The organism is Arsenicicoccus sp. UBA6765 (assembly GCF_002453335.1).
Classification (GTDB): Bacteria; Actinomycetota; Actinomycetes; order Actinomycetales; family Dermatophilaceae; genus Arsenicicoccus; species Arsenicicoccus bolidensis.
Genome location: NZ_DKGR01000012.1, coordinates 1 through 56,239 on the forward strand (window position 1 = coordinate 1; position 56,239 = coordinate 56,239).

The window sequence follows — 56,239 nt, forward strand, 5'->3', positions numbered from 1 at the left end:
CCATCGGTGGATCGAGGTTAAGAGGGCACTGATGCGGGCACTGAGCGGGCATTGAGAGGGCACTGAGCTGGCATCGAGCTGGCACTGACGGGGGCTCTGACGGCACGCTGATCGGCACCGACCGAGGGGCGGGCAACCAGTTCCGGTCCAGCGAACTCTCGTACAGTTCTCTGCGTCCCCCGCCGTCAGACCCCGCAGACCCGTCTGTGTGGGTCCGCCTCCGCCTGGCACCCACAGAATCTCAGGAGCTCGATGCTTGCCCTCGTCGGTCTGCACCTGCTCGCGGCCGTCTGTGCCCCGTTGCTCGTGCGGCTCTGGGGGCCCCGGGCGTTCTGGCTCCTCGCCCTGCCGTCGGTCGCCACCGCGGGCCTGGCGCTGGCGCGCACGACGGCAGCCACGCCCGGGACGGCGCCCCGCGAGGACGTCACGTGGGTGCCCTCCCTGGGGCTGTCGGTCACGCTCCGGATGGACGCTCTCGCGTGGCTGATGTGCCTGGTCGTCGGGGTGGTGGGCACGCTCGTCCTCGTCTACTGCGCGGGCTACTTCGAGCCCGACGAGCCCGGCCTGGACCGCTTCGCCGCCCACCTCACGGCGTTCGCGGGCGCGATGACCGGTCTGGTCCTCAGCGACAACCTCCTCGTGCTCTACCTGTTCTGGGAGCTCACGACCGTCCTCTCGTACCTCCTCGTGGGTCACTCGTCCCACCTCGAGGACAGCCGCAACGCCGCCACCCAGGCCCTCGTCGTCACCACGGCGGGGGGTCTGGCGATGCTGGTCGGCATCGTCATGCTGGGCCAGGCCGCGGGGACCTACTCCCTCGAGTCGATCCTGGCGCAGCCGCCGTCGGGCACGACGGTGGCGGTCGCCGTGGCCCTGCTGCTCGTCGGCGCGCTCACCAAGTCCGCCCTCGTGCCCTTCCACTTCTGGCTCCCGGGGGCGATGGCCGCGCCGACCCCCGTCAGCGCCTACCTGCACGCCGCCGCCATGGTCAAGGCCGGCATCTACCTCGTCGCGCGGCTCGCACCGGGCTTCTCCGACGCCGCCACGTGGCACCCGGTCGTCCTCGTCCTGGGCTGCACGACGATGCTCGTCGGCGGCTACCGCGCCCTGCGCCAGGTGGACCTGAAGCTCCTCCTGGCCTACGGCACGGTGTCCCAGCTCGGCTTCCTCGTCGTGCTCGTGGGGACCGGGTCCGCCGAGGCCGCCGTGGCCGGCCTGGCCATGCTCGTCGCGCACGCGGTGTTCAAGGCCGGGCTGTTCCTCTCCGTCGGGGCCATCGACCACGCCACGGGCACCCGCGACATCCGTGAGCTGAGCGGACTGCGCCACCGCATGCCGGTCGTCTTCGCGGCGTCGGTCGCCTGCGCCCTGTCGATGGCGGGCCTCCCGCCGACGCTCGGCTTCCTGGGCAAGGAGGCCGTCTACGAGACCTACTGGCACGGCGCCCAGGCCTGGAGCCGACCCGTGCTCGTCGTGCTCGTCGTCGGCTCCATGCTGACCCTCGCCTACAGCGCGCGCTTCCTGATCGGCGCGTGGAGCGACGTGCCCGGGCGCGAGGACACGGCCTACCACTCCCTGCACCGCCCCGTCGTGTGGGTCCCGGCGGCCCTCGGGCTCACGAGCGTGCTCGCGAGCCCCTTCCTCGGTGCCGCGCAGCACCTCGTCGAGCCGTATGCCGAGAGCTGGCCGCCCTCAGCGCACCCCATCCACCTGGCGCTCTGGCACGGCTTCACGCCGGCCCTGTGGCTGAGCGTCCTCACGGTGGCCTCCGGCCTGGCCCTGGTGGCGGTGCGCAGCCGGGTCGAGTCGGTCCAGCGACGGCTGCCTCACCCACCGGCGGCGGTCTCGGCATACCGCTGGGTGATGCGTGCCCTCGACCGCGGCTCCATCGAGGTCACGGGCGTTGCGCAGCGAGGCTCGCTCCCGCTGTCGCTCGGCCTGATCCTGGTCGTCTTCATCGGCCTGACCGCGGTCGGGCTCCTGGGGGTCGGCTCGGCGCCCGAGACCCGCTGGTGGGACACCCCCGCGCAGGCCGGCGTCGCGCTGGTCGCCAGCCTGGCCGCCGTGATGGCGGTGCGCTCCCGCCGCCGCCTGCGCGGTGTGTTCCTGGTCGGTGTCACGGGCTACGCGCTCGCCGTGCTGTTCCTGCTGCACGGCGCCCCGGACCTCGCCCTCACCCAGGTGCTCGTCGAGACCGTCTCCATCGTCGTGTTCGTGCTCGTCCTGCGGCGGCTCAGCGGCAAGTTCAACGACAACCCCTCGCGTGCCAACCGCAGCCTGCGCGTCGCCCTCGGCGTCGTGTCCGGCGTGCTGGTGAGCGGGGCAGCTCTCGTCGCCGCCGGAGCACGCACCGCGCCGCCCGGGTCCGCCGGCTGGCCGGTCGGGGCCACGAGCTTCGGCGGCGGCGAGAACGTCGTCAACGTCGCCCTGGTCGACATCCGGGCCTGGGACACCATGGGCGAGATCGCCGTGGTGCTCGTCGCCGCGACCGGCGTCGCCAGCCTCGTCTACCTCAGCCACGACCGGGTCGTGGCGACCCGCAAGCGGCTCGACGAGGCGCGGCGCCTGCGCAACCGCACGCGCGAGGAGCGCCCCAGCTGGCTGGCCGTGCCCGCCGGGGAGCGCACCGAGGAACCCTCGCTGATCTTCGCCGTCATCACCCGCCTCATCTTCCCCGCCATCATGGTGTGGTCCCTCTACCTGCTCTTCGCCGGGCACAACAACCCCGGGGGCGGCTTCGCGGCGGGGCTCGTGGCCGGCCTGGCCCTCACCGTGCGCTATCTCGCCGGCGGCCGGGTGGAGCTGCGGGCCGCCCTCCCACTCATGCCGGGTGCGCTGCTCGGGACCGGGCTGTTCCTGTCCGCCGGCTTCGGCCTGGTCTCCATGCTGGTCGGTGGTGACGTCCTGCAGAGCTGGGACGCGGACGTGGAGCTGCCCCTCGTCGGGCACCTGCACCTCGTGTCCTCGGTCTTCTTCGACCTCGGGGTCTACCTCGTCGTGATCGGTCTGATGCTCGACATCCTCCGGTCCCTGGGCGCCGCGCTGGACCGGCAGATCAGCGAGAGGTCGGACGCATGACCGTCAACCTGACCCTGGTGGTCCTCGCCGGGGTGCTCTTCGGCTCGGGCGTGGTCCTCGTCATGGCGCGCAGCATCGTGCGAGCCCTGCTCGGCGTGCTGCTCATGGGCAACGGCGTCAACGTCGTGTTCCTGATCGCCTCCGGCGCGCCCGGCCGCGCACCCATCGTCAGCAAGTCCTCCGCCGAGGGCGTGGTCGTCGGCGCGGACGGCATCTCCGACCCCCTCCCGCAGGCCATGGTGCTCACCGCCATCGTGATCACGCTGGCGGTGACGGCCTACTGCCTCGCGCTCGCGCACCGGTCCTGGCAGCTGTCGTCCAGCGACAACGTCGAGGACGACCCCGAGGACGCCCGGATCGGTCACCTGGCCGACACCGACCAGGTTCCCGACACCGACTACGCAGACACCACCGACCCGCACGCCCTCGCCGACACGGCGACCGACGACCAGGGAGGCGACCGATGATCGACCCAGGTCTGCTCGTGCCGCTGCCCGTGGTGCTCCCCCTCGTCGGTGCCGGGCTGACGGTCGTGGCGTCGGGACGCCAGGCGATCCAGCGCCTCGTGAGCACCGTCGTCCTCACCACGTCCGTGATCGTGTCGGCCGTCCTGCTCTGGGGGGCCCACACCCGCGGCACCCTCGTCGTCCACGCCGGAGGCTGGTCGCCGGCCGACGGCATCGTCCTCGTGGTGGACCGGCTGTCCGGGCTGATGCTGCTCGTGTCCTCGACCGTGACGCTGGCGGTGATGCTCTACTCCATCGGCCAGGGCCGCGCCTCGGACGACAGCGAGCACGACGGGGGAGCCCCCCTGCCGATCTTCCACCCCACCATGCTCGTCCTCTCGGCCGGCGTCTCGACGACCTTCCTGTCGGGGGACCTGTTCCACCTCTACGTCGGCTTCGAGATGCTGCTGTTCGCGAGCTTCGTGCTGCTCACGCTGGGTGGCACCGCCTCCCGGGTCCGGGCCGGCGCCAACTACGTCGTGGTCAACCTGCTGTCGTCGCTGCTGTTCCTGGTCGCGATCGCGCTCGTCTACGCCGCCACGGGGACGGTCAACCTCGCGGAGCTCGCCGGTCGGCTGGACGCCCTCCCGCCGGGTCAGCAGGGCCTGCTGCACGGCATGCTGCTCCTCGGCTTCTGCATCAAGGCCGCGGTGTTCCCCATGTCGGGCTGGCTCCCCGACTCCTATCCCACCGCGCCCGCGCCCGTCACCGCCGTGTTCGCCGGACTGCTGACCAAGGTGGGGGTCTACGCGATGATCCGCACCCAGACGCTGCTGTTCCCCGACGGTCGGCTGGACGCCCTGCTGATGTGGGCCGGCCTGCTGACCATGCTCGTCGGCATCCTGGGCGCCGTCGCCCAGGACGACATCAAGCGACTGATCTCCTTCACCCTGGTGTCGCACATCGGCTACCTCGTCTTCGGCATCTCCGTCGGCAACGAGGCGGGGCTGTCGTCGGCGATCTTCTACACCGCCCACCACATCACCATCCAGACCGCGCTGTTCCTGGTGACGGGCCTGATCGAGGCCCGCGGCGGGTCCACCTCGCTCAGCCACCTCGGGGGGCTGGGGCGGCTCGCCCCCGGGCTAGCCCTGCTGTTCTTCGTCCCCGCGATGAACCTCGCCGGCATCCCGCCGTTCTCGGGCTTCCTCGGCAAGGTCGGCCTCATCCAGGCCGGGGTCGCCTCCGGCACGTGGCTCGCCTACCTGCTCGTCGCCGGGTCCGTGATCACCAGCCTGCTCACGCTGTACGCCATCAGCCGGGTGTGGGGCCGTGTCTTCTGGAGGTCGCCCCGTGCCGCCGTCCCCGACGACGACGGGGGTGACGACGACGTGCTCGTCGTCACCGGGGACGACGCGGCCCAGGTCGTCGCCGAGCGACGCCTGGCGCTCGGCACGGTGCTGCCGACCACGCTGCTCGTCGCGGTGAGCGTCGCCATCACCGTCGCGGCCGGGCCGCTCTACGAGATCACCGACGCCGCAGCGGGCCAGCTCGGCGACCGCTCCGGCTACACGACCGCCGTGCTGCAGGGGGTGCCTCGATGAGCAACCGCGTGCGTCTCACCCCGACCGTCGGGCTCGCCGTCGTCTGGGTCCTGCTGTGGGGCAACTTCTCCTGGGGCAATGTCCTCGCGGGACTCCTGGTCGCCCTCGTGGTGCAGGTCTTGTTCCCCCTGCCGCACGTGATGTCCGGCGTCCGGGTGCACCCCTGGGGACTGCTCGTCCTGCTCGGCACCTTCCTCAAGGACCTGGTCACGGCCAGCGCCGCGGTGGCCTGGCTCGCCGTGCGGCCGCGGCCCATCGGCCCCGGCACCGTCATCGAGGTGCAGCTCAGGGTGGAGGACGACCTGCTGCGCACCGTCGTCGCGGAGCTCACGTCGCTGGTCCCCGGCACGGTCGTGATCGACCTCGACCCCTCCACGGGCGTGCTCACCATGCACGTCCTGGACCGCACCGACCCCGCGGACCTGCAGGCCGAGCGTCTCCGGGTCGCAGCGCTGGAGGACCGGGTGCGCCGTGCCCTCGGCAAGGACACGGGTCAGCCGGAGCGGCATACCCACGAGCACGAGAAGGCCGACCGATGACCGTGCTGGTCTGGGCGATCGTCGCCATGCTCCTGGCCGCGGCGCTGCTCGTGCTGTGGCGCATGGTGACCGGCCCGACGGTGCTCAACCGCACCCTCGCGAGCGACGTGCTCGTGGCGGTGATCATCTGCGCGCTGGGGGCGGAGGCGGTCGTGCGCGACCACTCGACGACGCTGCCCGTCCTCGTGTCGCTGTCGCTGGTCGGCTTCGTGGCGACCGTCGCGGTGTCGCGCTTCGTCGCCGGGGACTCGGACCTGGGGCTGCGCCAGGCCGGGCAGCCCGGGTCGGACGTGCCCGAGCCCACCGAGGTCAGCGGCTTCGACGAGGACCGGGGCGTGGTCGACGACGACGGGGGCAACCGATGAGCTGGACCTCCGTCGCCGACCTCGCCGCGCTCGTCTGCCTGGCCCTCGGCTCGTTCCTGTGCCTGTGCGCCGCGATCGGTCTCGTCCGCTTCCCCGACCTGCTCTCGCGCATGCACGCGGCGACCAAGCCGCAGACCCTGGGGATCCTGCTGGTGCTGCTCGGCGTGGGCATCGGACGGCACTCGCCCCTCGACATCGGCATGCTGCTGCTCGTCGCGATCTTCCAGATGGCCAGCGCGCCCGTGTCTTCCCACCTGCTCAGCCGCGCCGCGATCCGCACCGGCCAGGTGCCGGGCGTCCGGGACGACGAGAGGGTCGACCGGCCGTAGCCGATCGACCCCCGTCTGCTGGCCCGACCCCGGGTCAGCGTCTCAGAACAGCCCGACCGTGTTGCCGTCCTCGTCGATGTCGATGCGCATGGCGGCCGGCGACCTCGACAGGCCCGGCATCGTCATCATCGACCCGCAGATGGCATAGACGTAGCCGGCTCCCGCGGCCAGGCGGACCTCGCGCACCGGCAGGGTCCAGCCGCGCGGCGCACCCTTGAGGGCCGGGTCGTGGGACAGAGACATCTGGGTCTTGGCGATGAGCACGGGCAGGTGGCCGTAGCCCTGGTCGGTGTACATCGCCAGCGCCTTGGCCGCGGCCGGCTCCAGGGAGATCCCGTTGGCGCCATACACCTTGGTCGCGACCTTGCGGATCTTGACCTCGAGGGAGTCCTCGAAGTCGTAGGTCGGGGTGAAGTGCACCTCGTCGTCGCACGCCTCCACCACGGTGCGGGCGAGCTCCTCGGCGCCGGCGCCACCGTCCTTGACGTGGGTCGACACGGCGCAGCGCGCCCCCATCTCCTCGGCCACGCGCCGGATCACCTCGTGCTCGGACGGGTGGTCCGTCGGGAAGGCGTTGATGGCCACCACCGGCTGCACGCCGAAGTCCTGGATGATCTGGATGTGCTTGCGCAGGTTGTCGCACCCGGCCTCGACGTCCTGCGGGCTCTCGAGCAGCATCCCCTCGGGCAGCGGCTTGCCGGCCTTGACCTCGAAGCGGCCGGAGTGGGACTTGAGCGCCCGCACGGTCGCGACCAGGACCGCCGCCTGGGGAGTGAGCCCGGCCGCGCGGCACTTGACGTTGAAGAAGCGCTCGGCGCCCATGTCGGCCGCGAAGCCCGCCTCGGTGAGCAGGATGTCGCCGGCCTTGATGCCGACGCGGTCGGCGATGATCGAGGAGTTGCCGATCGCGATGTTGCCGAACGGGCCGGCGTGGATGAACGCCGGCGTGTGCTCCAGCGTCTGCATGAGGTTGGGCTTCAGGGCGTCCTTGAGCAGGACGCACATCGCGCCGGCGCAGCCGATCTGCTCGGCGGTGACGGGCTTCTTGTCCTTGGTGAAGCCGACGACGATGCGGCCGAGGCGCTCCCGCAGGTCCCGCAGCGAGGTGGCCAGGGCGAGGATGACCATGACCTCGGACGCCGCGGTGATGTCGAAGCCCGCCTGACGGGTCACGCCGTCGGTCTTGGCGCCGCAGCCCTCGATGATGTTGCGCAGCGAGCGGTCGTTCATGTCCATGACCCGACGCCACTGGATGTCGTCGAGGCCGAGCTCGTTGCCGAAGTGCAGGTGGTTGGACACCATCGCCGCCAGCAGGTTGTGCGCCGCCGTCACCGCGTGGAAGTCGCCGGTGAGGTGCAGGTTGAGCATCTCCATCGGGACGATCTGGCTGTAGCCACCGCCCGCCGCGCCACCCTTGACGCCGAAGACGGGCCCGAGCGAGGGCTGGCGCAGGGCGAGGACGGGCTTGCGGCCGATGCGGGCCAGGCCCTGGGCCAGGCCGACGGCGGTCGTCGTCTTGCCCTCGCCCAGCGGGGTCGGGGTGATGGCGGTGACGACGACGTACCTGGCGTCGGGGAGGTCGGCCAGCTCGTCGATGACCTCGAGCTCGACCTTGGCGACGTGCCGCCCGTAGGGGATGAGGTACTTCTCGTCGATGCCGACGGTGGCGGCGACCTCGGGGAGGGGGGCGAGATCAGCGGATCGCGCGATCTCGATGTCTGAGGGAAACGGCTTTGTATCCACGAGGCGAGTATGCCGGACGTCCTCCGGCGTCCCGACGGTGGGGCCGGACGTCCTCCCGTCCTCACCCCGTGCGGGGCGGACGCTTGCAGACGTAGATCGCCGTCCCCGGCACGAGCCTTCCCCGCAGCGGGCTCCACCCGCCCCAGGTCTCCTCGTGGTCCTCGGGCCACTCCGGCTCGACGAGGTCGACGAGCCGCAGGCCCGCGGCGGTGATCTCGCGGACGCGATCGCCGAGGGTGCGGTGGTGCTCGACGTAGAGCGCCCGTCCCTGGTCGTCCTCCTCGACGTACGGCGAGCGGTCGAAGTAGGAGCTCGTGACGGTCAGGCCCGCCTCTCCCGGCACGTCGGGCAGGGCCCAGCGGATCGGGTGGGTGGTGGAGAAGACGAACCGCCCGCCGGGGCGCAGGACGCGGGCGGCCTCGCGCATCACCGCGGCGGAGTCGGCCACGAAGGGCACCGCGCCGTAGGCGGTCATCACGAGGTCGAAGCTCTCCTGCGCGAACGGCAGGGCCGCCGCGTCGCAGGCGAGCAGGGGGAGCCGGGGGTGCTGGGGGTGCTGGGGGAGCGGGTGAGCAGGGGAGGCCGACGGCTGTCCCGCCCGTATGCCGTCCGCCCGCCCCTCGTCGATCCGGCGTCCCTGCGCGAGCATCCCCGTCGACAGGTCCGTCGAGACGACCACCGCCCCCTGGGCCGCCAGCCACCGTCCGCCCTGGGCGGCGCCACCACCGATCTCCAGGACGCGGAGCCCGGGGAGGCGGTCCGCCGGCGCCAGGATCCGAGCTGTCTCCTCGCGCAGCCCCTCCGGACCCCAGACGAGGTCGGCGTCGCCCAGGAACGCGCCGTGCTCGGCGTAGTAGTCCACCGCCTCGGCGTCCCACCAGCCCTTGTTGGCGCGCGCCGACTCGGCCTGGTCGGTGCCGCGCCGCGTGACGGCGGCGAAGGAGCCGCGCTCGGCGGTCGTCATACAGCCTCCTGCTTTGACCCGTGCGTGACAGGACCGTTAGGGTGGACGAGCACGTTCGTGCGCGGACTCGACCCGACGAGGTCGGCGAGACCCCACGGCGGGCATGCACGATCCCACCTATTCAACCTGTCCACCATCGGAGTTCCTACTACATGACTGCCAGCCCGGTCGAAAAGACCGCCCCTCAGGTCGCGATCAACGACATCGGATCTGAGGAGGACTTCCTCGCCGCGATCGACGAGACCATCAAGTACTTCAACGACGGAGACATCGTCGACGGTGTCATCGTCAAGGTCGACCGGGACGAGGTCCTGCTCGACATCGGTTACAAGACCGAGGGTGTCATCCCGAGCCGCGAGCTCTCCATCAAGCACGACGTCGACCCGTCCGAGGTCGTTTCCGTGGGTGACGAGGTCGAGGCCCTGGTCCTCCAGAAGGAGGATAAGGAGGGTCGTCTGATCCTGTCCAAGAAGCGCGCCCAGTACGAGCGCGCCTGGGGCACGGTGGAGAAGGTCAAGGAGGAGGACGGCGTCGTCACCGGCACCGTCATCGAGGTCGTCAAGGGCGGCCTCATCCTCGACATCGGTCTGCGCGGCTTCCTGCCCGCCTCCCTCGTCGAGATGCGTCGTGTGCGCGACCTCCAGCCGTACGTCGGCAAGGAGATCGAGGCCAAGATCATCGAGCTCGACAAGAACCGCAACAACGTGGTCCTGTCGCGCCGCGCGTGGCTGGAGCAGACCCAGTCCGAGGTCCGCACCACCTTCCTCAAGGAGCTCGGCAAGGGCCAGGTCCGGTCCGGCGTCGTGTCCTCGATCGTCAACTTCGGTGCGTTCGTGGACCTCGGTGGCGTCGACGGTCTCGTCCACGTCTCCGAGCTGTCCTGGAAGCACATCGACCACCCGTCCGAGGTCGTCGAGGTGGGCCAGGAGGTCACCGTCGAGGTGCTCGACGTGGACATGGACCGCGAGCGTGTCTCCCTGTCGCTGAAGGCGACGCAGGAGGACCCGTGGCAGCACTTCGCCCGCACCCACGCCATCGGCCAGGTCGTGCCGGGCAAGGTCACCAAGCTCGTCCCGTTCGGTGCGTTCGTGCGCGTCGAGGAGGGCATCGAGGGTCTGGTCCACATCTCCGAGCTGGCCGAGCGCCACGTGGAGCTGCCGGAGCAGGTCGTCAACGTGGGCGACGACATCTTCGTCCGTGTCATCGACATCGACCTCGAGCGTCGCCGCATCTCGCTGTCGCTCAAGCAGGCCAACGACGCGTCCGTCGTCTCCGACGACTTCGACCCGACGCAGTACGGCATGGCCGCCGAGTACGACGAGCAGGGGAACTACAAGTACCCCGAGGGCTTCGACCCCGAGACCAACGAGTGGCTCGAGGGCTTCGAGACCCAGCGCGAGAAGTGGGAGAAGCAGTACGCCGAGGCCCACTCGCTGTGGGAGGCCCACAAGACGCAGGTCGAGGAGGCCGCCAAGGCCGACGCCGAGGCAGCCGCCAACCCGGAGGCCGCGACGTCCTACTCCTCCGGTGGCAGCGCCACCGAGAGCGTGTCGACGTCCTCGTCGTCCTCCTCGTCGTCGTCGTCCTCCTCCTCGTCCAACGAGGGCACCCTCGCCTCCGACGAGGCGCTGGCCGCTCTCCGCGAGAAGCTCACCGGCTCCAACTGAGCCCACTGACCAGGCGCACACGGCCTGATCACGTCGAAAGCCCCGTCCACCCCTGCGGTGGGCGGGGCCTCGTCGTGCCCGCCCGGGTTGAGCGCCTCTGGTGGCCCCCGGTGCGTCGCCCCGTGCGTCGCCTGGTGCGGCGCCCGGTGCGTCGCCCGGTGCGTCGTCAGGGCCCCGGCGGGTGCCCGGGCCCCGGCGCGAGTAGCCTCGGTGCATGGTTCGCATCGGTCTGACAGGTGGCATCGGGTCCGGCAAGTCGACCGTGTCGCGTCGTCTCGGCGAGCTGGGGGCGGTGGTCGTGGACGCCGACCAGCTGGCGCGTGAGGTCGTGGCTCCCGGCTCGGAGGGTCTGCAGGCCGTCCAGGAGAGGTTCGGCGACGGCGTCGTCGGTCCCGACGGTGCGCTCGACCGCGGGGCGCTCGGTGGCATCGTCTTCGCCGACGAGCGGTCCCGCCGAGACCTCGAGGCCATCACGCACCCGTTGATCGCGCGGCGGACCGCGCAGCTCATGGCCGAGGCGGGGGAGGACGCCATCGTCGTGCACGACGTCCCCCTGCTGGTCGAGAAGCACATGGGACCGGCCTACCACCTCGTCGTCGTGGTGGAGGCCGACCACGACTCGCGGGTCCGCCGGCTCGAGGGACGCGGCCTCAGCGAGCAGGACGCGCGGGCCCGCATGGAGCACCAGGCGACCGACGAGCAGCGGCGCGCGGCCGCGGACGTGCTGATCGACAACAACGGCACGGCCGACGACCTGTTGGCCGAGGTGGACCGGGTCTGGCACGAGCGGTTGCGGCCGTATGCCGACAACGTGCGCACCCGCACGCGCGCCCGGCGGCCCGACGTCCCCACCCTGGTCGCCTACGACGAGACCTGGCCCCAGCAGGCCGACCGCCTCATCGCCAGGATCAGTGCCGCGATGGGCACCCGCGCCCCGGAGATCGAGCACATCGGGTCCACCGCGGTGCCCGGGCTGGCCGGCAAGGACGTCATCGACCTGCAGATCGGCGTGCCGGACCTGCACGACGCCGACGACCCCGAGTTCGTCCGCATCCTCGAGGACCTCGGTTTCCCGCGGTCCAAGGACAACACGATGGACAACGTCAAGGACGAGCTGCCCGACCCCTCGCTGTGGGTCAAGCGCTTCCACGGGTCCTGCGACCCGGGCCGGATCGTCCACGTCCACGTGCGCGAGACGGAGGGTGCGGGTTGGCAGTACGCCCTGCTCTACCGCGACTGGCTACGGTCCGACGCGGACGCCCGCGCGGACTACCTGACCGAGAAGCGACGGCTGGCCGGCACCTGCGCCACGACCAGGGAGTATGCCGAGGCGAAGGAGCCGTGGTTCAACCACATCTGGCCGCGCATGCAGTCCTGGGCCCGCCGGACCGGCTGGCACTCCTGAGCGGCAGCGGGACGGTCGGCAGGCTCCTTGGGAGGCTCAGGAGGTGGCCGGCCGGGGGCGTCGTCCGAACGCCAACCAGCCGCCCCAGCGGGTGCGCCCCACCGTGCGCTCAGCAACGACCGGGACGGCGATGGCGACGGCGATCCCGAGGACGAAGAGCAGCGCCGTCGACGTGAGCCCGAGCTTGGTCAGCACGATGCGGCTGCCCGCGGCCCCCAGGACGTGCCACAGGTAGATGCCATAGCTGTAGGCCCCGAGGCGAGCGAGCGTCGAGGCGTGCAGCCGGCCGCGGACGAGGTAGACGAGCAGCAGGGCGCAGAGCCCGGTGGCCAGGCCGTGCAGCCGCACGACGGCGGAGGGCAGACCCTCGGCGAGGCCGAGCGCGCCCGTGACCAGCAGGAGTGTGGTCACGGCGGCCAGCGCCCCGACTCGCGGGGCCGTCGTCCTGAGGCCGAAGCGCTGCAGGCCCGCGCCGACGAGGAAGAAGGGCCACAGCCAGATGGCCTGGTTGAGGGCGAATACGTTGCCCTGGGCCGGGACCTGGACGAACAGTGCCAGGGCGAAGGCGCCGGTGACGAGGCAGGCGTGGGACCGCGCGGTCCACTGCGGCGCGTGGGCGTCGAGGAGGGCGGTGAGGCTGAAGATCACCATGGCCGCCAGCAGGAACCACAGGTGCTGGTAGCCGAAGACCACGAGCTGCAGGAAGGACTCGGCGCCGGGCTTCTCGTTGGTGCCCGGGACCGCGGCCTGCACGGCCATGGTGGTGAGCCCGACGAAGAGCAGAGGGACGAGCAGGCGATCGACCTTGCGGCGCAGGAAGCCGGGCACCGCGTCGGCCCCACGGACCGGCCGCAGGGCGTAGACGTAGCCGGACAGCAGCGTGAAGAACGGCATCCGGATGTCGTCGAGCAGCAGGTAGGCGGACCGCCAGAGCGAGTCGTCGGCGACCTGGAGCCCACGGCCCCCGTCGTCGCCGATGACGTGGCCGGCGACCATGAGGATGACCGCGAGGCCGCGCAGCGACTGCACCGAGAGGTCGGCGCGTGGGCGCGGCGCGGCGGGCGTCGCGGGGGCGGGCGTGGGCCGGGCGGGCAGGGTCGCACGGAGGGAGGTCGCAGGCACGGGTCGTCGGAACCTTCGGGTCGGGGTCGGGGCAACGGCGCATGCGGCTTCGGATGCCAAACCACCCTAACCGGGATGATTGCCGTATCCGAACGCGTCCGTTGCGTCGCGATGAAGGGGCAGGGACGGGTTGCCCCGTCCCGCCGACTCAGCTCTCGGGGCGGCCCAGGCTCCAGTAGCCCATGAAGGCGACCCGGTCCCGCGGCCAGCCTCGCTCGCCCACCAGGTGCCGGCGCAGCCGCCGGATGAGGCCGCTCTCCCCGGCGAGCCAGGCGTAGTGGTCCGCGCTGGCGTGCTGCGGCTCGTCCCACAGGATCTCCTCCGGGCCGGTGGAGAGCGCCTCCCGCCGAGCCACCTCGGACTCCTCCAGCGGGCTCCAGGCCGTATGCCGGACCGCCTCCTCCAGCGCCTCCCCGTGCGGGCGGGCGCCCCTGGGGAGGACGGAGACGGTGACGCCGGGGGGCGCGTCCAGGGCGAGGTCGCCGTCACTGCTGGCGGTGCTGTCGCTGGTGGAGATGTCGCTGTCGCTGCTCGGCACCTCCAGGAGCACCTCGCCCGTCACGTGGTCACCGAGGCTCTCGAGGATGGAGGCGATGGCGGGCAGCGCCGTCTCGTCGCCGGCGAGCAGGACCTGCGTCGCCCGGCCGGGGTGCCAGGCGATGCCGCAGCGGTCGGCGCCGGGGGCTCCCGCCACGGGGCACACGGCCACCAGGGGATCGCCTGGTCGCGCCGTCGTGGCCCAGCGGCCGGCGGGCCCGGGGTGGTCGTGGAGGACCAGGTCGACGACGAGGGCGCGGTCCTGCGGGCGGACGGCCCGGGCGGTGTAGGTGCGCACCGCAGGTCGAGCGTCGTCGGGCAGCGCGCGCCAGGCGTCGTACCACCTCGCGTCCCTCGGGAGGTCCTGCAGCGTGTCCCCCTCGGCGCGGGGGAGGACGAGCTTGATCCGGCGGTCCAGCGTGGTCGGGTGGACGCGATCCAGGTCGGGTCCCGTGAGCACGACCCGCCGCAGGTAGGGGGTGAGGTCCTCGACGGACTCGACCACGACGTCGCGGGGCAGGTAGAGGTCGGCAGCCACGGGGCGACCCTAGCACCGAGTAGGCAAGGCTTGCCTAACCCGGCGCGACCGCCTGGGTCGAGCGAGGGCGGCGGGTCGCATCGGCGAGGGGGTATGTCGGACCCGAGCCCTAGGCTGGGTCGCATGCGACCGACGACCGACCTCCAGCGCAGCGTGGCCCCCTTCCACGTGGTCTCCGACTTCTCCCCGTCCGGCGACCAGCCGACGGCGATCGCCGAGCTGACCCGGCGGATCAACGCGGGGGAGCAGGACGTCGTGCTGCTGGGCGCCACCGGCACCGGCAAGTCCGCGACGACCGCCTGGCTCATCGAGCAGGTGCAGCGACCGACCCTGGTCATGGCGCCCAACAAGACCCTGGCGGCCCAGCTGGCCAACGAGTTCCGGGAGCTGCTGCCGGACAACGCGGTCGAGTACTTCGTCAGCTACTACGACTACTACCAGCCCGAGGCGTACATCGCCCAGACGGACACCTACATCGAGAAGGACTCGTCGATCAACGACGAGGTCGAGCGGCTCCGGCACAGCGCCACCAACTCGCTGCTCACGCGGCGGGACACGGTCGTGGTCGCGTCCGTGTCGTGCATCTACGGCCTCGGCACCCCGCAGGAGTACGTCGACCGGATGGTCCGCCTCAAGGTCGGCCAGGAGATCGAGCGGGACGAGCTGCTGCGCCGCTTCGTGACCATGCAGTACGCCCGCAACGACCTGTCGTTCACCCGCGGGACCTTCCGGGTCCGGGGCGACACGGTCGAGATCATCCCGCAGTACGAAGAGCTGGCCATCCGCATCGAGTTCTTCGGCGACGAGGTCGAGCGGCTCTACACCCTGCACCCCCTGACCGGCGAGGTCGTGCGCGAGGAGGAGGAGATGTACGTCTTCCCCGCGACGCACTACGTGGCCGGCGAGGAGCGCATGGAGCGGGCGATCGGCGGCATCGAGCGCGAGCTCGAGGCGCAGCTGGCGACCTTCGAGCAGCAGGGCAAGCTCCTGGAGGCGCAGCGGCTGCGCATGCGCACCACCTACGACATCGAGATGATGCGCCAGGTGGGCTCCTGCTCGGGCATCGAGAACTACTCGATGCACATCGACGGGCGCGCCCCGGGGTCGGCGCCCAACACCCTCCTCGACTACTTCCCCGAGGACTTCCTCCTCGTGATCGACGAGTCGCACGTGACCGTGCCGCAGATCGGGGCGATGTTCGAGGGCGACATGTCCCGCAAGCGCCAGCTCGTCGACCACGGCTTCCGCCTGCCCAGCGCGATGGACAACCGGCCGCTCAAGTGGGAGGAGTTCCTCGAGCGGATCGGGCAGACGGTCTACCTGTCGGCGACCCCGGGGCCCTACGAGCTGGCCAAGGGCGACGGCGCCGTGGAGCAGATCATCCGCCCCACCGGGCTGATCGACCCCGAGATCGTCCTCAAGCCCACCAAGGGCCAGATCGACGACCTGCTGCACGAGATCGGGGAGCGCACGGCCAAGGACGAGCGCGTGCTCGTCACGACCCTCACCAAGAAGATGGCCGAGGACCTGACCGACTACCTCCTCGAGAAGGGCGTGCGGGTCCGCTACCTCCACTCCGAGGTCGACACGCTGCGCCGCGTCGAGCTGCTGCGCGAGCTGCGCATGGGGGAGTACGACGTCCTGGTGGGCATCAACCTGCTGCGCGAGGGCCTGGACCTGCCCGAGGTGTCGCTCGTCAGCATCCTGGACGCCGACAAGGAGGGCTTCCTGCGGTCCGCCCGGTCCCTGATCCAGACGATCGGTCGTGCCGCCCGCAACGTCTCCGGGCAGGTGCACATGTACGCCGACACGATCACCCCGTCCATGGAGGAGGCGATCGGCGAGACCAACCGTCGCCGCGAGAAGCAGGTCGCCTACAACCGGGAGCACGGCATCGACCCCCAGCCGCTGCGCAAGCGGATCGCCGACATCACGGACCTCATCGCCAAGGAGGAGGCCGACACCGAGGCGCTCCTCGGCAGCGGGCGCGGTCAGTCGCGGGCCAAGGGCAAGGGCCGCGGCGCCGTCGCGGGTGCTGCCGCCGGCGACAAGGGCGCGCTGCTCCAGCAGGCCCAGTCCATGCCCGCGGCCGAGCTCGCCGAGCTCATCCAGGAGATCACCCAGCAGATGCACCAGGCCGCCGCAGAGCTGCACTTCGAGCTCGCGGCCCGGTTGCGCGACGAGCTCGGGGACCTCAAGAAGGAGCTGCGCCAGATGACGGAGGCCACCAAGTGACCGGGGACGAGTCCCGGCGGCGCGAGGCCGACGCGGGCGACGAGGGCGTGGACGAGGAGCCGGGCACGTCGGAGGGTGGCGATGGCGCGGAGCTCATCGGCTACTGCCTCGCCAAGCCCGGCGCCTGGCGTGACGAGCCGTGGGAGGGCGACGTCGTGGCCAAGGTCGGCGACAAGATCTTCGCCTTCCCGGGCGCGGGCGACGCCGTCGGCGTCAAGCTGGGACGCAACCGCGAGGAGGCCGACGAGTGGCTCCGGCGCTACCCGCAGGACGCCTCGGTCTCGGCCTACAGCGGCCGCCACGGCTGGAACGTCCTGCGGGTGGACGGCCGCATCCCGGCGGAGGAGGTCCGTGACGCGATCGACGAGTCCTACGACCGCGTGGTGTCCGCGCTGCCCAGGAGCAGACGCCCGGCCTGAGCGGGCACGGCGCGAGGAACACCCGTGACTGTGAAAGAATCACGCGATCGACCACGGAGGGGAGTATCCCCAACGCGGTGGCCTCGTCAGCACGGACCTGGGCGGACACGTCGTTCCAGGGGCCCGGGGCACCGGTCCGCCTCGGGCGGGAGAGACCTCCGACGAACGGCCTCCCCCTCCCCACCGAAAGGCCTCGTCCAACCGTGAACATCCCCACCTGGGTCTGGATCGCCTCCGTCGGCGTCACCGTCCTCTTCCTGGTCTTCGACGTCATCCACATGGCCCGCAACCCGCACACGCCGACCATGAAGGAGTGCCTGCGCCACCTGGCCTTCTTCGTCGGCTCGGCGATCGTCTTCGGCATCGGGGTGTGGTCCTTCGCCGGCGCCGACTACGGCCTGCAGTTCTTCGCCGGGTGGTTGACCGAGTACTCCCTCTCGATCGACAACCTCTTCATCTTCCTGATCATCATGAGCAAGTTCGCGGTGCCGGAGAAGCTCCAGCAGACCGCCCTGATGATCGGCATCATGATCGCGCTGGTCCTGCGCGGCATCTTCATCGCCGTCGGAGCCACGCTCATCAACCAGTTCGCCTGGATCTTCTACCTCTTCGGTGCCTTCCTCATCTACACCGCCGTCAAGCTGGCCTTCGAGGGTGAGAGCGACGACGACGAGTACGAGGAGAACGCCTTCACGAAGTGGGTGACCCGTCGCTTCCCCGCCACCTCCGAGTGGCACGGCCCCAAGATGTTCGCGCACGTCGACGGCAAGAAGGTCATCACGCCGATGTTCCTGGTGATCCTCGCGCTGGGCACCACGGACCTGCTGTTCGCCCTCGACTCGATCCCGGCGATCTTCGGCCTCACCAAGGAGCCCTTCCTGGTGCTGATGGCCAACATCTTCGCGCTGATGGGTCTGCGACAGCTCTACTTCCTCATCGGTGGCCTGCTCAAGCGGCTCGTCTACCTCGGGCTTGGCCTGGCGGTCCTGCTGGCCTTCATCGGCGTCAAGCTGATCCTGCACGCCATGCACGAGAACACCCTCCCGTTCATCAACGGCGGCCACCACATCGAGTGGGCCCCCGAGATCCCGATCGGTGTCTCCCTGGGTGCGATCGTGCTGATCCTCGGGGTCACGACGGTCGCGAGCCTGTGGAAGTCCAAGAAGGACGAGAAGGCCGGTCTCGAGCACTGACCGGTCGACGGGCTCCTCGGGCCCCGGGTCAGCCGATGTCGGCGGCCCGGGGCCTGCTCGTGCCCATGACGATCGCGCTCGCGACGACCACGAGCGTCATGCCCACCAGCTGGAGGCCGTCGAGGGTCTGGTGCAGCACCAGGAACCCGGCGAGCGCGGCGGTGGCCGGCTCGAGCGACAGGAGCACCCCGAACACCCGGGCGTCCAGGTGACGGAGCGCGAGCAGCTCGAAGGAGTAGGGGATCACGCTCGACAGCAGGGCGATGCCGACGCCGGCGGCGACGATCGTCGCCGTCACCCGCGAGAGGTCCACGGTCGCGACACCGACCGGGATGACGAGCACGGAGGCCACGACCATCGCGAGCGTCAATCCCTCCAGCTGCTCGAAGTGCCGGCCCACCCGTTGGCTGCAGACGATGTAGGCCGCCCAGAACGCTCCGGCGGACGCCGCGAACGCGATCCCGACGTGGTCCAGCTCCGCCCACGGCACGGTGAGGGCACCGGAGATCAGGGCCACCCCACCCAGCGCGGCCAGGACGGCCACCGAGTCCGTCCAGCGCCGTGACAGCGCCGCGGACAGCGCCAGCGGACCGACGAACTCGATGGTGACCGCGACGCCGATGGGGAGGCGCTCGAGGGAGGCGTAGAAGGTGGAGTTCATCAGCGCCAGGCTCACGCCGAACGCGAGGACGGCCCACCAGGCCCGTCGGCTGTGGCCACGAAGCCGGGGGCGGGCGACGACCAGCAGGATCAGGACGGCGAGGCCGAGTCGCAGGGCCACGGTGGCGATGGGCCCGATCACCGGCACCAGCAGGGCGGCCAGGGCGCCGCCGAACTGCACGGAGACGATGGCGGCGAGCACGAGGAGCAGGGGAGTGCTGCGGCGGGTGGGGGTCGTCATACGGCAGCCTCCAGGCGTCCGACGGCGGTGAGGGTCGCGCGGCGGTCGTCGTCGAGCCCTTCCTCCACGACCACGGCGCCGCGCTGAGGTGCGTGCAGCATGACGCCGGGGCGCACGACCAGGCCGACGTGGTGCGCCGGCTCGTCCGCCCGCGCGAAGAAGTAGAGGTCACCGGCAGTCTCCGCCCCGAGGGCCACGGGCGTCGTGACGGCCTGCTGGTCGTGGGCGTCGCGGGGGACCACGACGCCGAGGCTGCGGGCGGCCAGGTGGACCAGGCCGGAGCAGTCCAGCGCACCGGGGGAGGTCCCACCCCAGACGTATGCCGTGCCCAGGTGCGCCCGGGCCTCCTCCAGGAGGGCCTCGCCGCTCCAGGGGATCGCGGGCCTCGGGGGCTGCGGCAGGACCAGGACCGGGTCCGGCGCGACGTCGGCGACCCGCACCCAGCCGGGATAACCACGAGGGTCGAGGCTGCTGGGCTGCCAGGGCGCCACGACGTGAGCCCAGCCGGCGTCCCGCCCCGTCACGAGGACGGGCTCGGCACGGACGACCTGGGTGGCTCGGGCTGAGTCCTGCTCGTCCAGGTCGGCCTGGTCGGCGTACTCGTCCAGGTCGGCCTGCTGCGGACGGGTCCAGACGTCGGCCACGTCGGTGCGGACGAGGTGGAGTGCGGTCACCCGCGTCATACTGCCTGCATGCAGCCGATCGACGCGAGCCAGACCCTCCAGCGCGACCTCAAGGACATCGTCCGTCACGCCCCCGGGAGGCTGAGCATCCAGGTGGTCGGCCCGGCGGGGGTCGTCGCCGGCTGGGACTCCGACCGCGAGGTGCCGGCCGCCAGCCTGGTCAAGGTGCTCGTGCTGGTGGCGACGCTGCGCGAGGTCGAGGCGGGCCGGCTGAGCCTCGACCAGACCCTCGAGATCCCCGAGGCGCGCGTGGGCGGGGCGGGGGCGCTCAGCCTCCTGCCGTCGGTGGCCGAGCTGTCGGTGGTCGAGCTGCTGCGCCTCATGGTGACGCTGTCCGACAACGACGCGGCCAACCTGCTGCTGCGGCTGCTGGGGCACGACCGGGTCACCCGGTGCGGTGTGGAGCTCGGGCTCCGGCACACCCACGTCCGGCGTGACCTGATGGACGACGGATCGGCCAGGGAGGGCCGGGACAACACGACGACGGCGACCGATCAGGCGGGGCTGCTAGCGGTCCTGCGATCCGGCGAGGCGCTCGGGGAGCAGCAGACCCGGCTGGCGCTCGCCCTGCTGTCGGAGCAGCAGCACGCCTACGGCGTGACCGCGCTGCTGCCCGACGGGGTGGTGCGCGGGTCCAAGCCCGGAGACCTGCCGGGCGTCCGCCACGACGTCGCCCTGATCGAGGCCGGTGGGGCCTGGGCCGCGGTGGCGGTGACAGCCACGGGGATGTACGACGAGCGCTACGGGCAGGACTACTCGGTGAGCGTGCTGCCGGCGCTGGCCGCCGTCGGCGAGGCCGTGCTCGGCTGGCTCACCCCTGCGGAGCAGCCGGCCTGACGCCGATCTCCTCGCGGGCCGCGACGAAGGCCTCGACGCAGGAGCGCACGTCGTCCTCCGAGTGCGCCGCCGACAGCTGCACCCGGATGCGGGCGCGTCCCTGCGGCACCACCGGATAGCTGAACGGGATGACGTAGACACCTCGCTCGAGCATGGCGTCCGCCACCTGGCCCGCCTCGCGGGCGCCGTCCTCGCCGGGGAACATCACGGGGATGATGGCGTGCTCGCCCGGCAGCAGCTCGAAGCCCGCCTCCGTCATCAGCCGGCGGAAGAGCTCGGCGTTGCGCTGCAGCACCTTGCGGGGCTCGGCGGAGTCGCGGGCGATCTCGAGGGCCTTGAGCGACCCCGCCACGACCGAGGGCGCCACGGCGTTGGAGAAGAGGTAGGGGCGCGACCGCTGGCGCAGGAGGTCGACGATCTCCTGGTGCGCGCTGATGTAGCCGCCCGAGGCACCGCCGAGGGCCTTGCCGAGGGTGCCCGACAGGATGTCGACCCGGTCCATCACGCCGAAGTGCTCGGGGGTGCCACGACCGCCGTCGCCCACGAAGCCGACGGCGTGCGAGTCGTCGACCATGACCATCGCCCCGAACTCCTCGGCCAGGTCGCAGATGTCGCGCAGGGGGGCGAGGTAGCCGTCCATGGAGAACACGCCGTCGGTGACGACGACGACCCGCCGCGCATCCTGGTCGCGGGCGGTCTCCAGCTGGGTGCGCAGGTCGGCCATGTCGGCGTTCTTGTAGCGGAACCGACGGGCCTTGGACAGGCGGATGCCGTCGATGAGGGAGGCGTGGTTGAGCTCGTCGCTGATGATGGCGTCCTCGGCGCCGAAGAGCACCTCGAACACACCGCCGTTGGCGTCGAAGCACGAGCTGTAGAGGATCGTGTCCTCCGTCCCCAGGAAGTCGGACAGCGCGGCCTCCAGGTCCTTGTGCTGGCTCTGGGTGCCGCAGATGAACCGGACGCTGGCCATCCCGAAGCCCCACTCGCGCAACGCCTCCGCGGCGGCCCGCTCCACCTCGGGGTGGTCGGCCAGGCCCAGGTAGTTGTTGGCGCAGAAGTTGAGGGCCTCCGCGCGGTTGGTGGTGACGTGCGCCGACTGGGGGCTGGTCAGCTGCCGCTCGGACTTCCACAGACCCGCGTCCTTGATCTCCTGCAGGGTGGTGGCGAGCTCGTCCTTCGTCGTTCCGTACATCGGGTCTCCTTGGGTGCGTGAGGGATCGGGCAGCAGCTCGGGTCGGGGGCGGGTCCGGCCGGGACGGACGGCGCGCGAGGGTCAGTCGGCGATCTCGAGGACGACTTTGCCGCACTCGCCCGAGCGGGCCGCCGCCCAGGCCTCGGGCCACTGCTCGAGCCCGACGCGGTGGGTGATGACCGACCGCACGGCGTCGCGCAGGGCGGCGCTCGTCTGCAGCATGAAGGTCATGTGGTACCACGTCTCGAACATCTCGCGGCCGTAGATGCCCTTGATCGTGAGCATGTGCGTGATCACGGTGCCCCAGTCGACGGGGAAGCCCTCCTTGGGCAGGCCCAGCATCGAGATCTTGGCGCCGAAGTTGCAGTTGTCGATCATGGCCTTCATCGCGGCGGGGGCGCCGGACATCTCCATGCCGAGGTCGAAGCCCTCGGTCATGCCGAGCTCGCGCTGCACGTCGCTCAGGGACTCGCGACCGACGTTGACCACCCGCGTCGCGCCGGCACCGGAGGCCAGGCCGAGGCGGAAGTCGCTGAGGTCGGTCACCACGACGTGGCGGGCGCCGGCGTGCCGGGCGATCGCCGCGGCCATCACCCCGATGGGTCCGGCGCCGGTGATGAGCACGTCCTCCCCGACCATGGGGAACTGCAGGGCCGTGTGCGTGGCGTTGCCGAAGGGGTCGAACAGCGCACCCAGCTCGGGGTCGATGTCGTCGGGCTGCACCCAGACGTTGGCGGCAGGGACGACCACGTGGTCGGCGAACGCCCCGTCGCGGTTGACGCCGATGCTGCTGGTGTGGAGGCACATGTGTCGCCGCCCGGCGCGGCAGTTGCGGCACATCCCGCACACGACGTGGCCCTCGACCGAGCAGCGCTGGCCGACCTGGAGGTTGCCCGACCCGTGGGCCGTCACGACGTCGTCGGCGATGTCGACGATCTCGCCGTAGAACTCGTGCCCCAGGGTCATGGGTGGGCGGACCATCGACGCCGCCCAGTCGTCCCACTGCTCGAGGTGCAGGTCGGTGCCGCACAGACCGGCCCGCAGGACCCTGATCTTGACCTCGCCCGGACCGACCTGGGGCTCGGGGACCTCTCTCAGCTCGAGACCGGGACCGGCGTGGGGCTTGACGAGCGCGCGCATGAGGACACTTCCTTGAGAGATTCTCCGTCGAACACCGAGGACGGCGCCAAATCTAACGGCTGGGCCGGGCAGGTCCCACTGCGGGGTGGGGCCGGTCGGCCGTCACCAGCGGCGGGCGCGCCACTCGTCGAGGTTGGGACGCTCCGCGCCCAGGGTGGTGTCGCCGCCGTGGCCGGGGTAGACCCAGTCCGCGTCGTCGTACTCCCCGAAGATGCGGGTCTCGACGTCGTCGATCAGCTGGTCGAAGGACTGGCCGGGGTTCTTGGTGTTGCCGACGCCACCGGGGAACAGGCTGTCGCCGGTGAACAGGTGCGAGTCGCCCTCGGGGTCGTCGTAGGCGAGGGCGATCCCGCCGGGGGTGTGACCGCGCAGCTCGATGACCGTGAGGGTGCTCTCGCCCAGGGTGATCGTGTCGCCGTGCGCGAGCTCGCGGTCAGGACGGACCGGCAGCGCCGCGCCGTCCGCCGCGGAGGCGGCGGTCTCGACGCCGGTGTCCTCCACGACGTCCTTGAGCGCCCGCGTGTGGTCCCAGTGCTGGTGCGTCGTGACGAGCAGGTCCAGCCGGCCCGTGCCCTCGGCCACCAGGGCGGTGATCCGGCCGGCGTCGTCGGCGGCGTCGACCAGCAGCTGCCGGCCGGTCGCACGGTCGGTGAGCAGGTAGACGTTGTTGTGCATGGACGACACCGCGGCCTTGCGGATGGTCAGGTGCGGCAGCTCGCGCACGTCGCTGGGGCCGCCGGGGGCGACGTCGCCGGTGTAGGTCACGGAAGGTCCTCCATGGGTGTGAGATCGGGGAGCAGGTCGGGGGAGGGAGCAACGATCTGGTCGGGTCGTCCACGGACGAGCCACAGGAGCAGGCCCGCCCGAGGCCCGCTGACGGTGGGGCGGCCGTCGCCGACGGCGACGACGTCGCGCTCGTCGGTGCGCAGGGTCATCGACGGGCACCGGGCGTCGGTCCGCAGGTCCGCGACGGCCTCGTCGAACCAGCGCCGCACGGCCTGGGGCGGGGCGTCGGCGAAGGTGTGGCCCGCGTCGAGGTCGACGTGGTGCCACACGACCTCGCGGAGCCGGTGGCCGGGGAGGTCGGCGCCCGCCAGCCTGGTCATGGCCGCAGGGTCGTTGCCGGCCTGGGCGGTCTGGGTCAGCGCGGCCTTGGGCATGGCCGCGAGGGCGTCGACGATCTGCTGGCAGGTGTCGCGCAGCTCGGTGAGCAGGTCGTCGTACGACGATGCCGCGCCGCGCTCGATGTCGGCGTCCCGCTCCTCGCGCGAGGGGTACATCGGCGTCGGGTCGCCCTCGACGGTCGCCACGAGGTTGAGCATCGCCCGCGCGTTGCGGCTGACGTGGCTGATCACGTGGGCCCGGCTCCAGCCCTCGCACAGAGACGGGTGCCGTATGCCGTCCGCGCCCAGCGCCTCGACGGTGGCGACGAGGCGCGCCGACTCCACCCGCAGCAGCGCGAGGTCGGCGGCGTGCTGCTGGGCCGGGGCATCCGTCATACGGACAAGACTAGACGAGCCGGGGGAGAGGTGCCTGGCAGCGCGCGGGCGCCCGGGGCGAGGTGCCGCGGTGTCAGGGAGGGGGTATGTCGGTGGTGGCCCCTAGCATTGCGGACGTGCCTGATGCTTCTGTCGCCCCTCGCCGCGCCCACGACCGCCTGATCGTCCGTGGAGCGCGCGAGCACAACCTCCGCAACGTCTCGGTCGACCTGCCGCGCGACTCCCTGGTGGTCTTCACCGGGCTGTCGGGCTCGGGCAAGTCGTCGCTGGCGTTCGACACGATCTTCGCCGAGGGCCAGCGTCGCTACGTCGAGAGCCTGTCCGCCTACGCCCGTCAGTTCCTCGGCCAGATGGACAAGCCCGACGTCGACTTCATCGAGGGACTGTCCCCGGCGGTCTCGATCGACCAGAAGTCGACCAACCGCAACCCGCGCTCGACGGTGGGGACCATCACCGAGGTCTACGACTACCTCCGGCTGCTGTTCGCCCGTGCCGGGCACCCCCACTGCCCCGTGTGCGGCGAGCCCGTCGGCCGCCAGAGCCCGCAGCAGATCGTCGACCAGCTGCTCGCCCTGCCCGAGCGCACGCGCTTCCAGGTGCTGGCTCCCGTGGTCCAGGGCCGCAAGGGCGAGTTCGTGGACCTGTTCGCCGAGCTGCAGACCAAGGGCTTCTCCCGCGCGCGGGTGGACGGCGAGACCGTGTCGCTGACCGAGCCGCCGACGCTGGAGAAGCAGCGCAAGCACACCATCGAGGTGGTGGTCGACCGCCTGGTCGCCAAGGGTGACGACAGCACCAGCAAGCGGCGGCTCACCGACTCCGTCGAGACGGCCCTGCGACTGACGGGCGGCATCCTGATCGTGGACTTCGTCGACGTCAAGGGCGGCGACGTCGACGACGACGGCCAGGCCCTCCCGCAGCAGCGGCGGTTCTCCGAGAAGATGGCCTGCCCCAACAACCACCCCCTGTCCATCGACGAGGTGGAGCCCCGGTCCTTCTCGTTCAACTCCCCGTTCGGCGCCTGCCCCAAGTGCACCGGCCTGGGCACCGAGCTCGAGGTGGACCCGGACCTGCTGATCCCCGACGACGAGCTGAGCATCCGCGACGGCGCCATCGCCCCGTGGGCCCAGGGCTCCGGCGCCCAGGACTACTTCCTGCGCGTCATCGACGCGCTGGCCAAGGACCTGTCGTTCAGCCTGGACGCGCCCTGGCGATCCCTGCCCGAGCGCGCCAAGGAGGCGCTGCTGCACGGGCAGGACTACAAGGTCCACGTCAAGTACCGCAACCGCTACGGCCGGGACCGGTCCTACACCACCGGCTTCGAGGGCGTAGTGCCGTTCGTGCGGCGGCGGCACGCCGAGACGGAGTCCGAGTGGTCGCGCGAGCGCTACGAGGGCTACATGCGCGAGATCCCGTGCCCGGCCTGCAACGGAGCGCGCCTCAAGCCGGAGATCCTGTCGATCCTCCTCGGCGGCCGGTCGATCGCCGAGGTGTGCGCCCTGTCCATCGACGAGTGCGCGGCCTTCCTGCGCGACGTGGAGCTCACGGCCCGCGAGCAGCAGATCGCCGAGCGGGTGATCAAGGAGATCCACGCGCGGCTCGGCTTCCTGCTCGACGTCGGCCTCGACTACCTCTCGCTGGACCGTCCGGCCGGCACGCTGTCCGGCGGCGAGGCGCAGCGGATCCGCCTCGCGACGCAGATCGGGTCCGGGCTGGTGGGTGTGCTCTACGTCCTCGACGAGCCCTCCATCGGCCTGCACCAGCGGGACAACCACCGGCTGATCGAGACGCTGACCCGGTTGCGGGACCTCGGCAACACGCTGATCGTCGTCGAGCACGACGAGGACACCATCGCCACCGCGGACTGGGTCGTCGACATCGGCCCGGGCGCCGGCGAGCACGGCGGGCACGTCGTCCACAGCGGGTCGGTGGCCGACCTGCTCACCAACGACGAGTCCCTCACCGGGCGCTACCTGTCGGGCCGTCGCGAGATCCCCATGCCGGCCGTCCGCCGCCCGCAGGAGCCGGGACGCGAGGTGTCCGTCGTCGGCGCCAAGGAGCACAACCTGCACGGCGTGGACGTGTCCTTCCCGCTGGGCAACCTCGTCGCGGTGACCGGCGTGTCCGGCTCGGGCAAGTCGACCCTGGTCAACGACATCCTCTACACCGTGCTCGCCAACAAGCTCAACGGTGCCCGTCAGGTGCCCGGGCGGCACCGCACGGTGACGGGTCTGGAGCACCTCGACAAGGTCGTCCACGTGGACCAGTCGCCGATCGGCCGCACGCCGCGCTCCAACCCGGCGACCTACACCGGGGTGTTCGACCACATGCGCAAGCTCTTCGCGCAGACCACCGAGGCCAAGATCCGCGGCTACCAGCCGGGACGGTTCTCGTTCAACGTCAAGGGCGGTCGCTGCGACAACTGCAACGGCGACGGCACCATCAAGATCGAGATGAACTTCCTCCCGGACGTCTACGTCCCCTGCGAGGTGTGCCACGGCGCCCGCTACAACCGCGAGACGCTCGAGGTGCACTACAAGGGCAAGACGATCGCCGACGTGCTGGACATGCCCATCGAGGAGGCGTCCACCTTCTTCGAGGCCGTGCCGGCGATCTCCCGCCACCTCAAGACCCTGGTCGAGGTGGGCCTCGGCTATGTCCGCCTCGGGCAGCCGGCCACCACGCTGTCGGGCGGCGAGGCGCAGCGCGTCAAGCTGGCCGCGGAGCTGCAGAAGCGCTCCTCGGGCCGCACCATTTACGTCCTCGACGAGCCGACCACGGGTCTGCACTTCGAGGACATCCGCAAGCTCCTGCTGGTGCTGCAGGGGCTGGTCGACAAGGGCAACACGGTCCTGGTGATCGAGCACAACCTCGACGTCATCAAGAACGCCGACTGGATCGTCGACATGGGGCCCGAGGGCGGCAACCGTGGTGGCACGGTCGTCGCGACCGGCACGCCCGAGCAGGTCGCCGAGGTGCCGGGCTCCTACACCGGTCGCTTCCTCGGGCCGGTGCTGGCCAAGACCACCGAGCGGTCCGACGTCTCCATGGCGGCGCCGGTGGAGCGGCCGGTCAAGGGTGCGGCCAAGAAGGCAGCCAAGGCCGCCCAGGCCGCCGCCAAGAAGGCCGCGGCGACGACCTCCGGCAAGGCGGCGTCCACGACCAAGGGCAAGGCAACCGCCAAGAAGGCCGCCGCCACGACGTCAGCACCGCGCAAGGCCGCAGCCCCGCGCTCCGCCTGACCCTCGCGCCGCTTCGGGACGAGGCTGGGGGTCACCTGGGTAGGCATACTCTGGGCGGGGCGTCGCGTCCTGGCCAGCATGTGCTTCATGGCCAGGTTCTTCGACCCCCAGTCCTGCCCCGTCTGCAGCGCCGACCTCCCCACCTCCGTCACCCGGTGTCCCGGGTGCCGCCTGCGGCTGACCCACCCGACGGTGGGCCGGCTCGCGTGGCTCCTCACGGAGGCGGACCGCACCAGAGGCGCCCTCATCGCCGACCCGACCGCCTTCTGCGCGGACGAGCACGTCGTGCCAACGGCGCCCGCCGCCCAGGCGGCCACGTCGGGTCAGGTGGCCGCCTCGGGTCCGGCGGCTGCTTCGGGTCCGGCGGCTGCTTCGGGACACGTGGCTCATGCCGGCCTGGCCAAGGCAGCTCCAGCCAGGCAGGGCGACCTCGCTCCAGGCTCGGAGCCCGTCGGTCACACCACCGTGCGCAGCACCCTCCTCCTGGTGGGGGCGCTGTGCCTGCTGGGTGCGGGCAGCGTCTTCGCCCTGGTCACGTGGATGCTCCTGCCGTGGCAGGCCCGCCTGGTGGTCATGCTGGGGCTCGCGGTGGGTGCCGTCGGGGCCGCGGCGGTCCTGCGTCGCCGCGACCTGCCCGGGTCGGCCGAGACGGCCGGTGCCCTGGCCATCGGCTTCCACCTCATCGGTGTGGCCGTCGCCGCGCCCCGCGCGTCGGAGCCACGGATCGTCCTGGCCGTCGGGTTCGCCGCCCTGTGCCTGGTGGGCTGGAGGGTCCTGCGCCGGGGCCTGACGCACGGGGTCCAGTGGCGCAGCGCGGACGCGGCCGGCGCGCTCGGGCTGGGTGGCCTGGGGCTGCTGCTGTCGGAGCAGGTGCACGGGCACGCGCCGTGGCTCGGAGCCCTGGCGGTCGCCGGCATCCCCGTGGTGGTGGCCGCGCTGGTGCGCCGTCCCGCCCTCCTGCGACGGTCACCGGCCACCGTCGGGGCCGCGTGCCTCGTCCTCGTCCTGGTCTCGTTCGGCACGATGGGGGAGGCCGTCGATGCGATGCGGGCCGAGCGCGTCACCGGCGCCGCCCTGCTGGTCGGATGGGCGCTGCCCTGGCTGGCGCTCGTGCTGCTGGTGGGTGCGCGCACCGCGGCCGGCCGAACCACGCCGGTCGGCCGGTCCACGGGGCCCGGCCGGTCCGTGGTGCCCGGTTGGTCCACGGTGCCCGGCTGGGCCAGGGCCGGTCTGGCTCTCGACGTGGCGGCCGGCATCGTCCTCGCCGGGTGGTGGTTGTCGGCCGCACGGCATCTCTCGCTCGCGGGGAGTGCCTGGACGTCGCTGGTCGTGGTCGCGGCGGTCGGTCTGACCGGGGCGGCCGTGAGGCGGTTGACGGGTGACGGACGCATCCTGCTCGCGATGGCGCCGGGGTTGGCCGTCGCCGCGAGCGCCGTCGCGCCCGGTCTCGCGGTCGGGCTCTGGCGGGCCGCGCGTCCCGTCCCCGAGCCGGGCTCGCTGGTCTGGACCTGGCCCGCGTCGGCACTGGCGCTGACCGCGATCGTCGTCGTCTCTGGCGCGTTCCGTGGCGGGCGCGTCGATCTGCCGCGCCTCGTCGGGCTCAGCCCGGCGACCCCGGTCCTCGCGGCGCTCGTCGTGCCCTGGTGCGCCCACAGTGCCGCCTCGAGCGGGGGCTGGGCCACCGGGTGGGACGCAGGGTGGGCCGCCGGATGGATCCCGTCCGTCGGCGCCGCTGTCGTGGCGGCGGTCGTCGTGGCGGGTGGCGCGCTCCACGCCCGACGCTCCGCCCCCGATCCCTCCGCCATCGTCTGGTGGGGAGCAGCGCTGGCCCTGACCCGAGGTGACACCGAGCAGCTGGTGGCGGTGCTGCTGGTCGGCGCGGCAGGCTGCGCCGCCTGGTCCGCCATGCGGCGGCGGCGAGCCCTGGGCATGGTGGCGACCGGTCAGCTGCTCGTGGCCTGCTGGCTGCTGCTGGCGCGGGCCGACGTCACCACGCCGGAGGCCTACACGCTGGTGGCCGCGTGCTGCCTCGGCGCCTGGGCGCTGCCGGAGACGCTCACGCTCCGCACCCCGTCGATGCCGGCCTTCCCGGCCCTGGTGATGGCCCTCGCGCCCACGACGATGATGGGCGTCGTCGACACGACCTCGGTGCGGGCGCTGGTCGGCATCGTCGCCGCCGTCGCCCTGACCGCCCTCGGCGCTGCTCGCCGGAGGGCGGCCCACCTCTACGTCGGTGCCCTGGCCGCGGGGGCGCTCGCCCTGGCCCTGTGCGCACCGGTCGTCAGCCTGCTGCCGCCGTGGCTGCCCCTGGCCGTCGGTGGCGCCGTCCTCGTCGCGCTCGGCGTGACCTGGGAGGCCCGTCTCGCCGAGCTGCGGAGGGTGAGGTCCTATGCCGCTGCGCTGCGGTGAGCGCCGTCACCCGATGAGCACGTCGTCCATCTGGTCCATGGCCTGGCGGGTGCCGTCCTCGACCCCCATGTCGAGGACCTGCTGCAGGCCCTCCTGGCTGGCGAAGGTCGTCACGGCGGTCAGCGTCGTGCGCCCCGCCTCCTCCGCGAGCGAGATGCGCATCAACGAGCTCGGCAGAGAGGTGGACGGGTTGCCCTCGGCGTCGGCGAAGCCGTCCTCGACGACGAGGAGCTGCGGCTGCTGCACCTCCCGCACCGACCAGTAGCCGTGGTACTTCTCGCCCTCCGGCCCGGTCATGACGTAGCGCACGGCACCTCCCGGGACGAGCGAGTGCTCCGTGACGGTCGTGGGGTGGCTTGGCGGCCCCCACCAGCGCTCCAGCATGCGGGGGTCGGCATACAGCTCCCACACGGCGTCGACGGGCGCGTCGAAGGACGCGGTCACCGTGATGGTGCGCGCCTGCAGGTCCTTGGTGATGTCGGTGACGGTCATGACGACTCCTTGCTGTCGTGAGGGGCGTGCTGAGCGTGTGCGTCCTGGGCGAGGATCTCGCCCATCCGGTCGATCCTGCCGCGCCAGGTCTCCTCGAGCGCCTCCAGCGCCGCCCTGGCGGTCCTGAGCGTCTGCACGTCGGCGCTGACGAGCTGCTCCCGCCCTCGCCGGGTCTTGGTGACCAGGCCGGCTGACTGCAGCGCCGCCACGTGCTTCTGGACGGCGGCGAAGCTCATGGGGTAGTCGCGGGCCAGCTCCGAGACCGAGCAGGGAGCGGCGAGGGTGCGGCTCACGATGTCGCGGCGGGTGCTGTCGGCCAGCGCGCGCAGGACGCGGTCCGTGGCTGCGTCGGCGGAGGCCGCGCCCGCAGGTGCCTGCGTCAGGGGGCCCACGGGTCAGCGCCGGACGTCGGCGACGATCTTGGTGATCCCGTTCCGATAGGTCTGGGACTCCACGACCTCGAGGGGCTGCTTGTCCTTGTCGGTGTCGCTGAACAGTCGCTTGCCCGCACCGAGGAGGACCGGGAACACCAGCAGGTGGTAGCGGTCGACCAGGCCGGCGTCGGCGAGGCCGTGCCCGAGGGTCGCGCTGCCGTGGACGATGATCGGGCCGCCGTCGGACTCCTTGAGGGCGGCCACCTCGTCGAGCGAGCGCAGGATCGTGGCGGGCCAGCGGGGGTCCTCCTGCTCTAGCGTCGTGGACACGACGTAGCGCGGCATCGCGTTGTAGCCGGGGAACTCCTCGGTCATGGACGGCCACACCGGGGCGAACGCCTCGTAGCTCGTGCGACCGACGAGCAGGGCGCCGGCCTCCTCCTGCTCGCGCCCCTTGAGCTCGTAGGCGGCGGGGTCGAGCTCGATGTCCTTGAAGGTCCAGCCGCTGCTGCGGTGACCGGGCTCGCCACCCGGGGCCTCCATGACACCGTCGAGGGACATGAACGCGGTGACGATGATGGGGCGCACGGCTTCTCCTCAGATATACAACAGAATGGTTGTACGTTACGCCCGGCCGGACCGGTACCGCAAGGGTCGAGCGGGTTCCGCGCGCGATGGCCCGGGTCCAGACTGGGGGAGGGCGCACCGGCATACGGCTGGGCACCCGACGAGAGGGGCACCACCATGCAAGGAGTCACCCCGGTCTTCTGGTTCGACGGCGACGCGGTGGACGCCGCCCGGCTGTGGACGTCCGTCATCCCCAACTCACGCATCCTCACCGACATCCCCTATCCCCAGGACGGCGGCAAGGGGGAGCCGGGGTCGGTCATGGTGGTGGAGTTCGAGCTCGACGGCAGGCCGTATGCCGGGCTCAACGGCGGACCTCAGTTCCCCTTCAGCGAGTGCGTCTCCCTCCAGGTCGTCTGCGATGACCAGGCCGAGGTCGATCGCGTCTGGGAGGCGCTGCTCGTGGGCGGGCAGGAGTCGCAGTGCGGCTGGCTGAAGGACCGGTTCGGGTTCAGCTGGCAGGTCGTGCCGCGCCGGCTCTTCGAGCTGTTCTCCTCGCCCGACCCGCAGGTGGTGTCGCGGGTCAACGCCGCCATGATGACCATGGTGCGCCTCGACGTCGCCGCGCTCGAGGCGGCGGCTGCGGGGTGACAGCACGGCGGTGGGCCCCGACCCCCGGGCGATGCGGGGTCGGAACCCACCGTCAGGGTGACGGGGCGGTCACTCCTCGCCGAGGTAGGCCTTGCGCACCTCGTCGGAGGTCAGGAGCTCCTGGCCGGTGCCGCGCAGGACGATCTTGCCGACCTCGAGGACGTAGCCGACGTCGGAGATCTTGAGCGCTGCGTTGGCGTTCTGCTCGACCAGCAGGATGGTCGTGCCCTGGGTCTTGAGGGTCTGCACCGTCGACATGATCTTCTTCATCATGAGCGGCGACAGCCCCATCGACGGCTCGTCGAGGAGCATCAGGCGGGGGCGGGACATCATCGCGCGTCCCATCGCCAGCATCTGCTGCTCACCGCCGGAGAAGGTCCCGGCCGGCTGGGCGCGGCGCTCCCGCAGGATCGGGAACAGCTCGAAGGCCGCCTCCAGGTCCTGCTTGACCGCGGGGGAGCCGTCCCTGCGGGCGAAGGCGCCCAGCATGAGGTTCTCCTCGACCGTCATGCGGGGGAAGATGCGGCGACCCTCCGGCGACTGGGCCAGGCCCAGCGTGACGATCTTGTGCGCCGGGACGTCGTCGATCCGCTTGCCCTCGAAGGAGATCGAGCCGCGGGCGGGTCGCAGCAGACCGGAGATGGTCCGCAGCGTGGTCGTCTTGCCGGCGCCGTTGGTGCCGATCAGCGAGACGACCTGACCCTCCTCGACGTCGAACGAGATGCCCTTGACGGCCTCGATCTTGCCGTAGGCGACCCGCAGGTCCTTGACCTCGAGCATGCTCATCGCCCCTCCTCCTTGTCGGCGTGGAGCTCGTGGCCGATCTCGGCGTCGAGCTCGGCGTCGGACTCGTCCGTGTCCGGGCTCCCGATGTAGGCCTCGATGACCCGCGGGTCGGACTGCACGACCGCGGGCGCGCCCTCGACCAGCGCCTCGCCGCGGACCAGGCAGAGCACCCGGTCGCAGAGGGTGAAGATGAAGCGCATGTCGTGCTCGATGACCACGACCGCCATCCCGTTGTCGCGGATCCGGAAGATGAGCTGCTGCGCCTGCTCGGTCTCGCGCGGGTTCATGCCGGCCGTCGGCTCGTCGAGCAGCACCACCTTGGGGTCCGTGGCCAGGGCCCGGGCGATCTCGAGGCGACGCTGGTCGCCATACGGCAGGTTGCGGGCCAGCAGCTCGGCCGAGCCGCCCAGTCCCACGAACTCCAGCAGCTCCTGGGCCCGCTCGCGGGTCTCGCGCTCCTCGCGGCGGTACTTCGGGCCCCGCACGATGGAGGTGAACGGGCCCGCCGAGGTGCGGCAGAACCGACCCACCATGACGTTCTCGAGGGCGGTCATGTTGCCGAAGAGGCGGATGTTCTGGAAGGTGCGGGCCATCCCCTCCTTGACGACCAGGCCGGGCTTCGGCGGAATCTCCTTGCCCGACAGGGCGACCCGGCCCTCGGTGGGCTTGTAGAGCCCGGTCAGGCAGTTGAAGAAGGTCGTCTTGCCGGCGCCGTTGGGGCCGATGAGGCCCATGATCTCGCCCTCGCGGACGACCATGTCGACCTGGTTGACGGCCGTGAGGCCACCGAAGCGCATGGTGACGCCGCGGGCCTCCAGCAGGACGGCACCGCCGGGGGTGGGCGCGCCCGAGGGCTGGTCGCCCGGGCGCTCGTCGACTCGCGTGCTCATGACACCTTCTCCACGTGAACGTGCTGGACCTCGTCGGCCAGCTCTTCGTCCTCCTCGTGGAACTCCAGCTGCCGACGCTTGTTGGCGACCAGGCCCTCGGGCCGGAAGCGCATCATCAGCACGAGCAGGAGCCCGAACATCAGGAGGCGGTACTCGCTGAAGAACCGGAGCTTCTCGGGCAGCAGCTTGAGCACCACGGCACCGAGCAGGACGCCGCCGATGGTCCCCATGCCGCCGAGGACGACGGCGGCGAGCAGGAAGGCCGACTCGAGGAACTGGTACTGGTCCGGGGTGACGGACTGGTCGTGGTGGGCCTTGACCGTGCCGGCGAGGCCGGCCAGGAACGCGCCGCCGGCGAAGGCCAGCAGCTTGAGCCCGAACACGTTGACGCCCATGGCCTCGGCGGCCTTCTCGTCCTCGCGGATCGCGATCCACCCACGTCCGATGCGGCTGTCGTTGAGACGGCTGAACACGAGGGTGATCAGGCCGATCAGCAGCAGCAGCAAGAAGTAGTAGTTGGCGAACCGTGGGATGTCCACGCCGAAGATGTTGTGCGTGGTCCCGAAGTTGAAGCCGAAGAACTCCAGGTCGGGGATGGCGGGGATGCCGTTGGGCCCGCGCGTGAGGTTGGGCCCGTGGGTGCCGTCGAGGTTGTTCATCGCCAGGCGGAAGATCTCGCCGAACGCCAGCGTGACGATCGCCAGGTAGTCACCCGACACCCGCAGGGTGGGGGCGCCGATGATCAGGCCCATGACGGCCGAGAAGCAGGCGCCGATCAGGACGACGACCAGGAACGGCGGGTGCCACCCGATCGTCGCGAAGGTGGACTCCGAGAGCATCGCCGCGACGTAGGCACCGGCGCCGAGGAAGGCGATGTAGCCCAGGTCGAGCAGGCCGGCCAGACCCACCACGATGTTCAGGCCGATCGCGGTGGCGGCGAAGATGATGACCTGGGTCGCGATGGACATGTTGGCGTTGGACCCACCCTGCGTGAACGGGAAGGCGAACGCCGCCATGAAGGTCGCCAGGAGCAGGACCCGGCTGTGGTGCGCCGCGACGACCGAGAGCCAGTCGAAGAACCCGCCGCCGGACAGGCCGGCTCCGGCCGCGAAGACGAAGGTCAGGAACAGCACGAACACCCAGGCGTCCTCGATGCCGAGGCCGTAGGCGGCGCCGAAGAGCACCAGCGCGACGAGCGCCACGATGATGAGGATCTCGACCCAGCCGGCGAAGCGCTGGTGCGGCTCGGCCCGAGCCTTGTGCACCGGCAGCAGGAAGCCGGCGGCGGCGATCAGGGCGGCGCCCACCACGCCGATCCACAGGCCGGGGTCGGCGGCGGCGATCAGGGCCGGGTCGGAGGTGGCGACCCCGGCGAGCACCAGCAGCATGAACACCAGGGCGCCGGCGCCGAGGCGCTTCAGCCCCGACGGCGAGCCGAGGCGCCGGCCCAGGCGTGCTAGGGGCCCCTTGCGGACCAGGGTCATGAACAGCGCGAGCAGGCCGAGGGCGATCGCCATCAGCTGCACCGGCGCGGGGTAGCCCGCGATGGTCACGTTGCCCAGCAGGGCCGGGTCGTAGGTCCAGGGCAGGAAGGCGCTGGCGATCAGCAGGAGGGACCCGACGATGCCGACGATCCACGCACGGGTCAGTCGGGGCTCGAGGTCCGCCGGAGTGGCGGCGGCCCCGCGTCGCGACATACGGGCGTCGCCCGAGGGAGAGGTGACGGTGCTCATGCCCGGTCCACCACCCGAGCGCCCATGATGCCCTGGGGGCGGAAGACGAGGAACACGATGAGGAGCCCGAAGGCCCACACGTCCTTCCAGTCGGAGGGGAACAGGTTGGTGGCGAAGGCCTCGACGATGCCGAGGGCGATCCCACCGACGACGGCGCCCTGGATGTTGCCGATACCTCCGAGCACGGCGGCGGTGAACGCCTTGAGGCCGTAGAGGAAGCCCATGCGGAAGCCGATGGTGCCGTCCTGCAGCCCCTGGGCGACGCCGGCGATGGCCGCCAGCGCCGCGCCGAGCGCGAAGGACACGACGATGATGCGGTCGACGTCGACGCCCATGAGGCGGGCGGTGTCAGGGTCCTGGGAGACGGCCTGCATGCCGCGACCGGTGCGGGTGCGGTTGACGAACCACCACAGGAAGGCGGCCGAGACCAGCAGGGACGCGATCGTGAACAGGGCGGGACGGGCGAGGCTGACGCCGCCGAGGCTCCAGGCCGCGCCGGTCACGCCCTCGATCTGCGGGAACGAGATCTTGGACTTGGCGCTGGGGAACTCGAGCGGGTTCCAGTCGACGAAGAGCCCGGGTCGGTCGTAGAAGAGGCGGACGGCCTCCTGCAGGAGGACCGAGATGCCGATGGCGGTGATGAGCGGGGCGAGCCGGGGCGCGTTGCGCAGCGGCCGGTAGGCCACGCGCTCCATCAGGACGGCCGTCAGGACCGAGGCGAGGATGGCGCCGATGATCAGGACGGGCAGGATCCAGATCGAGGTCTGGCCCTTGAACAGCAGCAGGTAGGTCGACATGGCGCCGAACGCGCCGATCATGAAGACCTCGCCGTGCGCGAAGTTGATGAGCTGGACGATGCCGTAGACGACGGTGTAGCCGACGGCGATCAGGGCGTAGAGGGAACCGAGGGTCACTCCGTCCACCAGGTACTGCAGGAAATGCATGCGGGCACCTTCGATCGAGTGATGACAGGGGTTGGAGGCGGGGAGGGTTGGCCTCCCCGCCTCCGATGGAGCTCGTCAGGCGATCTCCCGATCAGGCGGTGCCGGTCTTGGCGGCGACCCACTTGCCGGCCTCGACCTTGTACGCCGTCAGGGTGCGCGTCTTGGTGTCGCCGTACTCGTCGAACTCGACCTTGCCGGTCACGCCGTCGATCGCGACCTTGCCGACCGCGTCGGCCATCTTGGCGCGGGCGTCCTCGACCGACTTGGCGTCCTTGAGGGCCGTCTTGGCGCCCTCGATGATGGCGTTCGCCGCGTCGTAGGAGTACGCGCCGTAGGCCTCGGAGGGCTCCTTGTAGCCGGCGGTCTTGTAGTCCGCGAGGAAGGTCTTGCCCTTCTCGAGGGTGTCGGTCGGGGCGCCGACCGAGGTGGCGAGGTCACCCGTGGCCGAGGCGCCGGCCAGCTTGATGAAGTCGGCGGCGAAGATGCCGTCGCCACCCATCACCGGGACCGCGAGACCGGCCGACTTGGCCTGCTGCGACAGCGGGCCGGCCTGCGGGTACTCACCGCCGTAGTAGATGGCCTTGGGGGCCGACGGCTTGATCTTGGAGATGACCGGGCCGTAGTTGGAGTCGTCCGGGTTGATCGTCTCGGCGGCCACCACGGTGCCGCCGCCCTTCTTGAACTCCGCGGTGAAGGCCTCGACCAGGCCCTGGCCGTAGGTCTTCTTGTCGTGGATCGTCGCGACCTGCTTGATGCCCTGGTCGAGGAGGTACTTGGCCGCGAACGGGCCCTGGACCGAGTCGGTGGTGCAGGTGCGGAAGTACGAGGGGTACATCCGCTGCGGGGAGTCGGCGAACTTGGCTCCGCGGGTCAGCGAGGGGTTGGTGTTGGCGGGCGAGATCTGGACGATCTTGGCCGTCGAGAGCACCGGCTGGACGGACTGCGAGGTCGAGGAGTTGAGCGTCCCCACGACCCCCAGGACGTCCTTGTCGGCGGCGATCGCGGTCGCGGCGTTCTTGGCGACGTCGGGCTTGGCCTCGTCGTCCTTGGTCACGACCTCGAACTTCCAGCCGGGGACGGCGTTGCTGTCGTTGGCCTTCTTGGCCGCGAGCTCGACCGAGTGCTGGATGCCGAGGCCCAGCGCGGACAGGTCGCCCGAGACGGGGGCGATGACGCCGATCTTGGCGGTCTTGGTGGCGCCCGAGCCGGAGCCCGCGGAGCCGGTGTTGGTCGTGGATGCCTCGCGCGAGCCGCAGGCCGACAGTGCGAGGGACGCCGCCAGTGCTGTGGCACCGAGGGTCATCCAGGATCGCTGCTGCACGTTTCCTCCCAGAGGGTGTGGGGAGCCGCCGTCATCGTCGACGACCGCTTCAAGTGCGGCTGACAATAGGGCGGCTGGGCAGGTCCTACCAGGGTCCGGTCGAAGCCGCAGCGTGACTGTGACCTCCCCGTGACCAGTGACTTGGCGCGTCACCCCGTGCGTTTGGCTGTGTTTGCCTCCGTATGCCGCCCGGCTGGCGCCGGGTCATGGTCCCGGGTGACCGTTCGTCGCCGCAGAGCGACCGCTTGCGGCAAACCCGGACGCCGCCGCAGGCCAATCGGGTCGTTTGGGCCGAACGAATGACGGGCGCGGGCGGCCGTCGTCGCCGGCAGTGTCGTGCAGGTCGTCGTGGAGGTCGTGGTGGAGGTCGTCGTGGAGGGCCTGTCGGTGCTGCGACATAGGGTTGTCGGGTGGCTGATCCTTCCTCCTACCGACCCCGCCCGGGGGAGATCCCGGTGGACCCGGGCGTCTACCGCTTCCGTGACAAGGAGGGGCGGGTCATCTATGTCGGCAAGGCGAAGTCGCTGCGGTCGCGGCTGAGCTCGTACTTCCAGGACATCGGTGCGTTGCACCCGCGGACCCGACGCATGGTGACGACCGGGGCCTCGGTCGAGTGGACCGTCGTCAAGACCGAGGTCGAGGCGCTGCAGCTGGAGTACTCCTGGATCAAGGAGTTCGACCCTCGGTTCAACGTCAAGTACCGCGACGACAAGTCCTATCCCTACCTCGCGGTCACCATGGGCGAGGAGTTCCCGCGGGCCCAGGTCATGCGCGGCGCCAAGCGCAAGGGCACGCGCTACTTCGGGCCCTACGGCCACGCCTGGGCGATCCGCGAAACCCTCGACCTGCTCCTCAAGGTGTTCCCGGTGCGGACGTGCAGCTCGGGGGTCTTCAAGCGGGCCGCGCAGGTCGGACGGCCCTGCCTGCTCGGCTACATCGACAAGTGCTCGGCGCCCTGCGTCGGCCGGGTCAGCCCGCAGGAGCACCGCGAGATCGCCGAGGAGTTCTGCGAGTTCATGGCCGGCAGCACGACCAGGTTCGTGCGCCGCGTCGAGCGGGAGATGCAGGCCGCGTCGTCCGCCCTGGAGTTCGAGCGCGCCGCCGTGCTGCGCGACAACCTCGGGGCGATGACCAAGGCCCTCGAGAAGTCAGCGGTGGTGCTGGGCGACGCGACCGACGCCGACGTCTTCGCGGTGTCCGACGACGAGCTCGAGGCCGCCGTCCAGGTCTTCCACGTCCGCGGCGGGCGCATCCGCGGCCAGCGCGGCTGGGTGGTGGAGCGCGAGTCCGAGGACGTCGCGTCCCTGCCGCTGCTCATGGAGCGGCTGCTGCAGCAGGTCTACGGCGGGGAGAGCAGCGAGGGCGTCCCCCGCGAGGTGCTCGTCCCCGTCCTGCCCGAGGACGCCGAGGCCGTCGAGCAGTGGCTGACCGAGCTGCGGCAGGCCCGGGTCGAGGTCCGCGTGCCGCAGCGGGGCGACAAGCGTCAGCTCATGGAGACGGTGCGGCGCAACGCCGACCAGGCGCTCGCCCGCCACAAGGTCACGCGCGCCGGTGACCTCACGGCCCGCAGCCAGGCGCTGCAGGAGGTGCAGGACGCCCTCGAGCTCGACGAGGCCCCCCTGCGGATCGAGTGCTACGACGTCTCGCACGTGCAGGGCACCAACGTCGTGGCGTCGATGGTCGTGTTCGAGGACGGGCTCCCGCGCAAGGGCGAGTACCGCCGGTTCATCGTGCGGGGGGACGAGACGTCGGGCGCCACCGTCGACGACACGGCCGCCATGCGCGAGGTCCTCATGCGCCGCTTCCGCCGACACCTGGCGCAGGCGGAGGCGGAGGGCGAGACGCTCACCGAGGGGAGCACCACCGCAGAGGGTGAGGGGGAGGTCGCCGGGGAGGTCGCCGCGGGTGGCACCGCCGCGGAGTCGGCCGGGGACCCAGGGGCCGGGCTCCCCGACACGCCCGCGGGGATCGACCCCGAGACGGGCAAGCCCCGCCGCTTCGCCTACGCCCCGCAGCTCGTCGTGGTCGACGGCGGCCTGCCTCAGGTCAACGCGGCGCAGCGGGTCCTCGACGAGCTCGGCATCGACGACGTGGCCCTCGTGGGGCTGGCCAAGCGGCTCGAGGAGGTGTGGGTCCCGCACCAGGACTTCCCCGTGATCCTGCCGCGGTCGAGCGAGGGGCTCTACCTCCTGCAGCGGCTGCGCGACGAGGCCCACCGCTTCGCGATCACCTTCCACCGGCAGCGGCGGTCCAAGGCGATGACGACGAGCGCGCTGGACGGCATACCGGGGCTCGGCGAGGCCCGCAAGAAGGCCCTGCTGCGGACCTTCGGCTCCGTCAAGCGGCTGCGCGGGGCGAGCGCCGAGGAGCTGCAGGAGGTGCAGGGCATCGGCCCGGCGCTGGCGCAGGTGGTGCACGCCCGGCTGGCGGGGGAGCAGGCGGAGCCGGCAGTGAACCTCACGACCGGTGAGGTGCTGGAGTGACGACGACGGCGTGAGGACCCGAGCGAGGGACGAGCGAGGCCCGGAGCGCCGAGGAGTCGCTCCGAAGGGAATGGAGTGACGACGAGAGCGTGAGGACCCGAGCGAGGGACGAGCGAGGCCCGGAGCGCCGAGGAGTCGCTCCGAAGGGAATGGAGTGACGACGAGAGCGTGAGGACACGAGCGAGGGACGAGCGAGGCCCGGAGTGGCGACGAGAGCGTGAGGACACGAGCGAGGGACGAGCGAGGGACGAGCGAGGCCCCTCGCGCTGCGTCGACGGGACGTCTCCGCTGGCTAGACTGACGCCGACCCGCCCACCCGACAAGGAGCCCACCTGTGGTCGAGCCGACCGAGCAGCGCGAGTCCGACGCCCGCCCGGGCGAACCCTCCCGGCGGTCCGGCGATCCTGACACCGCGGACATGCCGCTCGTGTCGCGGCGCCACGAGTTCGTCGTGGTGACGGGTCTGTCCGGCGCTGGACGGTCGACGGCCTCCAACGTGCTGCAGGACACGGGGTGGTACGTCACGGACAACCTGCCGCCGCAGATGCTGGCGCCGATGGCGACCTTGCTGCGGGACAAGCAGCCGGAGGTGCTGCGGGTCGCGGCCGTCGTCGACGTCCGGTCGAGGGACATGTTCGAGTCGCTGTCGGAGGCGCTGCAGGAGCTGCGCGACCTGGGCTGGCAGCCGCGGGTCGTCTTCCTGGACGCGACCGACGAGACGCTCGTGCGCCGCTTCGAGAGCGTGCGCCGTCCGCACCCGCTGCAGGGTGACGGGGGACTGCTGGAGGCGATCCAGGAGGAGCGGCGCCGGCTGGGCGACATCCGTTCGGTGTCCGACACGATCGTCGACACGAGCGGCTTCAACGTCCACCAGTTCTCGGCCAAGATGGCCCAGATCTTCGACTCCGAGCGAGGGCCGCGCCTGCGGGTGGCGGTCATGTCCTTCGGGTTTAAGTACGGCATACCCCTGGACGCCGACATCGTCCTCGACATGCGCTTCCTGCCCAACCCCTTCTGGGTGCCCGAGCTGCGCAGCAAGACCGGCCGTGACCCCGAGGTGGCCGGCTTCGTCTTCGACCAGCTGGGCGCCGACGAGTTCGTGGAGCGGGCCGTGGCGATGATGGACGCGATGATCAGCGGCTACGTCCGCGAGGGACGCCGTTATGTCACGCTGGCGGTGGGCTGCACGGGCGGCAAGCACCGTTCGGTGGCGGTCGCCGAGCGGTTGTCGCGCGAGCTGTCCGGCCCCGAGGTGGGCACCATCACCGTCCACCGAGACCTGGGGCGCGAGTGAGTCGCCCCCGGGTCGTGGCGCTGGGGGGAGGCCACGGCCTGGCGGCGACCCTGTCTGCCCTGCGCCTGGTCAGCGACCAGATCACCGCGGTCGTGACGGTCGCCGACGACGGCGGTTCCTCGGGCCGGTTGCGCGAGGAGTTCGACGTCCTTCCCCCCGGTGACCTCCGTATGGCGCTGGCGGCGCTCTGCAACGATGACGAGTGGGGCACCACGTGGGCGGCGGTGCTGCAGCACCGGTTCGCGGGGGAGGGGCCCCTCGGCGGTCACAGCCTCGGCAACCTGCTGATCCTGTCGCTGTGGGAGCACTACGGCGACACCGTGCGTGGTCTGGACATGGTCGGCCGGCTGCTCAGCGCCCGCGGACGGGTGCTGCCGATGGCCGCCGTGCCACTCACCATCGAGGCGGTCGTCCGGGGGCTGGACCCGGCGGAGCCCGATGCGCTCAGCACGGTGCGGGGTCAGGCCTCGGTCGCCAAGACCCCGGGCCAGGTCGCGTCGATCGCGGTGGTCCCGCAGGACCCTCCCGCCAGTCCGGAGGCGGTGCAGGCCATCGACGACGCGGAGTGGGTGGTGCTGGGGCCCGGGTCGTGGTTCACCTCGGTCATCCCGCACCTGCTCGTGCCGGAGCTGCGCGAGGCCCTGGTCCGCACCCGGGCGCGACGGCTGCTTAACCTCAACCTCGAGCTGGACACCTCGGAGACGTCCGGCTTCACCGCCGAGCGGCACCTCGAGGTCCTCGCGGCGCACGCCCCGGGGATGCGGCTGGACGTCGTGCTGGCCGACCCCTCGGTCGTCGTCGACGAGCCGGCGCTGCGGCGCGCGGCCGCGACGCTCGGCGCGGAACTGGTCGTGGCCAAGGTGGCGACGGCGGGCAACCCCGGCCAGCACGACTCGCTCCGGCTCGCCGCCGCCTACCGTGACATCATGAGCTGACTACACTGCGCTGTCACCTTTGTACGAAACGTGCCGAATTCGCCCACTCAACGTGCGGCCTACTGTCAGGATGGAACTCATGTCGATGACGGCCATGGTCAAGGACGAGCTCAGTCGGCTCCAAATCACCAAGCCCTCGTGCCGCAAGGCGGAGGTCTCCGCCATCCTCCGGTTCAGCGGTGGTCTGCACATCGTCGGTGGACGCATCGTCGTGGAGGCCGAGCTCGACACCGGCTCCGTCGCGCGGCGCCTGGTCAAGGACATCGCCGACGTCTACGGCTACACCAGCGAGATCGGGGTGCTGTCCGCCGGCGGGCTGCGCAAGGGCAGCCGCTACCTCGTGCGTGTCGCCCAGGACGGCGAGGCGCTCGCTCGGCAGACCGGCCTGATCGACCCCCGCGGCCGTCCCGTCCGCGGCCTGCCGCCCAAGGTCGTCTCGGGCGCCACCGACGACGCGGTCGCCGCCTGGCGCGGCGCCTTCCTCGCCCACGGCTCGCTGACCGAGCCCGGCCGGTCCTCGGCGCTCGAGGTCACGTGCCCGGGCCCCGAGGCCGCGCTCGCCCTCGTGGGAGCGGCCCGGCGGTTCTCCATCGCGGCCAAGGCGCGCGAGGTGCGCGGCATCGACCGCGTGGTCATCCGCGACGGCGACGCGATCAGCCAGATCCTCACGCGCATGGGCGCGCACGACGCGGTGATGGCGTGGGAGGAGCGGCGGATGCGGCGCGAGGTGCGCGCCACCGCCAACCGCCTGGCCAACTTCGACGACGCCAACCTGCGTCGCTCGGCGCGCGCCGCCGTCGCTGCCGGCTCGCGGGTCGAGCGAGCCCTGGAGATCCTCGGCGAGGAGGTGCCCGACCACCTGCGCCAGGCGGGGACGCTGCGCCTCGAGCACAAGCAGGCCAGCCTCGAGGAGCTCGGGCAGCTCGCTCAGCCGCCGATGACCAAGGACGCCGTCGCGGGCCGGATCCGGCGCCTGCTGGCGATGGCGGACAAGCGGGCCCAGGATCTCGGCATGCCGGGCACCGAGGCCAACCTGACCCCGGACATGCTCGACCTGTGAGCTGACCGGCCCACATCTCGGACCGGTCACGGCCCGACCACGCGTCCGGCAGCACTTCCGACTAGGGTGGACAGCGCCAAGTTGAAGACCCTCTAGGAAGGCTCAAGACGTGACTGTTCGCGTTGGGATCAATGGCTTCGGCCGCATCGGCCGCAACTTCTTCCGCGCCGTGGTGGCTTCCGGTGCCGACATCGAGGTGGTCGCCGTCAACGACCTCACCGACAACAAGACGCTGGCCCACCTGCTCAAGTACGACTCGATCCTCGGCCGCTTCCCCGGCGAGGTCACCTACGACGACGAGTCGATCACGGTGGACGGCAAGAAGATCCTGGCCTTCGCCGAGAAGGACCCCTCGGCCCTGCCGTGGAAGGCCAACGAGGTCGACGTGGTCGTGGAGTCCACCGGCTTCTTCACCGACGCCACCAAGGCCAAGGCGCACATCGACGCCGGCGCCAAGAAGGTCATCATCTCCGCCCCGGCGAAGAACGAGGACATCACCATCGTCATGGGCGTCAACGACGACCAGTACGACGGCTCCCAGACGATCATCTCCAACGCCTCGTGCACCACGAACTGCCTGGCCCCCATGGCCAAGGCGCTCAACGACGGCCTGGGCATCGTCAAGGGCCTGATGACCACCATCCACGCCTACACCCAGGACCAGAACCTCCAGGACGGCCCGCACAAGGACCTGCGCCGCAGCCGCGCCGCCGCCCTCAACATGGTCCCGACCACCACCGGTGCCGCCAAGGCCGTCGCCCTCGTGCTCCCCGAGCTCAAGGGCAAGCTCGACGGCTACGCCATGCGCGTGCCGACCCCGACCGGTTCCGCCACCGACCTCACCTTCGAGGCCTCGCGCGAGACCACCGTCGAGGAGGTCAACGAGATCATCAAGAAGGCCGCCGAGGGCGCCATGAAGGGCAAGCTCGTCTACACCGAGGACCCGATCGTCTCCAAGGACATCGAGACCGACCCGGCCTCCTGCGTCTTCGACGCGGGCCTGACCAAGGTCATCGGCAACCAGGTCAAGGTCGTCGGCTGGTACGACAACGAGTGGGGCTACTCCAACCGCCTCGTCGACCTGACCGCCCTCGTCGGCTCCAAGCTCTGATCGGAGTCCCGAGATGAAGACCATTGCCGACCTGGGTGACCTGCGCGGCAAGCGAGTCCTCGTCCGCTCGGACCTCAACGTGCCGCTCGACGGTGATCGCATCACCGACGACGGCCGGGTCCGGGCCTCCGTGCCCACCATCACGGAGCTGACCGACCAGGGTGCCCGCGTCGTCGTGGTCGCCCACCTCGGTCGCCCCAAGGGTGCCCCGGAGGACAAGTACTCGCTCAAGCCCGTCGTCGCCCGCCTGGGTGAGCTGCTCGGCCAGGACGTCGCCTTCGCCACCGACACGGTGGGGGAGTCGGCCAAGGCCACGGTCGAGGGGCTGCAGGACGGCCAGGTGGCCCTCCTGGAGAACCTCCGGTTCAACCCGGGCGAGACCAGCAAGGACGAGTCCGAGCGCCAGGCCTTCGCCAAGGAGCTCGCGTCGCTCGCGGACGCCTACGTGTCCGACGGCTTCGGCGTCGTGCACCGCAAGCAGGCCTCCGTCTACGACGTCGCGCAGATCCTGCCGGCGGCCATGGGCGGCCTGGTCAAGACGGAGGTGGACGTCCTCAAGCGTCTGACCGAGGACCCCGAGCGGCCGTATGCCGTGGTCCTCGGCGGGGCCAAGGTCGCCGACAAGCTCGCCGTCATCGACAACCTCCTCGGCAAGGCCGACCGCCTCCTCATCGGCGGCGGCATGGCCTTCACCTTCCTCAAGGCCCAGGGCCACGAGGTGGGCAAGAGCCTGCTCGACGAGGACAACGTCGAGACCTGCAAGGGCTACCTCGAGCGGGCCGAGGCGTCCGGCGTCGAGATCGTCCTGCCGGTCGACGTCGTCTGCAACGCCGAGTTCAGCGCCGAGGGCGAGGTCACGACGGTCGACGCCGACAAGATCCCGGCCGACCAGATGGGCCTGGACATCGGCCCGAGGTCCGCGGAGCTCTACGCCTCCAAGGTCGCCGACGCGAAGACGGTGTTCTGGAACGGCCCGATGGGTGCGTTCGAGATGGCGCCCTTCGCGGACGGCACCAAGGCGGTGGCCCAGGCCCTGGTCGAGGCGACCGCCAAGGGCGCGCTGACCGTCGTCGGCGGTGGCGACTCCGCTGCCGCCGTGCGGCAGCTGGGCTTCTCCGACGACCAGTTCGGCCACATCTCCACCGGTGGCGGCGCGAGCCTGGAGTACCTCGAGGGCAAGGACCTCCCGGGCATCTCCATCCTCGGCTGACGCCGGCTGCACGACACGAGGCGGCCCCGTGACCCCGACCCGGGTGGCGGGGCCGCCTTCTCGTCATAGCTCCCAACACTGTTGACTCCCAAGGAGACCCACATGGCATCCCGCACGCCGCTCATGGCCGGCAACTGGAAGATGAACCAGGACCACCTGCAGGCCACCCACCTCGTGCAGAAGCTCGACTGGACCCTGCGCGACGCCAAGCACGACCACGCCGCCGTCGAGGTCGCGGTGCTCGCGCCGTTCACCGACCTGCGCTCGGTGCAGACCCTGGTCGAGGGCGACAAGCTGGACCTGCGCTACGGCGCCCAGGACCTGTCGCAGCACGACTCCGGCGCCTACACCGGCGACATCTCCGGCGCGTTCCTGGCCAAGCTCGGCTGCACCTATGTCGCGGTGGGCCACAGCGAGCGCCGCGAGGGCCACGGCGAGACCGACGAGCTGCTCAACGCCAAGGTCAAGGCGGCCTACAAGCACGGCCTGACCCCGATCCTGTGCTGCGGCGAGGCCCTCGACGTCCGCAAGGAGGGCCGTCAGGTCGAGCACGTGCTCGCCCAGATCGAGGCCGACCTCGCGGGTCTGCCCGAGGAGCAGGCCAAGAGCATCGTCATCGCCTACGAGCCCATCTGGGCCATCGGCACGGGCGAGGTCGCGACCCCCGAGGACGCGCAGGAGGTCTGCGGCGCGATCCGCGGCAAGCTCGCCGAGCTCTACTCCGCCGAGCTCGCGGACGGCGTCCGCATCCTCTACGGCGGCTCGGTCAAGTCCGGCAACGTCGCGCAGATCATGGCCAAGGAGGACGTCGACGGCGCCCTCGTCGGCGGCGCGTCCCTCGACCCCGAGGAGTTCGCCAAGATCGCTCGCTACCAGGCCCACAACGCCTGACCCGACGTATGCCGAGGCCCCGGGACCGGTCGCCTGACGGTGACCGGCCCCGGGGCTCGTCGTGCTGGGGGCGCTCAGCCGCGTCGGCGGGCCCTGCGCCGGTGCCACCACAGGACCAGGGGCACGACCACCACGGCGAGCGGCAGGACCAGCGGGAGGCTGAAGCCCAGCAGCGCTGCGAGGGCGGTGAGCAGGCCGAGGACGGCGTGCCACCCCACGTGCCAGCCGGCCTGGAACCCGGACCGGTCCTCGGCGGCGCGGGCCTCGGCAGCGGGCTGGGTCAGCGACAGGGTGATCGTCGACATGGCCGCCTGCGACCGCAGCGTCACGAGCTGCGCCTGCAGCCCCTCCAGGTCTGCCTCGCGACGGGTGAGCTCCGACTCGAGCCGGGTGATGTCCTCGATCGACGCCGCGCGGGCCATCAGGGCCCGGGTGCGCTCGAGGCTCGCCTGCATCGTCTTGACGCGCCCGGCCGTGTCGGCGACCTGGCCCGTGACGTCCTCGGCCCGGACGGTCCGCGCCGTGACGGTGCCGACCGTGGCGAGGTCCTCGACCGCCGCGTCGAACCTGGCCTCGGGCACCCTCAGGGTGAACGTGTCGGTGGCCGAAGAGCCGGGTCCGGTGGAGCGGCGTAGCTCCTCGTTGGCGACGACCCCGTCGTAGGAGGCCACCAGCGTCCGCACCCGCGCAGCGGCCGCGCCGAGATCGGTGACGGTGGCCTCAAGGGTGCCGGTGCGGACGACGTCGCGCTTCTGGACGGCCCGCGCTCCGGACGACGCCCCGGGTGCCGTGGCCGCGACGGAGCCGGTGGGGGTGGCCCCGGGCGTGGCCGCCGAGGAGGCGAGCTGTTCCCGGCCGGGGTCGCCCGGTGCGGCTCCGGAGGTGGACGACCCGGACCCGCCGGTGCAGGCGGTCATCGCGATCAGTGCGGCGACCCCGAGAGCGAGGGGTGCGGCATACGGCCTGGGAGCTGCGTTGCGCCTCATGCCAGGTGAGACCGGACGGCCGGGCGAGAGCGTTCCGACCTGCGCGGTCACGGACGGGTGACGATCCCGGTGCCGGGCTGTCAGTCCCGGATGGGATGATGCGGGCATGAGTCTGAAGCCCCAGCAGCACCGCCGTCCGTCCCCCGCCGAGGTCCGCGCGATCAACGACTCGATCCGCTACACCATGTGGTCCGTCTTCCAGGTCACCGACTCCGTGGGTGACGAGGCGGAGCGCGAGGCGCTGCTGACCGAGGCGCAGCAGTTCTTCGCCGGGCTGGCCGAGGCCGGTCAGGTGACGGTCCGCGGGATCTACGACGTCGCTGGGCTGCGGGCGGACGCCGACTTCATGGTCTGGTGGCACGGCGAGTCGGTCGAGGCCGTGCAGCGCGCCTACCACGTGTTCCGCCGGACCGGGCTGGGCCGGGCGTGCGACCCGGTCTGGTCCAACGTCGCGATCCACCGCCCGGCCGAGTTCAACAAGAGCCACATCCCGGCCTTCATGGCCGACGAGACGCCGCGCGCCTACGTCTGCGTCTACCCCTTCGTGCGGTCCTACGAGTGGTACCTCCTGGCCGACGAGGAGCGTCGCGACCTGCTCGTCGAGCACGGCAAGATGGCCCGCGACTACCCGGACGTGCGCGCCAACACCGTCGCCAGCTTCGCCCTCGGCGACTACGAGTGGCTGCTGGCCTTCGAGGCCGACGACCTGCACCGGATCGTCGACCTCATGCGTCACCTGCGCGGGGCTGCCGCCCGTCGGCACACGCGCGAGGAGGTGCCGTTCTTCACCGGCCCGCGCGTGGAGCTCGAGCAGCTCGTCGCCGACCTGCCCTGACCTACCTCAGGTCGTCACGTCCGCCTGGGTTGGCACCCCAGGTGGATGTGTCGAAGGCGGGTCGATCTCGTCATACCGCAGGAGGACGTATGCCGACGCGAACCATCCTCACGGGGGATGACCCACGCCGCCGGCCCGCCTAGCGTCGTGGGTATGACGACGAACCAGCCCACCACGACCACCTCACTGTTCCTGCTGGTCCTCAAGGACGACGGCAGGCCCGAGTCGATGGGGCAGCAGACGGGCTACGGCCTCGCCGGGGCGCTGCTCTCCGACCTCGTCGCGGCCGGACGGCTCGGCGTGAGCGACGACGGCAAGAAGCTCCGGGTGCTCGACGCCGGACCGACCGGGGACGACCTGCTCGACGAGGGTCTGCGCAGGTTCGGTGACAAGGACGGCAAGCGTCTCTCCTCGGTGATTCCGGGCGCCGCCCGCAAGCTCGAGCGCGAGGTCGGCGACTACCTGGCACGACGTGGGGTCGTGCGCGTCGAGGAGGGCGGGATGCTGGGCCTCAAGCCGCAGCGCTACCCGATCGTCGACACGAGCCGCGAGGCCGAGCTGCGCCGCGGGCTGGTCGAGGTCCTGCGCGGAGCCTCGCCGACGGTCGAGCAGCACGCGCTGATCGGGCTGGTCCACGGCCTGGAGCTGGGCACCAAGGTCTTCGACCACGAGGAGGTAGGCCTGGACAAGGGTGACCTCAAGCGACGGATCAAGGCCGTCGCGGAGTCCGCGGGGCCCGGCGCGGACGGCGTCGCCCGGGCGGTGCAGTCCGCCAACACCGCGATGATCACGGCGATCACGGTGGCGACCGTCTCCTCCACGAGCGGCTCCAGCTGATCTGGGAGGCGCGGCGGGCCTAGCGGGCGATCCTTAGGCTCGCCGCATGATCACCGCCGTGCACACCCTCATCTACTCCGACGACCCCGACGCGACCCGGGCGTTCCTGCGCGACGTGCTGCAGCTGCCCAGCGTCGGCGGCGACGAGTGGCCGATCTATCGGACCGGTCCCTCGGAGCTGGGCGTCCACCCGACGGTGTCGGAGCAGGACGGTCAGGCCTGGACCACCGGTACCCACCACGAGATCGCGCTGATGTGCGACGACGTCGCCGCCACGCGCGCCGAGCTGGAGGCGCGCGGAGCGACCTTCACGGGCGACACCCAGGACATGGGGTGGGGGATCGGCGCGACGGTCGAGGTCCCCGGCGCGGACGGGATCCTGATCTACCAGCCGCGCCACGAGATCGCCCACTCCTGACGGAGCAGACGCCCCTGTCCGTGTCGGGGAGCGGGCGGGGACGGCATACGGGCACGACCACGAGATCCGCCGGCCCTCGGATCATCAGCCTGGGGAACGAAGGCCGGTCGATGCCTCGGCCCCCGGCGGGTCAGCGGGGGGCGAGGCGCATCGAGACGGAGTTGATGCAGTAGCGCTGGTCGGTGGGGGTGGGGTAGCCCTCGCCCTCGAAGACGTGGCCGAGGTGCGAGCCGCACTGCGCGCACAGCACCTCGATGCGGGTCATGCCGAGCGAGCGGTCCTCGTGCAGCTCGACGTTGTCCGCGTCGGAGGGGGCGTAGAACGACGGCCACCCGCAGTGCGAGGGGAACTTCTCGGTGTGGGTGAACAGCTCGGCGCCGCACGCGCGACAGCTGTAGACGCCCTCGGTGGTCGTGTCGGTGTACTCGCCGACGAAGGGCCGCTCGGTGCCGGCCTGGCGCAGGACGGCGTACTCGCTCGGGCTCAGCTCGGCCCGCCACTGCTCGTCGGACTTGGTCACGGGGTACTCGCGCTGGGTCATACTGGGTCCAACCGCGCGGGGTCGCCGCAGATTCCGCTCAACCGGGCCGACAGGAGCACGTCGTGGCGAGCAAGGCCATCTCGATCGAGGTCCCGGGGCCGGACGGCGAGACGCGGCAGGTGCGGGTCTCGAGCCCGGACCGGGTGATGTGGCCGGACGACGGCATCACCAAGGAGGACCTGGCCCGCTACGTCGTGGCCGTGGGGGACCGGCTGGTGGCCAGGCTGGCGGACCGTCCGGTGACGCTGCAGCGCTTCCCCGAGGGCGTCACCGGCGAGGAGTTCTACTCCAAGAACCCTCCCCGCGGCGTCCCCGACTTCGCCCGCACCGTCGTGTGCACCTATCCCTCCGGCCGCCAGCACCCGCAGCTCGTCGTCGACGAGGTAGCGACCGCCGTGTGGGCCGTGCAGATGAACACCGTGACCTTCCACCCCTGGCCCGTGACCACGGCGGACACCGACGACCCGGACGAGCTGCGCATCGACCTCGACCCGCAGCCCGGCACCGGCTTCGCGCAGGCCGTGGAGGCGGCGACCGTGCTCCGCGAGGTGATGGTCGAGGCGGGCCTCACTCCCTTCGTCAAGACGAGCGGCAACCGCGGGCTGCACGTGTTCGCACCGATCGAGCCGACGCACGAGTTCCTCGAGGTGCGGCACGCGGTCATCGCGATCGCCCGCGAGCTCGAGCGGCGGGTCCCCGACCTGGTCACCACGGCCTGGTGGAAGGAGCTGCGGGGCGAGCGGATCTTCGCCGACTTCAACCAGGCCTGTCGCGACCGCACCCTGGCCGGCGCCTACAGCCCGCGCCCCCTGGCGGGTGCGCCCGTCAGTATGCCGATCGCCTGGGACGTCCTCGGCGAGATCGCCCCCGGCGACTACACCGTGCGGACGACGCCCGAGATCGTGGCCTCGCAGGACGACGCCTGGGCGGGCTTCGACGACGCCCGGGCACGCGTGGACACCGCCCTGCAGTGGTGGCAGCGCGACGTCGAGGAGCACGGGCTGGGGGAGCTCAACTTCCCGCCCGACTATCCCAAGATGCCGGGGGAGCCACCCCGCGTGCAGCCGTCCCGGGCCCGCAAGGTCGACGACGCCTGAGCCGCGGCCGGGGGACGCGGATGGGGTCAGCAGGAGTCAGCAGGCGAGGTCGTTCTCGGCCTGCATCGCGAGCATCGCGGCGCCGATGGCGGTGACGTGGCCGATGCGGGTCCGCTGACCGTCGAGGACCTCCACCCGGACGGCGCGCAGGGTCTGGAGCGCCTCGAGCGCGGCGAGCACCTCGTCGCCGCGCAGACCTGTGCGAGCCACGACCGCGGAGATCTCGTGGGTGGGGCCGCCGAGCAGGTCCAGCTGCTCCACGGCGCGGAGCACCGGGAGGTCACGGCTGGCCCAGGTGGCGGCTGACGAGGTCATGACTCGACTGTGGCACGGCATATCCGCAGGTCGGGGCCACTATCGGGGAACGCGGACGGGGTTCACCTGGATGCAGAGTGACCCGGTGACGTTCGGTCGCGAGAACTTGACTGGCTGTCGTGCGTCACTCGACCAGGACGCGCCCCAGGTCATAGCTCGGCGCCCGGCTGACCTGCGCCAACGTGCACGACATCGGCTCGCGGTCGGGGCGCCAGCGCAGGAAGGTCACGGCGTGCCGGAAGCGCGACTTCTCGAGCTGGTCGAAGGCCACCTCCACGACGCGCTCCGGTCGCAGCGGCACGTAGGACACGTCCTTGGACGAGCTGAACCGCGACCGATCCGTCTCAGCGGCGACCACGGAGCCGTCCTCCTCGCGCAGGACGTACGGCTCGAGCTCGTCGACCAGCTCGAGGCGCCGCGCGGCCGTGAACGCCGCGATGCCACCGACGTTGACGATGCGGCCGCCCTCGTCCACGAACCCGAGCAGCAGGGACCCGACGCCCTGACCGCTCTTGTGCACCCGGTAGCCCACGACGACCGCCTCGGCCGTCCGCTTGTGCTTGATCTTGAGCATGGTGCGCTTCCCCTGCTCGTAGGTCCCCTCCAGCGGCTTGGCGACCACCCCGTCCAGCCCCGCCCCCTCGAAGTCCTCGAACCACGTCCGCGCCAGCTCGGGGTCGTCCGTGACCCGGGTCAGGTGGATGCCGGACGCGGGTGAGACGTCCTCCAGCAGCGACTCCAGGGCCGCGCGGCGCTCGCGGAAGGGCCGCCCCATGAGGTCCTCGTCGTCGGCGGCCAGCAGGTCGAAGCAGATCAGCTCGGCGGGCGTCTCCTGCGACAGCTTGTTGACGCGGGAGACGGCCGGGTGGATCCGCTGCGAGAGCAGGTCCCAGTCGAGGTGCTCGGCGCCGGCCTCGCCCGCGCGCACCACGATCTCGGCGTCGACCACGCAGCGCGCCGGCAGGTGCTCGCGCACGCGCTCGACGACCTCGGGGAAGTACCGCGTCAGCGGCTTGGACCCCCGGCTCGCCAGCTCGATCTCGTCGCCGTCGCGGATCACGATGCAGCGGAAGCCGTCCCACTTGGGCTCGTAGGACAGCCCGCCCGGGACGGAGTCCGCGGCCGGGACCGTGGGGACGGCCTTGGCCAGCATGGGGGAGACCGGGGTGGCGATCGGCAGCGTCATACGGCCCATTGTGTCCCTCGCCCGAGGGCCGTATGCCGCGCCACGCTCGCGCCACCTGCCCCACCCGCACGCCCGCGGATGTCACGATGGACGGGTGAGCACGCGCGACAGGGCCGGGGGGCCCGCCGGGGTGCTGCGCGCGCACCCTCGGGCGGTCGCGGCAGCCGTGGCGGGCGGCGTCGTGGCGGCCGGAGCCGCGACGGGGTGGCTGAGCGCCGCGGTCTACCTCGCCAAGAAGGTCGTGACGCCGGAGCGCCGACGGCCCGACGACACCGAGGTGGTGGCCTTCGACGACCGCAGCGTCACGCTGAGCCGCACGGCCGAGACGGTGATGCCCGGCAAGTACGGCCTGTTCCTCGACGGCGGGCAGTCGCACGTGAGGTTCGGCCGGATCCTCGCCGACCACCCCGGGCAGGGCACGATCACCCGGCGGCTGCACGGCGTCGACCTCGGGCGCCTGCGCACCGGACCGGCCCGGTTCCACTCCTACTACTACGCGCTCGGGCCGGAGCAGGCGCTCGGTCTGCCGACCCTCGACGTGGACGTCCCCAGCGAGATCGGTCCGCTGCCGTCCTGGTTGGTGCCCCCGCCCGACGGCCCCGTCGACGGCACCCGGTGGGCCGTCCTGGTGCACGGCCGTGGCGCGGGACGCGAGGAGACCGTGCGCGGGGTCGCCGCGCTGCACCGCGCCGGTCTGACCTGCCTGACCCCGTCCTACCGCAACGACCAGGTGGCGCCCGCGAGTAACGACGGGCTCTACGGCCTCGGGCTGTCCGAGTGGCGCGACGTGGACGCCGCCGTCGCCTACGCCCTGGAGCACGGCGCCCGCGACGTCGTGCTCGTGGGGTGGTCGATGGGCGGGGCGATCGTGCTGCAGACCCTCATCAACTCCACCCACGGGGACCGCATCTCGCAGGTCGTCCTGGACGGGCCCGTGGTCGACTGGCCGGACGTCCTGCACCACCACGCGCGCGCGATGCGGGTCCCCGGCCAGCTCACCACGCTCAGCATGCGGCTGCTCGGCGTGCCGCCCGGCCGCCATCTCGTGGGGATCGAGTCGGTGATCGACCTGGCGGCGACCGACTTCGTGCGGCGGGCCGACGAGCTGCGGCACCCGATCCTGCTGATCCACTCGCTCGACGACGAGTTCGTGCCCGCCCAGCGCTCGATCGACCTCGCGGCGGCGCGGCCCGACCTCGTCCAGCTCGAGACCTGGCAGGTCGCCCGGCACTGCAAGGAGTGGAACGTGGACCAGCAGCGGTGGGAGCGACTCGTCGAGGCCTTCGTGGCCCAGGATGCCGCCCCACCTGCGCAAAGGGTGCAACCATAGGCCGCATGGCAAAGACCTCCAAGAGCAAGAAGGCCGCCGATCGGGCCGACGAGGCCGTCGAGACCCTCGTCCGGGGCGCCGGCACCGCCGCCGCCACCTCGGACGCGGGGGACGCAGCGTCGGACGACGCCAAGCCCGGCACGGCGTCCAAGGGCACGGGCAAGGACAAGGACCAGGGCACGGCCGAGCAGGAGATCGCCAGGGACACGGCGAAGAAGTCCAAGAACGACAAGGGCAAGAAGGCCAAGGACGGCAAGGCCAAGGACGACAAGGCCAAGGACGACAAGGCCAAGGACGACAAGGCGTCGAAGAAGTCCAAGGACGACGACAAGGGCAAGAAGGCCAAGGGTACGAGGGACAAGAAGGACAAGGGCGCGAAGCGCGACGCCGCGCTGGACGGTGCCTCCTCGGCGGCGACCACCGGGTCGCTCGCCTTCGGTGACCCTGACTTCACCTTCAGCGAGACCCTGCGCGCCGAGCGGGGACTCGTGCTGGCCGACGTCGACACCCGGGCGACCCCGGGCTACGAGGGCGACAAGAAGTCGGCTGCGATGGACCTCGTCGAGGGTCAGACCGAGCTGTCCGACCTGCAGGAGCGCCTCTGGGCCAACGGCAAGGACGGCGACGGGCCGTCGGTCCTGCTGCTCGTGCAGGGCATGGACACCTCCGGCAAGGGCGGCATCATGCGCCACGTGGTGGGCGCCACCGACCCAGGCGGCGTCAAGTACACCGCGTTCAAGGCGCCCACGCCCGAGGAGCGCGCCCACGACTTCCTGTGGCGCATCGACCGGGCCCTGCCCGACCCGGGTCAGCTCGGGGTGTTCGACCGCTCGCAGTACGAGGACGTGCTGGTCGTGCGGGTCAACGAGCTCATTCCGCGCTCGGAGTGGATGCGGCGCTATGCCCAGATCAACGCGTTCGAGCGGGCCGCCCTGGCGCGCGGCATCACCGTCGTCAAGGTGATGCTGCACATCTCCTCCGACGAGCAGAAGGCGCGGCTGGGGGAGCGGCTCGACCGGCCGGACAAGTACTACAAGTACAACCCCGGCGACATCGCCGAGCGCGCGCGCTGGGACGACTACATGGAGGCCTACCAGGCGGTGCTGGCCAAGACGAGCACCAAGGGCGCTCCCTGGCACGTGGTGCCGGCGGACCGCAAGTGGTACGCCCGCCTCGCGGTCCAGCAGATCCTGCTCGAGCACCTGCGGGGTCTCGACCTCGAGTGGCCGGCGGCGACCTTCGACGTCGCGACCGAGCAGGAGCGCCTCGCCCAGACCTGATGCGCGCCGCGCCCGGCGCCCACGCCAGGTGCCGGGCGCTTCGGCATACGAAGGAGCCCGCCTCGTCCAGGACGAGGCGGGCTCTCTCGTGCGAGCTGCGTCAGGCCTTCTTCTTGCCGGCCTTCTTGGTGCCCGTGGACGAGTCGGCCCCCGAGCCGTCCGTGTCGTCACCCGTGGCGCCGTCCGCCTGCTCCTGCGCCTGCGGCTCCGCCTTCGAGGTGGCGGGCTCGGTCGGAGCCGGGCGGGCGGCAGGATCGGTCGCGACCTGGCCGACGATGCCGACGCCGGTCTTTGCCGTGAGCGGCGAGGCCAGGCCGGGGGAGGCCTGCTCAGCCGGCTGGTCCGAGCGCAGGACCACGACCGAGCGGGCCGGGACGCGGTTGACGCTGCGGGCCGCCCAGACGCGGGGCTCGGTCAGCTCCGGGTCGGCGGTGTCCAGCACGACGGTCCACTCGGTGCCGTAGTCCTCGGGCGGCATCGTGAAGTCGATGCCGTCGTGGTGGGCGTTGAACAGCAGCAGGAAGTCGTCGTCGACGACCATCCGGCCACGCTGGTCCGGGGCCGAGATGGCGTGGCCGTTGAGGAACA

Annotated in this window: 51 protein-coding genes (1 of these 51 cut by a window edge); 28 read left to right on the plus strand and 23 right to left on the minus strand. The window is 71.4% G+C overall.

Features of this window, described 5'->3' with window-relative positions:
- Window positions 1–252 precede the first annotated feature (252 nt).
- Genes B4K29_RS01960 through mnhG form a run of 6 tightly spaced genes read left to right on the plus strand, consistent with a single transcriptional unit; the run spans window position 253 to window position 6,361 of the window.
- Window positions 253–3,078, plus strand: a complete 2,826-nt coding sequence (locus B4K29_RS01960; protein WP_286966296.1) for a Na+/H+ antiporter subunit A — start codon at window positions 253–255, stop codon at window positions 3,076–3,078.
- Complete coding sequence (locus B4K29_RS01965) at window positions 3,075–3,545, plus strand: Na(+)/H(+) antiporter subunit C (RefSeq protein WP_239263517.1); 471 nt, start codon at window positions 3,075–3,077, stop codon at window positions 3,543–3,545. Before B4K29_RS01960 ends, B4K29_RS01965 begins: the two co-directional genes overlap by 4 nt.
- Complete coding sequence (locus B4K29_RS01970) at window positions 3,542–5,128, plus strand: Na+/H+ antiporter subunit D (protein ID WP_019286069.1); 1,587 nt, start codon at window positions 3,542–3,544, stop codon at window positions 5,126–5,128. Before B4K29_RS01965 ends, B4K29_RS01970 begins: the two co-directional genes overlap by 4 nt.
- A complete protein-coding gene (locus B4K29_RS01975) occupies window positions 5,125–5,667 on the plus strand; it encodes a Na+/H+ antiporter subunit E (RefSeq protein WP_286966298.1) in 543 nt (180 codons plus the stop codon). Before B4K29_RS01970 ends, B4K29_RS01975 begins: the two co-directional genes overlap by 4 nt.
- Window positions 5,664–6,032, plus strand: a complete 369-nt coding sequence (locus B4K29_RS01980) for a monovalent cation/H+ antiporter complex subunit F (RefSeq protein ID WP_019286067.1) — start codon at window positions 5,664–5,666, stop codon at window positions 6,030–6,032. Before B4K29_RS01975 ends, B4K29_RS01980 begins: the two co-directional genes overlap by 4 nt.
- Window positions 6,029–6,361, plus strand: a complete 333-nt coding sequence (gene mnhG / locus B4K29_RS01985; protein WP_019286066.1) for a monovalent cation/H(+) antiporter subunit G — start codon at window positions 6,029–6,031, stop codon at window positions 6,359–6,361. Before B4K29_RS01980 ends, mnhG begins: the two co-directional genes overlap by 4 nt.
- Window positions 6,362–6,403: 42 nt before the next feature.
- Here the strand turns inward: mnhG and B4K29_RS01990 are convergent, their stop codons facing one another.
- Both B4K29_RS01990 and B4K29_RS01995 read right to left on the minus strand, forming a co-directional pair.
- Window positions 6,404–8,104: a formate--tetrahydrofolate ligase gene (locus tag B4K29_RS01990; RefSeq protein WP_019286065.1), complete on the minus strand. Its 1,701-nt coding sequence runs from the start codon at window positions 8,102–8,104 to the stop codon at window positions 6,404–6,406.
- Window positions 8,105–8,165: 61 nt separating this feature from the next.
- On the minus strand, window positions 8,166–9,068 hold the full coding sequence (locus B4K29_RS01995) for a class I SAM-dependent methyltransferase (RefSeq protein ID WP_286958318.1): 903 nt from the start codon (window positions 9,066–9,068) through the stop codon (window positions 8,166–8,168).
- A 152-nt stretch (window positions 9,069–9,220) separates the two neighbouring features.
- On the opposite strand from B4K29_RS01995, the gene rpsA reads away from it, so the two are divergent.
- Window positions 9,221–10,735, plus strand: coding sequence for a 30S ribosomal protein S1 (gene rpsA / locus B4K29_RS02000; protein WP_019286063.1), 1,515 nt, complete (start codon window positions 9,221–9,223; stop codon window positions 10,733–10,735).
- A gap of 214 nt (window positions 10,736–10,949) precedes the next feature.
- Entirely contained in the window at window positions 10,950–12,140 is a 1,191-nt protein-coding gene (coaE, locus tag B4K29_RS02005) for a dephospho-CoA kinase (RefSeq protein ID WP_019286062.1), read from the plus strand.
- A 36-nt stretch (window positions 12,141–12,176) separates the two neighbouring features.
- On the opposite strand, the gene B4K29_RS02010 is transcribed toward coaE, so the two are convergent.
- Both B4K29_RS02010 and B4K29_RS02015 read right to left on the minus strand, forming a co-directional pair.
- The gene (locus B4K29_RS02010) at window positions 12,177–13,262 is read right to left on the minus strand and encodes an acyltransferase family protein (protein ID WP_286956140.1); all 1,086 of its coding nucleotides are present in this window, start codon (window positions 13,260–13,262) and stop codon (window positions 12,177–12,179) included.
- A 148-nt stretch (window positions 13,263–13,410) separates the two neighbouring features.
- Window positions 13,411–14,337: a siderophore-interacting protein gene (locus B4K29_RS02015; RefSeq protein WP_286956139.1), complete on the minus strand. Its 927-nt coding sequence runs from the start codon at window positions 14,335–14,337 to the stop codon at window positions 13,411–13,413.
- 123 nt (window positions 14,338–14,460) lie between these two features.
- On the opposite strand from B4K29_RS02015, the gene uvrB reads away from it, so the two are divergent.
- The 3 genes from uvrB (at window position 14,461) to B4K29_RS02030 (ending at window position 18,184) form a co-directional block, all read left to right on the plus strand.
- Window positions 14,461–16,572, plus strand: a complete 2,112-nt coding sequence (gene uvrB, locus B4K29_RS02020) for an excinuclease ABC subunit UvrB (protein WP_029210482.1) — start codon at window positions 14,461–14,463, stop codon at window positions 16,570–16,572.
- The gene (locus B4K29_RS02025; protein ID WP_286966299.1) at window positions 16,569–16,991 is read left to right on the plus strand and encodes an MmcQ/YjbR family DNA-binding protein; all 423 of its coding nucleotides are present in this window, start codon (window positions 16,569–16,571) and stop codon (window positions 16,989–16,991) included. The genes uvrB and B4K29_RS02025 overlap by 4 nt, the downstream gene beginning before the upstream one ends.
- Before the next feature lie 203 nt (window positions 16,992–17,194).
- On the plus strand, window positions 17,195–18,184 hold the full coding sequence (locus tag B4K29_RS02030) for a TerC family protein (protein WP_029210484.1): 990 nt from the start codon (window positions 17,195–17,197) through the stop codon (window positions 18,182–18,184).
- A 28-nt stretch (window positions 18,185–18,212) separates the two neighbouring features.
- On the opposite strand, the gene B4K29_RS02035 is transcribed toward B4K29_RS02030, so the two are convergent.
- Window positions 18,213–19,085, minus strand: a complete 873-nt coding sequence (locus B4K29_RS02035) for an EamA family transporter (protein ID WP_029210485.1) — start codon at window positions 19,083–19,085, stop codon at window positions 18,213–18,215.
- Window positions 19,082–19,759: a C40 family peptidase gene (locus tag B4K29_RS02040; protein ID WP_205621802.1), complete on the minus strand. Its 678-nt coding sequence runs from the start codon at window positions 19,757–19,759 to the stop codon at window positions 19,082–19,084. The genes B4K29_RS02035 and B4K29_RS02040 overlap by 4 nt, the downstream gene beginning before the upstream one ends.
- A gap of 18 nt (window positions 19,760–19,777) precedes the next feature.
- Between B4K29_RS02040 and B4K29_RS02045 the strand changes: the two genes are divergently transcribed.
- Window positions 19,778–20,605, plus strand: coding sequence for a serine hydrolase (locus B4K29_RS02045; RefSeq protein ID WP_019286054.1), 828 nt, complete (start codon window positions 19,778–19,780; stop codon window positions 20,603–20,605).
- Here the strand turns inward: B4K29_RS02045 and B4K29_RS02050 are convergent.
- The 4 genes from B4K29_RS02050 to B4K29_RS02065 form a co-directional block, all read right to left on the minus strand.
- Window positions 20,580–21,797 carry a glycine C-acetyltransferase gene (locus B4K29_RS02050; RefSeq protein WP_286958325.1) on the minus strand — a complete coding sequence of 406 codons (1,218 nt, stop codon included), beginning with the start codon at window positions 21,795–21,797 and terminating at the stop codon, window positions 20,580–20,582. The two genes, B4K29_RS02045 and B4K29_RS02050, sit on opposite strands and share 26 nt — an antisense overlap.
- A gap of 81 nt (window positions 21,798–21,878) precedes the next feature.
- Entirely contained in the window at window positions 21,879–22,937 is a 1,059-nt protein-coding gene (gene tdh, locus B4K29_RS02055) for an L-threonine 3-dehydrogenase (RefSeq protein ID WP_286958326.1), read from the minus strand.
- Window positions 22,938–23,039: 102 nt separating this feature from the next.
- Window positions 23,040–23,702 (minus strand): MBL fold metallo-hydrolase, encoded by a 663-nt coding sequence (locus tag B4K29_RS02060; protein WP_286966300.1) that lies wholly within the window; start codon window positions 23,700–23,702, stop codon window positions 23,040–23,042.
- Window positions 23,699–24,436 carry a maleylpyruvate isomerase family mycothiol-dependent enzyme gene (locus tag B4K29_RS02065; RefSeq protein ID WP_286958328.1) on the minus strand — a complete coding sequence of 246 codons (738 nt, stop codon included), beginning with the start codon at window positions 24,434–24,436 and terminating at the stop codon, window positions 23,699–23,701. The genes B4K29_RS02060 and B4K29_RS02065 overlap by 4 nt, the downstream gene beginning before the upstream one ends.
- 86 nt (window positions 24,437–24,522) lie before the next feature.
- On the opposite strand from B4K29_RS02065, the gene uvrA reads away from it, so the two are divergent.
- Complete coding sequence (gene uvrA, locus B4K29_RS02070; protein WP_286966301.1) at window positions 24,523–27,675, plus strand: excinuclease ABC subunit UvrA; 3,153 nt, start codon at window positions 24,523–24,525, stop codon at window positions 27,673–27,675.
- A gap of 87 nt (window positions 27,676–27,762) precedes the next feature.
- Complete coding sequence (locus tag B4K29_RS02075; protein WP_286958330.1) at window positions 27,763–30,084, plus strand: SCO7613 C-terminal domain-containing membrane protein; 2,322 nt, start codon at window positions 27,763–27,765, stop codon at window positions 30,082–30,084.
- A gap of 6 nt (window positions 30,085–30,090) precedes the next feature.
- On the opposite strand, the gene B4K29_RS02080 is transcribed toward B4K29_RS02075, so the two are convergent.
- The 3 genes from B4K29_RS02080 to B4K29_RS02090 are packed head-to-tail and all read right to left on the minus strand — an operon-like array spanning window position 30,091 to window position 31,538.
- Window positions 30,091–30,576 carry an SRPBCC family protein gene (locus B4K29_RS02080; RefSeq protein WP_286959005.1) on the minus strand — a complete coding sequence of 162 codons (486 nt, stop codon included), beginning with the start codon at window positions 30,574–30,576 and terminating at the stop codon, window positions 30,091–30,093.
- Window positions 30,573–30,968 (minus strand): ArsR/SmtB family transcription factor, encoded by a 396-nt coding sequence (locus B4K29_RS02085; protein ID WP_376783670.1) that lies wholly within the window; start codon window positions 30,966–30,968, stop codon window positions 30,573–30,575. The genes B4K29_RS02080 and B4K29_RS02085 overlap by 4 nt, the downstream gene beginning before the upstream one ends.
- A gap of 3 nt (window positions 30,969–30,971) precedes the next feature.
- Window positions 30,972–31,538, minus strand: coding sequence for a dihydrofolate reductase family protein (locus B4K29_RS02090; protein ID WP_239263561.1), 567 nt, complete (start codon window positions 31,536–31,538; stop codon window positions 30,972–30,974).
- 156 nt (window positions 31,539–31,694) lie between these two features.
- On the opposite strand from B4K29_RS02090, the gene B4K29_RS02095 reads away from it, so the two are divergent.
- A complete protein-coding gene (locus B4K29_RS02095; protein ID WP_239263563.1) occupies window positions 31,695–32,168 on the plus strand; it encodes a VOC family protein in 474 nt (157 codons plus the stop codon).
- A 69-nt stretch (window positions 32,169–32,237) separates the two neighbouring features.
- Here B4K29_RS02095 and B4K29_RS02100 read toward each other — a convergent pair whose 3' ends face one another.
- The 5 genes from B4K29_RS02100 to B4K29_RS02120 all read right to left on the minus strand — a co-directional run bounded on the left by B4K29_RS02100 (window position 32,238) and on the right by B4K29_RS02120 (window position 37,842).
- Window positions 32,238–32,948: an ABC transporter ATP-binding protein gene (locus B4K29_RS02100; RefSeq protein ID WP_286966315.1), complete on the minus strand. Its 711-nt coding sequence runs from the start codon at window positions 32,946–32,948 to the stop codon at window positions 32,238–32,240.
- A 2-nt stretch (window positions 32,949–32,950) separates the two neighbouring features.
- The gene (locus B4K29_RS02105; protein ID WP_286966302.1) at window positions 32,951–33,844 is read right to left on the minus strand and encodes an ABC transporter ATP-binding protein; all 894 of its coding nucleotides are present in this window, start codon (window positions 33,842–33,844) and stop codon (window positions 32,951–32,953) included.
- Window positions 33,841–35,577 (minus strand): branched-chain amino acid ABC transporter permease, encoded by a 1,737-nt coding sequence (locus tag B4K29_RS02110; RefSeq protein WP_286958978.1) that lies wholly within the window; start codon window positions 35,575–35,577, stop codon window positions 33,841–33,843. The genes B4K29_RS02105 and B4K29_RS02110 overlap by 4 nt, the downstream gene beginning before the upstream one ends.
- Window positions 35,574–36,521, minus strand: coding sequence for a branched-chain amino acid ABC transporter permease (locus B4K29_RS02115; protein ID WP_029210501.1), 948 nt, complete (start codon window positions 36,519–36,521; stop codon window positions 35,574–35,576). The genes B4K29_RS02110 and B4K29_RS02115 overlap by 4 nt, the downstream gene beginning before the upstream one ends.
- A gap of 91 nt (window positions 36,522–36,612) precedes the next feature.
- The gene (locus B4K29_RS02120) at window positions 36,613–37,842 is read right to left on the minus strand and encodes a branched-chain amino acid ABC transporter substrate-binding protein (RefSeq protein WP_037214377.1); all 1,230 of its coding nucleotides are present in this window, start codon (window positions 37,840–37,842) and stop codon (window positions 36,613–36,615) included.
- Window positions 37,843–38,252: 410 nt separating this feature from the next.
- On the opposite strand from B4K29_RS02120, the gene uvrC reads away from it, so the two are divergent.
- From uvrC to tpiA, 7 genes are all read left to right on the plus strand, one after another.
- Window positions 38,253–40,325 carry an excinuclease ABC subunit UvrC gene (gene uvrC, locus B4K29_RS02125; protein ID WP_286966304.1) on the plus strand — a complete coding sequence of 691 codons (2,073 nt, stop codon included), beginning with the start codon at window positions 38,253–38,255 and terminating at the stop codon, window positions 40,323–40,325.
- A gap of 418 nt (window positions 40,326–40,743) precedes the next feature.
- Window positions 40,744–41,619 (plus strand): RNase adapter RapZ, encoded by an 876-nt coding sequence (gene rapZ / locus B4K29_RS02130; protein WP_034251598.1) that lies wholly within the window; start codon window positions 40,744–40,746, stop codon window positions 41,617–41,619.
- The gene (locus tag B4K29_RS02135; RefSeq protein ID WP_029210504.1) at window positions 41,616–42,554 is read left to right on the plus strand and encodes a gluconeogenesis factor YvcK family protein; all 939 of its coding nucleotides are present in this window, start codon (window positions 41,616–41,618) and stop codon (window positions 42,552–42,554) included. The genes rapZ and B4K29_RS02135 overlap by 4 nt, the downstream gene beginning before the upstream one ends.
- A 79-nt stretch (window positions 42,555–42,633) precedes the next feature.
- Entirely contained in the window at window positions 42,634–43,614 is a 981-nt protein-coding gene (gene whiA, locus B4K29_RS02140; RefSeq protein WP_029210505.1) for a DNA-binding protein WhiA, read from the plus strand.
- Window positions 43,615–43,723: 109 nt separating this feature from the next.
- On the plus strand, window positions 43,724–44,725 hold the full coding sequence (gap, locus tag B4K29_RS02145; protein ID WP_029210506.1) for a type I glyceraldehyde-3-phosphate dehydrogenase: 1,002 nt from the start codon (window positions 43,724–43,726) through the stop codon (window positions 44,723–44,725).
- Window positions 44,726–44,738: 13 nt separating this feature from the next.
- On the plus strand, window positions 44,739–45,935 hold the full coding sequence (locus B4K29_RS02150) for a phosphoglycerate kinase (protein WP_019286029.1): 1,197 nt from the start codon (window positions 44,739–44,741) through the stop codon (window positions 45,933–45,935).
- Between the two features lie 102 nt (window positions 45,936–46,037).
- Entirely contained in the window at window positions 46,038–46,826 is a 789-nt protein-coding gene (tpiA, locus tag B4K29_RS02155; protein WP_019286028.1) for a triose-phosphate isomerase, read from the plus strand.
- A gap of 74 nt (window positions 46,827–46,900) precedes the next feature.
- Here the strand turns inward: tpiA and B4K29_RS02160 are convergent, their stop codons facing one another.
- Window positions 46,901–47,812 carry a DUF4349 domain-containing protein gene (locus B4K29_RS02160; protein WP_286966306.1) on the minus strand — a complete coding sequence of 304 codons (912 nt, stop codon included), beginning with the start codon at window positions 47,810–47,812 and terminating at the stop codon, window positions 46,901–46,903.
- Between the two features lie 106 nt (window positions 47,813–47,918).
- Here B4K29_RS02160 and hemQ point away from each other — a divergent pair, with 106 nt between their 5' ends.
- The 3 genes from hemQ (at window position 47,919) to B4K29_RS02175 (ending at window position 49,902) form a co-directional block, all read left to right on the plus strand.
- Entirely contained in the window at window positions 47,919–48,647 is a 729-nt protein-coding gene (gene hemQ, locus B4K29_RS02165) for a hydrogen peroxide-dependent heme synthase (RefSeq protein ID WP_286966307.1), read from the plus strand.
- A 153-nt stretch (window positions 48,648–48,800) separates the two neighbouring features.
- Window positions 48,801–49,484: a GOLPH3/VPS74 family protein gene (locus B4K29_RS02170; protein WP_286966308.1), complete on the plus strand. Its 684-nt coding sequence runs from the start codon at window positions 48,801–48,803 to the stop codon at window positions 49,482–49,484.
- Between the two features lie 46 nt (window positions 49,485–49,530).
- Window positions 49,531–49,902, plus strand: a complete 372-nt coding sequence (locus B4K29_RS02175) for a VOC family protein (protein ID WP_239263578.1) — start codon at window positions 49,531–49,533, stop codon at window positions 49,900–49,902.
- Between the two features lie 130 nt (window positions 49,903–50,032).
- Here B4K29_RS02175 and msrB read toward each other — a convergent pair whose 3' ends face one another.
- Window positions 50,033–50,443, minus strand: a complete 411-nt coding sequence (gene msrB / locus B4K29_RS02180; RefSeq protein ID WP_019286022.1) for a peptide-methionine (R)-S-oxide reductase MsrB — start codon at window positions 50,441–50,443, stop codon at window positions 50,033–50,035.
- 62 nt (window positions 50,444–50,505) lie between these two features.
- Here msrB and ligD point away from each other — a divergent pair, with 62 nt between their 5' ends.
- Window positions 50,506–51,540, plus strand: coding sequence for a non-homologous end-joining DNA ligase (ligD, locus tag B4K29_RS02185; protein WP_286966309.1), 1,035 nt, complete (start codon window positions 50,506–50,508; stop codon window positions 51,538–51,540).
- A 36-nt stretch (window positions 51,541–51,576) separates the two neighbouring features.
- On the opposite strand, the gene B4K29_RS02190 is transcribed toward ligD, so the two are convergent.
- Both B4K29_RS02190 and B4K29_RS02195 read right to left on the minus strand, forming a co-directional pair.
- Window positions 51,577–51,855 carry a hypothetical protein gene (locus B4K29_RS02190; protein ID WP_019286020.1) on the minus strand — a complete coding sequence of 93 codons (279 nt, stop codon included), beginning with the start codon at window positions 51,853–51,855 and terminating at the stop codon, window positions 51,577–51,579.
- Between the two features lie 124 nt (window positions 51,856–51,979).
- Complete coding sequence (locus tag B4K29_RS02195; RefSeq protein ID WP_286966310.1) at window positions 51,980–53,041, minus strand: ATP-dependent DNA ligase; 1,062 nt, start codon at window positions 53,039–53,041, stop codon at window positions 51,980–51,982.
- A gap of 94 nt (window positions 53,042–53,135) precedes the next feature.
- Here B4K29_RS02195 and B4K29_RS02200 point away from each other — a divergent pair, with 94 nt between their 5' ends.
- Window positions 53,136–54,371, plus strand: coding sequence for an alpha/beta hydrolase family protein (locus tag B4K29_RS02200; RefSeq protein WP_286958345.1), 1,236 nt, complete (start codon window positions 53,136–53,138; stop codon window positions 54,369–54,371).
- A gap of 5 nt (window positions 54,372–54,376) precedes the next feature.
- Complete coding sequence (locus tag B4K29_RS02205; RefSeq protein ID WP_313666791.1) at window positions 54,377–55,651, plus strand: PPK2 family polyphosphate kinase; 1,275 nt, start codon at window positions 54,377–54,379, stop codon at window positions 55,649–55,651.
- Window positions 55,652–55,751: 100 nt separating this feature from the next.
- Here B4K29_RS02205 and glgX read toward each other — a convergent pair whose 3' ends face one another.
- Window positions 55,752–56,239, minus strand: partial view of a glycogen debranching protein GlgX gene (gene glgX / locus B4K29_RS02210; protein ID WP_286958347.1) — the 3' portion only. Its footprint extends 1,858 nt past the window's final position; 488 of the gene's 2,346 nt are visible here — the last part of the coding sequence; its start codon lies beyond the right edge, outside the window; it ends in the stop codon at window positions 55,752–55,754.

What these genes read in the sequence shown, in the direction of transcription:
- msrB (WP_019286022.1), bottom strand. Translation starts at nt 50,443, where the DNA reads ATGACCCAGCGCGAGTACCCCGTGACCAAGTCCGACGAGCAGTGGCGG.
- B4K29_RS02035 (WP_029210485.1), bottom strand. Translation starts at nt 19,085, where the DNA reads ATGACGACCCCCACCCGCCGCAGCACTCCCCTGCTCCTCGTGCTCGCC.
- B4K29_RS02195 (WP_286966310.1), bottom strand. Translation starts at nt 53,041, where the DNA reads ATGACGCTGCCGATCGCCACCCCGGTCTCCCCCATGCTGGCCAAGGCC.
- mnhG (WP_019286066.1), top strand. Translation starts at nt 6,029, where the DNA reads ATGAGCTGGACCTCCGTCGCCGACCTCGCCGCGCTCGTCTGCCTGGCC.
- tdh (WP_286958326.1), bottom strand. Translation starts at nt 22,937, where the DNA reads ATGCGCGCGCTCGTCAAGCCCCACGCCGGTCCCGGTCTCGAGCTGAGA.
- B4K29_RS02205 (WP_313666791.1), top strand. Translation starts at nt 54,377, where the DNA reads ATGGCAAAGACCTCCAAGAGCAAGAAGGCCGCCGATCGGGCCGACGAG.
- B4K29_RS02080 (WP_286959005.1), bottom strand. Translation starts at nt 30,576, where the DNA reads ATGACCGTCACCGACATCACCAAGGACCTGCAGGCGCGCACCATCACG.
- B4K29_RS02170 (WP_286966308.1), top strand. Translation starts at nt 48,801, where the DNA reads ATGACGACGAACCAGCCCACCACGACCACCTCACTGTTCCTGCTGGTC.
- rpsA (WP_019286063.1), top strand. Translation starts at nt 9,221, where the DNA reads ATGACTGCCAGCCCGGTCGAAAAGACCGCCCCTCAGGTCGCGATCAAC.
- B4K29_RS01975 (WP_286966298.1), top strand. Translation starts at nt 5,125, where the DNA reads ATGAGCAACCGCGTGCGTCTCACCCCGACCGTCGGGCTCGCCGTCGTC.
- B4K29_RS01995 (WP_286958318.1), bottom strand. Translation starts at nt 9,068, where the DNA reads ATGACGACCGCCGAGCGCGGCTCCTTCGCCGCCGTCACGCGGCGCGGC.
- B4K29_RS02075 (WP_286958330.1), top strand. Translation starts at nt 27,763, where the DNA reads ATGGCCAGGTTCTTCGACCCCCAGTCCTGCCCCGTCTGCAGCGCCGAC.
- coaE (WP_019286062.1), top strand. Translation starts at nt 10,950, where the DNA reads ATGGTTCGCATCGGTCTGACAGGTGGCATCGGGTCCGGCAAGTCGACC.
- B4K29_RS01960 (WP_286966296.1), top strand. Translation starts at nt 253, where the DNA reads ATGCTTGCCCTCGTCGGTCTGCACCTGCTCGCGGCCGTCTGTGCCCCG.
- B4K29_RS01965 (WP_239263517.1), top strand. Translation starts at nt 3,075, where the DNA reads ATGACCGTCAACCTGACCCTGGTGGTCCTCGCCGGGGTGCTCTTCGGC.
- uvrB (WP_029210482.1), top strand. Translation starts at nt 14,461, where the DNA reads ATGCGACCGACGACCGACCTCCAGCGCAGCGTGGCCCCCTTCCACGTG.
- B4K29_RS02100 (WP_286966315.1), bottom strand. Translation starts at nt 32,948, where the DNA reads ATGCTCGAGGTCAAGGACCTGCGGGTCGCCTACGGCAAGATCGAGGCC.
- B4K29_RS02065 (WP_286958328.1), bottom strand. Translation starts at nt 24,436, where the DNA reads ATGACGGATGCCCCGGCCCAGCAGCACGCCGCCGACCTCGCGCTGCTG.
- B4K29_RS02045 (WP_019286054.1), top strand. Translation starts at nt 19,778, where the DNA reads ATGCAGCCGATCGACGCGAGCCAGACCCTCCAGCGCGACCTCAAGGAC.
- rapZ (WP_034251598.1), top strand. Translation starts at nt 40,744, where the DNA reads ATGCCGCTCGTGTCGCGGCGCCACGAGTTCGTCGTGGTGACGGGTCTG.
- tpiA (WP_019286028.1), top strand. Translation starts at nt 46,038, where the DNA reads ATGGCATCCCGCACGCCGCTCATGGCCGGCAACTGGAAGATGAACCAG.
- B4K29_RS02190 (WP_019286020.1), bottom strand. Translation starts at nt 51,855, where the DNA reads ATGACCTCGTCAGCCGCCACCTGGGCCAGCCGTGACCTCCCGGTGCTC.
- whiA (WP_029210505.1), top strand. Translation starts at nt 42,634, where the DNA reads ATGTCGATGACGGCCATGGTCAAGGACGAGCTCAGTCGGCTCCAAATC.
- B4K29_RS02150 (WP_019286029.1), top strand. Translation starts at nt 44,739, where the DNA reads ATGAAGACCATTGCCGACCTGGGTGACCTGCGCGGCAAGCGAGTCCTC.
- B4K29_RS02050 (WP_286958325.1), bottom strand. Translation starts at nt 21,797, where the DNA reads ATGTACGGAACGACGAAGGACGAGCTCGCCACCACCCTGCAGGAGATC.
- uvrA (WP_286966301.1), top strand. Translation starts at nt 24,523, where the DNA reads ATGTCGGTGGTGGCCCCTAGCATTGCGGACGTGCCTGATGCTTCTGTC.
- B4K29_RS01980 (WP_019286067.1), top strand. Translation starts at nt 5,664, where the DNA reads ATGACCGTGCTGGTCTGGGCGATCGTCGCCATGCTCCTGGCCGCGGCG.
- B4K29_RS01970 (WP_019286069.1), top strand. Translation starts at nt 3,542, where the DNA reads ATGATCGACCCAGGTCTGCTCGTGCCGCTGCCCGTGGTGCTCCCCCTC.
- B4K29_RS02105 (WP_286966302.1), bottom strand. Translation starts at nt 33,844, where the DNA reads ATGAGCACGCGAGTCGACGAGCGCCCGGGCGACCAGCCCTCGGGCGCG.
- hemQ (WP_286966307.1), top strand. Translation starts at nt 47,919, where the DNA reads ATGAGTCTGAAGCCCCAGCAGCACCGCCGTCCGTCCCCCGCCGAGGTC.
- B4K29_RS02160 (WP_286966306.1), bottom strand. Translation starts at nt 47,812, where the DNA reads ATGAGGCGCAACGCAGCTCCCAGGCCGTATGCCGCACCCCTCGCTCTC.
- B4K29_RS02110 (WP_286958978.1), bottom strand. Translation starts at nt 35,577, where the DNA reads ATGAGCACCGTCACCTCTCCCTCGGGCGACGCCCGTATGTCGCGACGC.
- B4K29_RS02115 (WP_029210501.1), bottom strand. Translation starts at nt 36,521, where the DNA reads ATGCATTTCCTGCAGTACCTGGTGGACGGAGTGACCCTCGGTTCCCTC.
- B4K29_RS02095 (WP_239263563.1), top strand. Translation starts at nt 31,695, where the DNA reads ATGCAAGGAGTCACCCCGGTCTTCTGGTTCGACGGCGACGCGGTGGAC.
- B4K29_RS02175 (WP_239263578.1), top strand. Translation starts at nt 49,531, where the DNA reads ATGATCACCGCCGTGCACACCCTCATCTACTCCGACGACCCCGACGCG.